47 protein-coding genes, 1 tRNA gene and 1 pseudogene (1 of these 49 running past the window's edge) are annotated in these 57,671 nt (G+C 73.8%); 30 read left to right on the top strand and 19 right to left on the bottom strand.

From position 1 onward, the window contains the following. The 3 genes from ACWDBB_RS20775 to ACWDBB_RS20765 form a co-directional block, all read right to left on the bottom strand. Positions 1-992, bottom strand: partial view of an SUKH-4 family immunity protein gene (locus ACWDBB_RS20775; protein WP_449791009.1) — the 5' portion only. 301 nt of this gene lie to the left of the window's left edge; only the first 992 of its 1,293 coding nucleotides appear in the window; its start codon is at positions 990-992; its stop codon lies off the left edge, out of view. 196 nt (positions 993-1,188) lie between these two features. Further along, positions 1,189-3,945: a toxin glutamine deamidase domain-containing protein gene (locus tag ACWDBB_RS20770; RefSeq protein WP_449791008.1), complete on the bottom strand. Its 2,757-nt coding sequence runs from the start codon at positions 3,943-3,945 to the stop codon at positions 1,189-1,191. A gap of 105 nt (positions 3,946-4,050) precedes the next feature. Beyond that, a complete protein-coding gene (locus tag ACWDBB_RS20765; protein ID WP_449791007.1) occupies positions 4,051-4,521 on the bottom strand; it encodes a hypothetical protein in 471 nt (156 codons plus the stop codon). A gap of 328 nt (positions 4,522-4,849) precedes the next feature. Here ACWDBB_RS20765 and ACWDBB_RS20760 point away from each other — a divergent pair, with 328 nt between their 5' ends. After that, positions 4,850-5,671, top strand: coding sequence for a hypothetical protein (locus ACWDBB_RS20760; RefSeq protein ID WP_449791047.1), 822 nt, complete (start codon positions 4,850-4,852; stop codon positions 5,669-5,671). Between the two features lie 77 nt (positions 5,672-5,748). Here the strand turns inward: ACWDBB_RS20760 and ACWDBB_RS20755 are convergent, their stop codons facing one another. Together ACWDBB_RS20755 and ACWDBB_RS20750 are read right to left on the bottom strand one after the other, a co-directional pair. Further along, positions 5,749-6,918, bottom strand: a complete 1,170-nt coding sequence (locus tag ACWDBB_RS20755) for an NADH-quinone oxidoreductase subunit D (protein ID WP_449791006.1) — start codon at positions 6,916-6,918, stop codon at positions 5,749-5,751. Next, a complete protein-coding gene (locus tag ACWDBB_RS20750) occupies positions 6,915-7,931 on the bottom strand; it encodes an SAM-dependent methyltransferase (RefSeq protein WP_449791005.1) in 1,017 nt (338 codons plus the stop codon). Before ACWDBB_RS20750 ends, ACWDBB_RS20755 begins: the two co-directional genes overlap by 4 nt. Before the next feature lie 129 nt (positions 7,932-8,060). Here ACWDBB_RS20750 and ACWDBB_RS20745 point away from each other — a divergent pair, with 129 nt between their 5' ends. From ACWDBB_RS20745 to ACWDBB_RS20710, 8 genes are all read left to right on the top strand, one after another. After that, entirely contained in the window at positions 8,061-9,293 is a 1,233-nt protein-coding gene (locus ACWDBB_RS20745) for a sensor histidine kinase (RefSeq protein ID WP_449791004.1), read from the top strand. 36 nt (positions 9,294-9,329) lie between these two features. After that, complete coding sequence (locus ACWDBB_RS20740) at positions 9,330-10,019, top strand: response regulator (protein WP_392867770.1); 690 nt, start codon at positions 9,330-9,332, stop codon at positions 10,017-10,019. A gap of 100 nt (positions 10,020-10,119) precedes the next feature. Then, positions 10,120-11,055: a Rossmann-like and DUF2520 domain-containing protein gene (locus ACWDBB_RS20735; RefSeq protein ID WP_449791003.1), complete on the top strand. Its 936-nt coding sequence runs from the start codon at positions 10,120-10,122 to the stop codon at positions 11,053-11,055. After that, on the top strand, positions 11,056-11,961 hold the full coding sequence (panC, locus tag ACWDBB_RS20730) for a pantoate--beta-alanine ligase (protein ID WP_449791002.1): 906 nt from the start codon (positions 11,056-11,058) through the stop codon (positions 11,959-11,961). A gap of 68 nt (positions 11,962-12,029) precedes the next feature. After that, complete coding sequence (gene panD / locus ACWDBB_RS20725; protein WP_392867777.1) at positions 12,030-12,479, top strand: aspartate 1-decarboxylase; 450 nt, start codon at positions 12,030-12,032, stop codon at positions 12,477-12,479. Positions 12,480-12,494: 15 nt separating this feature from the next. After that, entirely contained in the window at positions 12,495-14,165 is a 1,671-nt protein-coding gene (locus ACWDBB_RS20720; protein ID WP_449791001.1) for an L-aspartate oxidase, read from the top strand. A 4-nt stretch (positions 14,166-14,169) separates the two neighbouring features. Then, positions 14,170-15,132: a carboxylating nicotinate-nucleotide diphosphorylase gene (nadC, locus tag ACWDBB_RS20715; protein ID WP_449791000.1), complete on the top strand. Its 963-nt coding sequence runs from the start codon at positions 14,170-14,172 to the stop codon at positions 15,130-15,132. A gap of 48 nt (positions 15,133-15,180) precedes the next feature. Beyond that, positions 15,181-15,972, top strand: coding sequence for a type III pantothenate kinase (locus ACWDBB_RS20710; protein ID WP_224283786.1), 792 nt, complete (start codon positions 15,181-15,183; stop codon positions 15,970-15,972). A 7-nt stretch (positions 15,973-15,979) separates the two neighbouring features. On the opposite strand, the gene ACWDBB_RS20705 is transcribed toward ACWDBB_RS20710, so the two are convergent. Further along, positions 15,980-16,960: a hypothetical protein gene (locus tag ACWDBB_RS20705; protein ID WP_449790999.1), complete on the bottom strand. Its 981-nt coding sequence runs from the start codon at positions 16,958-16,960 to the stop codon at positions 15,980-15,982. A gap of 57 nt (positions 16,961-17,017) precedes the next feature. Beyond that, complete coding sequence (locus ACWDBB_RS20700) at positions 17,018-17,572, bottom strand: SigE family RNA polymerase sigma factor (protein ID WP_449790998.1); 555 nt, start codon at positions 17,570-17,572, stop codon at positions 17,018-17,020. A 162-nt stretch (positions 17,573-17,734) separates the two neighbouring features. Between ACWDBB_RS20700 and ACWDBB_RS20695 the strand changes: the two genes are divergently transcribed. The 8 genes and pseudogenes from ACWDBB_RS20695 (at position 17,735) to ACWDBB_RS20660 (ending at position 29,714) form a co-directional block, all read left to right on the top strand. Continuing rightward, positions 17,735-18,487 carry a hypothetical protein gene (locus ACWDBB_RS20695; protein ID WP_449790997.1) on the top strand — a complete coding sequence of 251 codons (753 nt, stop codon included), beginning with the start codon at positions 17,735-17,737 and terminating at the stop codon, positions 18,485-18,487. Positions 18,488-18,730: 243 nt separating this feature from the next. After that, positions 18,731-20,530: a hypothetical protein gene (locus ACWDBB_RS20690; protein WP_449790996.1), complete on the top strand. Its 1,800-nt coding sequence runs from the start codon at positions 18,731-18,733 to the stop codon at positions 20,528-20,530. Positions 20,531-20,657: 127 nt separating this feature from the next. Beyond that, a pseudogene (lysX, locus tag ACWDBB_RS20685) lies at positions 20,658-22,178 on the top strand (bifunctional lysylphosphatidylglycerol synthetase/lysine--tRNA ligase LysX); the annotation flags it as partial. Between the two features lie 242 nt (positions 22,179-22,420). Next, the gene (locus ACWDBB_RS20680) at positions 22,421-22,858 is read left to right on the top strand and encodes a BlaI/MecI/CopY family transcriptional regulator (RefSeq protein WP_449790995.1); all 438 of its coding nucleotides are present in this window, start codon (positions 22,421-22,423) and stop codon (positions 22,856-22,858) included. Between the two features lie 10 nt (positions 22,859-22,868). Further along, positions 22,869-23,405 carry an amino-acid N-acetyltransferase gene (locus tag ACWDBB_RS20675; RefSeq protein ID WP_402415582.1) on the top strand — a complete coding sequence of 179 codons (537 nt, stop codon included), beginning with the start codon at positions 22,869-22,871 and terminating at the stop codon, positions 23,403-23,405. A 91-nt stretch (positions 23,406-23,496) separates the two neighbouring features. Then, the gene (locus ACWDBB_RS20670) at positions 23,497-23,850 is read left to right on the top strand and encodes a histone-like nucleoid-structuring protein Lsr2 (protein ID WP_363380541.1); all 354 of its coding nucleotides are present in this window, start codon (positions 23,497-23,499) and stop codon (positions 23,848-23,850) included. A gap of 650 nt (positions 23,851-24,500) precedes the next feature. After that, the gene (locus tag ACWDBB_RS20665; RefSeq protein WP_402415585.1) at positions 24,501-27,023 is read left to right on the top strand and encodes an ATP-dependent Clp protease ATP-binding subunit; all 2,523 of its coding nucleotides are present in this window, start codon (positions 24,501-24,503) and stop codon (positions 27,021-27,023) included. A 345-nt stretch (positions 27,024-27,368) separates the two neighbouring features. Beyond that, positions 27,369-29,714, top strand: a complete 2,346-nt coding sequence (locus ACWDBB_RS20660) for an immune inhibitor A domain-containing protein (RefSeq protein WP_449790994.1) — start codon at positions 27,369-27,371, stop codon at positions 29,712-29,714. Between the two features lie 173 nt (positions 29,715-29,887). Here ACWDBB_RS20660 and ACWDBB_RS20655 read toward each other — a convergent pair whose 3' ends face one another. Next, entirely contained in the window at positions 29,888-31,117 is a 1,230-nt protein-coding gene (locus ACWDBB_RS20655; RefSeq protein WP_449790993.1) for a threonine aldolase family protein, read from the bottom strand. A 359-nt stretch (positions 31,118-31,476) separates the two neighbouring features. Between ACWDBB_RS20655 and ACWDBB_RS20650 the strand changes: the two genes are divergently transcribed. Next, the gene (locus tag ACWDBB_RS20650) at positions 31,477-32,421 is read left to right on the top strand and encodes a M23 family metallopeptidase (protein ID WP_449790992.1); all 945 of its coding nucleotides are present in this window, start codon (positions 31,477-31,479) and stop codon (positions 32,419-32,421) included. 15 nt (positions 32,422-32,436) lie between these two features. On the opposite strand, the gene ACWDBB_RS20645 is transcribed toward ACWDBB_RS20650, so the two are convergent. After that, complete coding sequence (locus ACWDBB_RS20645) at positions 32,437-33,069, bottom strand: TetR/AcrR family transcriptional regulator (protein WP_449790991.1); 633 nt, start codon at positions 33,067-33,069, stop codon at positions 32,437-32,439. Positions 33,070-33,291: 222 nt separating this feature from the next. Here ACWDBB_RS20645 and ACWDBB_RS20640 point away from each other — a divergent pair, with 222 nt between their 5' ends. Further along, positions 33,292-34,887, top strand: a complete 1,596-nt coding sequence (locus tag ACWDBB_RS20640; RefSeq protein ID WP_449790990.1) for an MDR family MFS transporter — start codon at positions 33,292-33,294, stop codon at positions 34,885-34,887. Positions 34,888-35,060: 173 nt separating this feature from the next. Here the strand turns inward: ACWDBB_RS20640 and ACWDBB_RS20635 are convergent, their stop codons facing one another. Further along, positions 35,061-35,981, bottom strand: a complete 921-nt coding sequence (locus ACWDBB_RS20635) for an A/G-specific adenine glycosylase (protein WP_449790989.1) — start codon at positions 35,979-35,981, stop codon at positions 35,061-35,063. Between the two features lie 193 nt (positions 35,982-36,174). Between ACWDBB_RS20635 and ACWDBB_RS20630 the strand changes: the two genes are divergently transcribed. Next, positions 36,175-37,029: a hypothetical protein gene (locus ACWDBB_RS20630; RefSeq protein ID WP_449790988.1), complete on the top strand. Its 855-nt coding sequence runs from the start codon at positions 36,175-36,177 to the stop codon at positions 37,027-37,029. Between the two features lie 177 nt (positions 37,030-37,206). Here the strand turns inward: ACWDBB_RS20630 and disA are convergent, their stop codons facing one another. Then, complete coding sequence (gene disA, locus ACWDBB_RS20625) at positions 37,207-38,265, bottom strand: DNA integrity scanning diadenylate cyclase DisA (protein ID WP_270151163.1); 1,059 nt, start codon at positions 38,263-38,265, stop codon at positions 37,207-37,209. A gap of 200 nt (positions 38,266-38,465) precedes the next feature. After that, positions 38,466-39,989 carry a DNA repair protein RadA gene (gene radA / locus ACWDBB_RS20620; protein WP_392867822.1) on the bottom strand — a complete coding sequence of 508 codons (1,524 nt, stop codon included), beginning with the start codon at positions 39,987-39,989 and terminating at the stop codon, positions 38,466-38,468. Positions 39,990-40,226: 237 nt separating this feature from the next. Between radA and ACWDBB_RS20615 the strand changes: the two genes are divergently transcribed. Next, a complete protein-coding gene (locus ACWDBB_RS20615; protein WP_449790987.1) occupies positions 40,227-42,053 on the top strand; it encodes a BACON domain-containing protein in 1,827 nt (608 codons plus the stop codon). A 212-nt stretch (positions 42,054-42,265) separates the two neighbouring features. Here ACWDBB_RS20615 and ACWDBB_RS20610 read toward each other — a convergent pair whose 3' ends face one another. Then, positions 42,266-43,600 carry a DUF1254 domain-containing protein gene (locus tag ACWDBB_RS20610; protein ID WP_449790986.1) on the bottom strand — a complete coding sequence of 445 codons (1,335 nt, stop codon included), beginning with the start codon at positions 43,598-43,600 and terminating at the stop codon, positions 42,266-42,268. Positions 43,601-43,831: 231 nt separating this feature from the next. Here ACWDBB_RS20610 and ACWDBB_RS20605 point away from each other — a divergent pair, with 231 nt between their 5' ends. Continuing rightward, complete coding sequence (locus ACWDBB_RS20605) at positions 43,832-44,872, top strand: NAD-dependent epimerase/dehydratase family protein (protein WP_449790985.1); 1,041 nt, start codon at positions 43,832-43,834, stop codon at positions 44,870-44,872. A 163-nt stretch (positions 44,873-45,035) separates the two neighbouring features. Here ACWDBB_RS20605 and ACWDBB_RS20600 read toward each other — a convergent pair whose 3' ends face one another. From ACWDBB_RS20600 to ACWDBB_RS20580, 5 genes are all read right to left on the bottom strand, one after another. Continuing rightward, positions 45,036-46,085: a family 2 encapsulin nanocompartment cargo protein polyprenyl transferase gene (locus ACWDBB_RS20600; protein WP_449790984.1), complete on the bottom strand. Its 1,050-nt coding sequence runs from the start codon at positions 46,083-46,085 to the stop codon at positions 45,036-45,038. 221 nt (positions 46,086-46,306) lie between these two features. Continuing rightward, positions 46,307-47,731 (bottom strand): family 2B encapsulin nanocompartment shell protein, encoded by a 1,425-nt coding sequence (locus ACWDBB_RS20595; protein ID WP_449790983.1) that lies wholly within the window; start codon positions 47,729-47,731, stop codon positions 46,307-46,309. A 344-nt stretch (positions 47,732-48,075) separates the two neighbouring features. Then, positions 48,076-48,624: a methylated-DNA--[protein]-cysteine S-methyltransferase gene (locus ACWDBB_RS20590; protein ID WP_449790982.1), complete on the bottom strand. Its 549-nt coding sequence runs from the start codon at positions 48,622-48,624 to the stop codon at positions 48,076-48,078. A 145-nt stretch (positions 48,625-48,769) separates the two neighbouring features. Continuing rightward, entirely contained in the window at positions 48,770-49,003 is a 234-nt protein-coding gene (locus ACWDBB_RS20585) for a hypothetical protein (RefSeq protein ID WP_449790981.1), read from the bottom strand. A 168-nt stretch (positions 49,004-49,171) separates the two neighbouring features. Next, positions 49,172-49,384, bottom strand: a complete 213-nt coding sequence (locus ACWDBB_RS20580; RefSeq protein WP_449790980.1) for a hypothetical protein — start codon at positions 49,382-49,384, stop codon at positions 49,172-49,174. Between the two features lie 627 nt (positions 49,385-50,011). On the opposite strand from ACWDBB_RS20580, the gene ACWDBB_RS20575 reads away from it, so the two are divergent. The 5 genes from ACWDBB_RS20575 (at position 50,012) to ACWDBB_RS20555 (ending at position 54,368) form a co-directional block, all read left to right on the top strand. Beyond that, complete coding sequence (locus ACWDBB_RS20575) at positions 50,012-50,455, top strand: sortase-dependent protein (protein WP_449790979.1); 444 nt, start codon at positions 50,012-50,014, stop codon at positions 50,453-50,455. An 82-nt stretch (positions 50,456-50,537) separates the two neighbouring features. Beyond that, a complete protein-coding gene (locus ACWDBB_RS20570) occupies positions 50,538-51,269 on the top strand; it encodes a class F sortase (RefSeq protein ID WP_449790978.1) in 732 nt (243 codons plus the stop codon). Between the two features lie 212 nt (positions 51,270-51,481). Beyond that, on the top strand, positions 51,482-52,369 hold the full coding sequence (locus ACWDBB_RS20565) for a hypothetical protein (RefSeq protein ID WP_449790977.1): 888 nt from the start codon (positions 51,482-51,484) through the stop codon (positions 52,367-52,369). Beyond that, positions 52,366-53,166 (top strand): response regulator, encoded by an 801-nt coding sequence (locus tag ACWDBB_RS20560; protein ID WP_449790976.1) that lies wholly within the window; start codon positions 52,366-52,368, stop codon positions 53,164-53,166. The genes ACWDBB_RS20565 and ACWDBB_RS20560 overlap by 4 nt, the downstream gene beginning before the upstream one ends. Then, positions 53,163-54,368, top strand: a complete 1,206-nt coding sequence (locus tag ACWDBB_RS20555; protein WP_449790975.1) for a sensor histidine kinase — start codon at positions 53,163-53,165, stop codon at positions 54,366-54,368. The genes ACWDBB_RS20560 and ACWDBB_RS20555 overlap by 4 nt, the downstream gene beginning before the upstream one ends. A gap of 63 nt (positions 54,369-54,431) precedes the next feature. On the opposite strand, the gene ACWDBB_RS20550 is transcribed toward ACWDBB_RS20555, so the two are convergent. Beyond that, positions 54,432-54,505 (bottom strand) — tRNA-Thr (locus ACWDBB_RS20550). 283 nt (positions 54,506-54,788) lie between these two features. Here ACWDBB_RS20550 and ACWDBB_RS20545 point away from each other — a divergent pair. From ACWDBB_RS20545 to ACWDBB_RS20535, 3 genes are all read left to right on the top strand, one after another. Then, positions 54,789-55,880 (top strand): ABC transporter ATP-binding protein, encoded by a 1,092-nt coding sequence (locus ACWDBB_RS20545; protein WP_449790974.1) that lies wholly within the window; start codon positions 54,789-54,791, stop codon positions 55,878-55,880. A gap of 210 nt (positions 55,881-56,090) precedes the next feature. Beyond that, positions 56,091-56,546, top strand: a complete 456-nt coding sequence (locus ACWDBB_RS20540) for a hypothetical protein (RefSeq protein ID WP_392867866.1) — start codon at positions 56,091-56,093, stop codon at positions 56,544-56,546. 139 nt (positions 56,547-56,685) lie between these two features. Further along, on the top strand, positions 56,686-57,477 hold the full coding sequence (locus tag ACWDBB_RS20535) for a nucleotidyltransferase family protein (protein ID WP_449790973.1): 792 nt from the start codon (positions 56,686-56,688) through the stop codon (positions 57,475-57,477). Positions 57,478-57,671: the final 194 nt, after the last annotated feature.

Genomic DNA, 57,671 nt, shown 5'->3' with positions numbered 1-57,671 from the left:
AGCTGCCCGGCGAGCGCCAGGCGCTCCCGCTCGGCCACCCTGGTGCCGCGGCCCAGCTCGGCCAGGTGCCCGGCGAGCGGGGGCAGGACGCCGCCCTGGCGGGTGCCGTCGACGATCGCGTCCGGCCCGGGGTGGTGCAGGGCGAAGAACCCCGGCACGGCCATCGGGACGCCCACCGTCAGCAGCAGCGCGGCCGCGTCCCCGGGCAGCTCGGCGCGGGCGACGTCGGCCGGCTCGAAGCGCTGGACGCCCGCCGGGCCGAACCGCTCCGCGAGCCGGGCGGCGAGCGCCGCGTCGGGCTCGTCGGGTGCGGGGCGCACCGTGCGGGGGAAGGGCACCCGGTTGCGGGCCGGACCGTCCGGCGACGCGGGCAGCGCCCGTACGGCGGCGGCCCGGTGGTCGAAGCGCGGGCCGTACGGGAGCTCGAAGTCGATCCGGGCGTGGGGCAGTTCGGCGGCCAGCGCGTACGACCAGTAGCCGCCGGGCAGGGCGCTCGGCCGCAGGTCGGTCCGGACGGCCAGCACGTCCCCGGCGGCGATGCCCTGCTCGCGCAGCCACCACCAGCCGCGCAGTGCCGGGTGCGGCAGGCCCGCCGCGGAACGCAGGGCCAGCGACCGCTCCTCGCCGGTGCCGTCCCGGTAGGTCAGCTCGGCCCGGGCACCCCGGCCGGTCGCGGGCGGGAGGGTCGGGTCGTAGCCGCCCGCGCCGACGAAGTCCCGGTACAGCCCGACCACTTCGTCCACCGGCACCGAGGGCCACACCGTGAACCGTCCGCTCTCCCGGTCCACCACGGCGCAGGCCGCCCCCACCTCCTCGGGCGCCCGCCGCTCCCCTGTCCGCGGATCCACCACCACCCGGGCGGGCTCGGCCCACACCACCCAGCCGAGCTCGAACTCATGGGTGCACACCCGCCGCACCGCCCCGGCCCCCTGCGGCAGATCCCCGTTGATCCACCGGTGCCCCGCCTCCACCGCCTGCGCCCGCGCAATCACCCGACCACCCCGTCCGTCCACTCCCAGCCCCATCCCGACCTGACCCGCGACCCTACGCCCCCATCACCACCTCCTGCGCGAGAAGTGGGAGTGTCATGGATCAGGTGGACACCCTGATCAAGGGAGACACCGATCTCGTGGTTCCCGCCGGGGTGGGGGCGCGGGGAGTCGGGGGCGGCTTACCGGTGGGGGCGGGTCAGGGGGTGGGGGTGAGGGGGCGGCCTTCGGGGGTGAGGGCGATGGCCCAGAGGCCGTGGGTGGCGGGGTGGAGGGGGATGGGGGCCTGGCGGGCGAGTTGGTGGTCGAGGTAGGTGACGGTGTCCTGGTGGTTGACGGCGTTCCAGGCGTGCGGGCGGCCGTAGGCGTCGAGGGTGAGCAGTACGGCCTGGGAGCCGTGGCCGGCGCGGCGGAGGTCGTCGGCGAGGCGGTCGAAGGCCGGGCCGCCGTCGCCCAGGTCCCGGAAGCGGGCGCCGAGTTCGCGTTCCGCGCGGTCGCGGCCGCCGCGTTCGCCGGCGTCGCCCTCGGTGGGGATGCGCGGGGCCGCGCAGGTCGGGCGGCCGGTGTAGCACTCGACCGCCGAGAGGGCGATCTCCAGGCTGTTGTTGGCCCGGCCCGGCTCGCGGTGGCCGCCGTCGTTGACGACCTCCGCCCAGCCGCCGACCGCCGGGTCGGGGTGGCGGACGGGCAGGCCGTCCTCATCCCGGGGCATGCGGCGTTCGACCTCGGCCTGGTGCTCCGGGTCGACCGGCCCGAGCCCGCCCGGCAGGCCGTACGGTCGGCTGTCGGTGATGCTGCGCGGCCGGACCGCCGGGTCCTGCGGCTGGGCTCCGCGCCGTGCCCGCAGCGCGAGTTGGAGGGCCATCGCGTGGGCGGTCGCGACCGGCACCGCGCCCCAGGCGAGGGTGGGGTCGGCGAGGCCCGCCGCGTTCTCCCGCCGCCGGGCCTCCCCCGGGTGCGGCTCGGGCCGGCCGATCACCGGGGTGGTCCCGACGATCGGGGGTGCGGCCGGAGGCGGCGGGGCGGCGTGGACCGGCGGTCCGACGACCGGGTTCGGCGCGGCGCCGGCCGGGGTCCTGGCCCCCGGAGCGCCGGGCTGCGGCCCGCCGACGGCCGTACCGCCGCCCGCCACACCACCCACCACACCACCAGGGCTGCCGGACGCGCCCGCCCCGACGCCGCTGCCGAACGGAGCCGCCACGTTCACGGGCCCGCCGCCGCTGCCCGCCAGCGGCCCGGGCCCGACGGTGCCGACCGGCCCGGGCACCGGGTACCCGCCGTACCCGCCGCCGTACGCCGGGGCCGCGAACTGCCCGGGCGCCGCGACCGGCCGGACCGTCGGCGGGGCCTCCGGTGCCGGGCCGTGCGAGGGACCGCCGGCGGACGGCGCCGTGACGGGCGCGACCGGCGCACTCACCGAGTCCGTCCGTACGGTCACCGGCCCGCCGCCACCGCCCCCGACCGCACTGCCGTGCGAGGAGGCCGCGGGTGCCTGGAGCGGGTAGTCCCCGTCCGACCAGCCCACCGACCCGCCGCCCTGCCGGACCGGAGCGGCACCGGACGGCACCGACGGCACCGAGTTACCGCCGCCACCGCCGCCCGCCGCCCGGTGCTGTCCCGCCGAGCCCCAGAGGCCACCCCCGCCCCCAGCCGCCACCGCACCCGAGCCCGCACCCGGACCCGAGCCCGCACCCGCCGAAGCGCCCGCCGCCACCGCCACATCCGGCCCGCCGACCACCGCCCCCGGGTCCGCCACCGCGACCGAGGCCACCGTCACGGCCCCCGGCACCTTCGGATCCGCCGGCCCGTCGGGCGTCCCACCCGCCGACGGCCTGTCGCTGCCGGGCTTGTCGCAACCCGGCCCGTCCGCCCCGGGCGTGAGCCCGGCGATCGGCACCCCGCGGACCGCCTTGCCGTCCTCGTCGGTGAGCACCGGCCGCCCGTGCTCGTCCAGCCGGACGGCCAGGTCCGCGACCCCGACCACCGGCTTCCCGTCCGGCCCGGGGACGACCAGCAGCCCGGCGGCGTCGGCCACCGGCGTGCCGTCGGCGCGCAGGATGACGGGCTGCCCGTCCGGGCCGAGGACCGGCTTGCCGTGCTCGTCCACCTTGACCGTGAGCCCGGGTACGCCGACCAGCGGCTTGCCGTCCTTCCCGGCGAGCAGGACCAGCCCGGAGCCGTCCGCGCCGAGCACGCCGGGTTCGCCGAGGGCGGCGGGCAGTCCGGCGGCGAGCGGGTCGAACGCGCCGGCGCGGTACGAGGCGGCGGTGATCCCCGTGCCCTGCGCGGTGCCGAGCTTCAGCAGGGCGACGGCGGCGGGCTCCTTGAGCGCGCCGGACAGGCCGTCCTTCATGGCGCGGCCGAGTTCGGCGAGCAGTCCGCCGATCTTCAGCGCGGCGGCCTCGACGGCGACGGCCGCCACCCCCGCCGCGACCTGCTCGGCGGCGGCGTTCTTCAGCTTGGTGGCGAGGCCGCCGACGGTGGTCTCCAGTCCGCCGACCACCCCGCTCTTCGTCGGGTCGCCGTCGACCGCCGCGGCTGCCCGGCCGGCCGCCTCCCTGGCCTTGGCCGCCTGCTCCTCGGCCTGCTGGAGCTCGGCGGCGAGCTGCCGCAGGGTCGCGATGATCTCGGCCTTGCAGGTGTCCACGGCCCGCGCGGCGGTGTCGAAGGCACCGGCGACCAGCCCGACCGCGCTGTGCGCGTCGTCCAGGTGGCCCCTGCCGCCGCCGCTGAAGCCCTGCCAGTACGCGCCGAAGGCCTCGACCGCGTGGCCGGAGTTGTCGGCGGTGACCCGCCGGACGGACTCGCCGCAGCGCCGGGTGAGCCGGTCGGCCTCCTTGCCGAACTCACGCCAGACCCCGGCGGCCTTGCGCAGGCCCTCCTCGTCGGCCTGCGGCCACTGCTGGCCGGTCCTGGCCAGCACCGGGGCCAGTTCCTCGGGCAGTTTCCTGGACACGCGCTTCCCCCTTCGAGCCGGTCCGCCTTCGAACCGGTCCGTCTCGGACCGCTCCGTCCCGGAGCCGGTCCGTCCTGGAGCCGGTCCGTCCTGGAGCCGGATCGGTCAGACCGACTTGTCCCCGGGGACGACGGGAACGGCCCCCGGGGTTGCCTCGGGCAACGTCGAGTACACCGCGGACGTCACCGCCGACACCCCCGAACCAGCCGACACCCCCGGGCCCACCGGCACCGCGGTGGCCCCGAACCCGCTCGCCGCCGAGCTGTCCGTGTCCGCCGTCCGCGCGGCCATCGTGTGCAGCCCGGCCCCGACCCCGGTCACCCGACCGGCCAACCCCCGCAGCCCGCCGACGAGTTCGCCGCGCGCCTGCCCGTACACGGTGGCGAATCCGCTGCCCGGCTGGTCCGCGCCCCAGGGCGCGCCGATCGCGGCGAGCCCCTCCTCCAGGGCGGTGACGGCCTTCGCCAGTTCGCCGCCGAGCTTCTCGAACTCCCGCCCCTCACCGTGCAGTTCCCACGGCCTGAGGACGAACTCCCCACCCGCGCGGCCGGACGCCCCGGTGCTGCCGCCTGCCATCCCCGTACCTCCCCGTAGCGGGCCCGTAGCGGACCGGCCGCCATCCTAGGCACGCCGCCGGGCCCGACCGCACGCCCCGCCGGACCTCTTCACCCCGCCTTCACCCCGACGTCCCCACGGCCGGGGGCCGCCATCCGCCCCGCCATCCGCCCCGCCCGCGGAACCGCCCCCGGTACCGCCGCCGGAAGCACCCCCGGAACCGCGACCGGTCCCGCCACCGCGCCACCACCCCCGAAAGCTCTACCCTTGCTGAGTGGCACCAGCAGAAACGTCCAAGAAGAAGGCCAAGGCGAAGCCCAAGGCCTCCCCCGCCCCCGTCGACCTCGCGATGCCGACCCTGCGCCGCGAGATCCCGCGCGACGAGGTCCCGCTCGACTTCCCCCGCGCCTGGGTCGAGTTCGCCGACCCCGCCGACGAGGAGCAGGTCTTCCGCTGCGACCTCACCTGGCTGACCTCCCGCTGGTCCTGCGTCTTCGGCCAGGGCTGCCACGGCATCCGCGAGGGCCGGGGCGAGTCGGACGGCTGCTGCACGCTGGGCGCGCACTACTCGGACGAGGACGACGAGCAGCGCGTCCTGGGGCACGCGGCCCGGCTGACCCCCGAGCTGTGGGAGAACTTCGCCGAGGGCACCGACGCCGAGGGCCGGATCAGGTCCGACGGCGGCATCACCATGCTGGACGAGGACGGCGACCGCCAGACCCGCCGGGTCGGCGGCGCCTGCATCTTCGTGAACAGCCCGGACTTCGCGGGCGGCGCCGGCTGCGCCCTGCACTCGCTCGCGCTCAAGGAGGGCCGCGAGCCGCTGGAGACCAAGCCGGACGTCTGCTGGCAGCTGCCGATCCGCCGCACCTACGACTGGATCGACCGCCCCGACGACACCCGTTACCTCCAGGTGTCGATCGGCGAGTACGACCGCCGCGGCTGGGGCCCGGGCGGCCACGACCTGCACTGGTGGTGCACCGGCGCCCCGGCGGCCCACCAGGGCGCGGAGCCGGTGTACGTCAGCTACCGCCCCGAGCTCACCGAGCTGATGGGCAGGGCCGGCTACGAGGTGCTGGCCCGGCTGTGCGAGGAGCGGATCGCCACCAAGGGCGACCGCAAGGTGGCCCCCCACCCGGCCGACCCGGTCAAGAAGCCCAAGAAGGCCTGACGGGGGTCCCAGGGCGTCCGGCCCACCGGACGTCCTGGTCGGCCGGAGCCCGGAAACCCGAGGCCGGGGCCGGGGCCCTACTTGTCGATGTCCCCGACCACGAAGAACATCGACCCCAGGATCGCCACCATGTCCGCGACCAGCGTCCCCGGCAGCAGCTCGGTCAGCGCCTGGATGTTGTTGAAGGACGCCGAGCGCAGCTTGAGCCGCCACGGCGTCTTGTCGCCGCGCGAGACCAGGTAGTAGCCGTTGATCCCGAGCGGGTTCTCGGTCCACGCGTAGGTGCTGCCCTCGGGTGCCTTGAGCACCTTGGGAAGCCGCTGGTTGACCGGGCCGGGCGGCAGCGCGGCGAGCTTGTCGAGGCAGGCGTCGGCGAGGTCCAGCGAGTTGAGGGTCTGCTCCAGCAGGCACTCGAAGCGGGCCAGGCAGTCGCCCTCCTCGCGGGTGACCACGGTGAGCACCTGCCGCAGTTCCTCGGAGCCGTACGCGAGGTACGGCTCGTCGCGGCGCAGGTCGAGGTCCAGGCCGCTGGCCCGGGCGATCGGGCCGCTGACGCCGTACGCCTCGGCCTGCGCCCGGGTGAGGACGCCGACGCCGGCGGTGCGGGCGCGGAAGATCTCGTTGCCGAGGACGAGGTCCTCGAAGACCGGCAGCTGCGAGCGCACGGTGGCGACGGCGGTGCGGACCCGGCCGAGCCAGCCGGCCGGCAGGTCCTCCTTGAGGCCGCCGACCCGGTTGAACATGTAGTGCATCCGGCCGCCGGAGGCCTCCTCCAGCACGTGCTGGAGGTCCTCGCGGCCGTTGAAGGCGTGGAAGACGGGGGTGATCCCGCCCAGCTCCAGCGGGTACGAGCCGAGGAACATCAGGTGGTTGAGCACCCGGTTGAGTTCGGCGAGCAGGGTGCGGATCCACACCGCCCGCTCGGGGACCTCCATGCCGAGCATCCGCTCGACGGCCATGACGACGCCGAGTTCGTTGGAGAAGGCGGAGAGCCAGTCGTGCCGGTTGGCCAGCATGATGATCTGCCGGTAGTCGCGGGCCTCGAACAGCTTCTCGGCGCCCCGGTGCATGTAGCCGATCACCGGCTCGGCGCTCACGATGCGCTCGCCGTCGAGCAGCATCCGCAGCCGCAGCACGCCGTGGGTGGCCGGGTGCTGCGGGCCGATGTTGAGCACCATGTCGGTGGTGCCCGCCGCGCCGGTGAAGTTCTCGGCTCCCGCCCCGATGCCGACCGTGGTCTCCCTCATGCCCCCAGAGTCTGCCATCCCGGCAGGCCCGCCAAGCTCACCGGTTCCGGCATGCGGACGGCCTGCACCAGCCACCCGAAGGCGCCGAGGCCGCCCGGGTCGGTCAGCTCGGCCCCCTCCCCCGCCCCACCGAGCGCCCGCAGGTAGCCGGCCGGGTCGCTGGAGGCCAGCGCGAGCGCCGGGCGCTCGCCACTCACGCCGAGCGCGCGCAACGCCTCCCGCTGGGTTGTCCACAGGCTGTGGAGACCGGGCACGGCGGCGGAGTCCAGCGCGACGTGCGCGGTGACGTCGCAGGAGCCGTCCGGCACCGGGGCCACCTCCCGGCCGTCCCGGAAGCCCGCGTACGTGCCGAACGGCGGGCGCCGCCCGGCGGTGTGCCCGTAGTCGACGGCGACGGCCAGCCCGCGCTCCAGCCCGGCCACGGCCCGCGCCCAGGCGGCGTCGCGGGGAGCGCCGAACTCCACCACCTCGCCGGGCTCCGCGGCCGGCCACCAGCGGCCGGCCCAGGCCGCGTCGGCCGCCGAGACCGGCTCGCCGAGGCGCTGTTCGCCGGTCCCGGTGTCCACCTCGAGGTAGCGCAGCACCCCGTCCTCGTCCACCTCGCCGGCGTCCAGCGGGACGTTGTCCAGCCACTCGTTGGCGAACAGCAGCCCGGTCACCCCGCGCGGCGGCTCGTCCGTCCACAGGGCTGTGGGCGGCAGGCCGGCCGGACGCCCGGCGATCTCCACGCCGTACGGGCGCAGCCGCGCCAGCACCGGCGCGGGCAGTTCGGCCAGGACCCCGGTGAGCAGTTCGCCCCGCCCGGCCCCCATGTCGACCAGGGCCAGCTCCTCCGGACGGCCGAGGGCCTCGTCAACCTCCAGCAGCAGCCGGGCCACCGCCCGGGCGAACCTCGGTGAGGCGTGCACGGAGGTGCGGAAGTGCCCGGCCGGGCCCTCCGGCCTGCGGTAGAACCCCTGCCCGGGGTCGTACAGGGCCTGTTCCATGGCGGGCGCCCACCGCATCCAAGTCATGGGGCCGGACGCTACCCGGCGGGGGAAGGACCCTCCCAATCGGATCAGGTGCTTCTCCGACCTACGGAGTAGGGCGGATCGCCCTACTGGCGGACCTTGGCACACCGGGCGACTGCCTACGCTGGACACGTGCATCGACTCAACGCCTGGCTCCGCCGTCACCCCATGGTGGTCGACGCCGCCTGGGCGGCGATCGTGCTGTTCTTCGGCCTGCTCCCGAACGGGGCCAACGTCGACGAGGGCTGGCGCTTCGACGCCTCGATCGCGCTCGCGGTGCTGCTGCCGCTGCTGATGGTCTTCCGGCGGCGCTTCCCCGACCTCACGGTGGTCGCCGCCACCTGCGTCGGCGTCGGCCAGGTGATCGCGGGCGTCGCACCGGGCTTCTCCTCGATCGCCTACCTGGTCTTCGGCTACACGGGCGCCGCCTTCGGCCACAAGTGGACCTCCCGACTGGCCCTGGCGGCCGGCCTGTCCGCCGGGCCGCTGGTGTTCTGGCAGATGAAGCCGGTGAAGACGGTCTTCGACGGGGCCGGCGACGCCCACACCCGCCCGTACGGCTTCGGCGAGGCGGCGATGATCACGCTGCTGATGAGCACGCCGTTCATCCTCTGCTGGGCCTGGGGCCGGCTGACCCGGGTCCGCCGCGCCTACCTGACCGAGCTGGAGGACCGCGCCGCCCGGCTGGAGCGCGAGCGGGACGCCCAGTCCAAGGTGGCGGTCGCCGCCGAGCGGGCCCGGATCGCCCGCGAGCTGCACGACGTGGTCGCCCACAACGTCTCGGTGATGATCGTCCAGGCCGACGGCGCCGCGTACGTCCTGGACAACTCCCCGCAGCAGGCGAAGGAGGCGCTCAGCACGATCGCCTCCACCGGCCGCCAGGCACTGGTCGAGATGCGCCGGCTGCTGGGCGTGCTGCGCACCGCCGACACCAAGGCCGAGGAGTACGTGCCGCAGCCGGGCGTCGAGGAGCTGCCGGAGCTGCTGGAGCAGGTCCGCACGGCCGGGCTCGACGTGGACTACGCCACCTCCGGGCAGCCGCGCGAGCTGCCGCGCGGCGTCGAGCTGACCGTCTACCGGATCGTCCAGGAGGCGCTCACCAACGTCCGCAAGCACGGCGGCCCCGACGTGCACGCCCGGGTCGCGGTCGACTTCGGCGAGCGCGAGCTGGCCGTCCTGGTGGAGGACGACGGGCGCGGCAGCACCGACGAGCACCTGGCCGCCGGCGGCGCGGACGGCCTCGGCCACGGCCTGATCGGCATGCGCGAACGCGTCGGCATGGTCAGCGGCAGCCTCGACGTGGGCCCCCGCCCCGGCGGCGGCTTCCGGATCCGCGCCGTCCTGCCGCTCAAGGCGGCCCACTAGCCCAGTCCGCCGTCCACCCCTCCAAGGAGTCCCACCTTGACCATCCGCGTGATGCTCGTCGACGACCAGGAACTGCTGCGCACCGGTTTCCGGATGATCCTCCAGTCACAGGGCGACATCGAGATCTCCGCCGAGGCGGGCGACGGCGCGCAGGCCCTGGAGAAGCTGCGTCACACCGAGGTGGACGTGATCCTGATGGACGTCCGGATGCCGCGGCTGGACGGCGTGCAGGCGACCCGCCGGATCTGCCTGGCCGAGGACGGCAGCCCGCTGCCGAACGCCCCGCACGTGCTCATCCTCACCACCTTCGACCTGGACGAGTACGCCTTCGCCGCGCTCAAGGCCGGCGCCAGCGGCTTCCTCCTCAAGGACGTCCCGCCGACCGAGCTGGTGGCCGCGATCCGCGCGGTGCACGGCGGGGACGCGGTGGTCGCCCCGACCACCACCCGCCGGATGATCGACCGCTTCGCCGAGGTGCTGCCCACCCCGCAGAGCGCGCCCGGCTCCGACGCCCTCGGCCCGCTGACGGAGCGCGAGCGGGAGGTGTTCCTGCTGGTCGCCCAGGGCCTGTCGAACGGCGAGATCGCGGCCCGGCTGGTGCTCTCGGAGGCCACCGTGAAGACCCACGTCGGCCGGATCCTGGCCAAGCTGGGCCTGCGCGACCGGGTCCAGGCCGTGGTCCTGGCGTACGAGGCCGGGCTGATCCGGGCCGGGGCCGCGGACTAGCCACCTCGGGCCCGGGCGGGCCGCGGCGGCGCCCGTACACTGGGGCGGTACGTCCGGTACCCGTCGCGGACCGGAACGGTCATTCAGGACAAGGGTGGACATGAGTTCGTCCGACTTCAGCGAGTTCGCCCCGTTCGGCGACCCCGGTGACCCCGGCAACCGGCCCGCCCGGCTGGCCGTCGGCGTGGTCGGCACCGGCCGGGTGGGCCCCGCGCTGGGCGCGGCGCTCCAGCTCGCCGGGCACACCGTGGTCGCCGCCTCCGGGGTGTCCGCCGTCTCCCGCCGCCGCGCCGAGGCGCTGCTGCCGGGCGTGCGGATCGTCACCCCGCCGCAGGTCCTGGCCGCCGCCGACCTGGTGCTGCTGACCGTCCCGGACGACGCGCTGGCCGACCTGGTGGGCGGCCTCGCCGCCACCGGCGCCGTCCGCCCCGGGCAGCTGCTGGTGCACACCTCCGGCGCGCACGGCGTCGGCATCCTGGAGCCCGCCACCCGGGCCGGGGCGCTGCCGCTGGCCCTGCACCCGGCGATGACCTTCACCGGCACCTCGGTGGACCTGGCCCGGCTGGCCGGCTGCCCGTTCGGCGTGACCGCCCCCGAGGAGCTGCGGCCGGTCGCCGAGGCCCTGGTGGTGGAGATGGGCGGCGAGCCCGAGTGGGTGCCCGAGGAGGTCCGCCCGCTCTACCACACCGCCCTCGCCCACGGCTCGAACCACCTGGTCACCCTGGTCGCCCAGGCGATGGACCTGCTGCGCACGGCCGGCGTCGCCGAGCCGGGCCGGATGCTCGGCCCGCTGCTGGGCGCCGCCCTGGACAACAGCCTGCGCTCCGGCGACGCGGCCCTCACCGGTCCGGTCGCCCGGGGCGACTCGGGCACCGTACGGCGCCACCTGACGCAGCTCAGTACGGTGTCCCCGGACATCCCGGCGGCCTACCGTGCGATGGCCCGCGCCACCGCACAGCGGGCGCTCGCCAACGGGACGATCGACGAAACGTCGGCGGCGGCGCTGCTGGACGTACTGAACGAGGAGAAGCCCTAGATGGCACGCGGTAAGCAGTCGAACAAGCCCCAGCGGACGCCGAAGGTCCACCGGGCCGTCGTCACCCGCACCGTGGACGAATTCGAGGCTGCGTTCTGGCCGGACGAGCAGCCGGTGGACAACGCCGTCGTGATGACCATGGGCGCGCTGCACGAGGGCCACGCCGCGCTGATCCGGGCTGCCCGCAAGCAGGTCGGCCGGGACGGCCGGGTCGCGGTGACGGTCTTCGTCAACCCGCTCCAGTTCGGCGCGGGCGAGGACCTGGAGCGCTACCCGCGCAGCCTCGACGAGGACGTGCGGCTGGCCGAGGAGAACGGCGCCGACGTGGTCTTCGCGCCGTCCGTCGAGGAGGTCTACCCGAACGGCGAACCGCAGGTGCGCCTGGTGGCCGGCCCGATGGGCGAGCGCTACGAGGGCGCCACCCGGCCCGGCCACTTCGACGGCGTGCTGACCGTGGTCGCCAAGCTGCTGCACATCACCGACCCGGACTTCGCGTTCTTCGGCGAGAAGGACGCCCAGCAGCTGGCGATCATCCAGCGGATGGTCGCCGACCTGGACTTCGACGTCGAGATCGTCGGCGTGCCGACCGTCCGCGAGGAGGACGGCCTGGCGCTGTCCTCGCGCAACCGCTACCTCTCGGCGGAGGAGCGCGCCCACGCGCTCGCCCTGTCCAGGGCCCTGTTCGCCGGCCGGGACGCCGCCGCGCAGGGCCCGAAGGCCGTCCGCGAGGCCGCCTCGGCCGCCCTGGACGGCGCCGAGGGCGTCACCCTGGACTACCTCGCCCTGATCGACCCGCACGACTTCTCGGAGGCGGCGGACGACTTCCAGGGCGAGGCGGTGCTGGCCGTCGCCGCGAAGGTGGGCCCGACCCGCCTGATCGACAACGTCCGCATCATCGTTCGCTGAGACACCGGCAGCGACACCCGCAGCAACACCCCCCTTCAGGCATGCACTCACAGGAGGCGTGACCCGCAATGCTCCGCACCATGCTCAAGTCCAAGATCCACCGGGCCACCGTGACCCAGGCCGACCTGCACTACGTGGGATCCGTCACGGTGGACGAGGACCTGCTCGACGCCGCCGACCTGCTCCCCGGCGAGCTGGTCCACATCGTCGACATCAACAACGGCGCCCGGCTGGAGACGTACACCATCGCCGGCCCGCGCGGCTCCGGCGTGATCGGCATCAACGGCGCCGCCGCCCGCCTCGTCCACCCCGGCGACCTCGTCATACTCATCGCCTACGGGCAGATGGACACGGCCGAGGCCAAGGGCTACGAGCCGAGGATCGTCTTCGTGGACGAGCGGAACCGGATCACCGGCCTGGGCGGGGACGCCGCCGAGGCCCAGGAGGGCACCGGGCTGCTCCGGGGGGACAGGGCGTACGGTGACGGCAACGGCGCGGCCGACGCCGCCTCGCGCTGAAGGAGCCACCCACCCATGTCCACGCACCGCCTCACCGCCCCGGCCCCCGGCTGGACCGCCACCACCGACGTGGTCGTGGTCGGCTCCGGGGTCGCCGGTCTCACCGTCGCGCTCAACGTCCGCAAGGCCGGCCTGCGGGCCATGGTGGTCACCAAGGCGATGCTGGACGACGGCTCCACCCGCTGGGCCCAGGGCGGCATCGCGGCCGCCCTGGGCGAGGGGGACACCCCCGAACAGCACCTGGACGACACCCTGGTGGCCGGCGCCGGGCTCTGCGACGAGGAGGCCGTGCGCACCCTGGTCACCGAGGGCCCGGACGCCGTCCGCCGGCTGATCGCGGTCGGCGCCGCCTTCGACCGCGGCGCGGCCGGCGAGATCCTGCTGACCCGCGAGGGCGGCCACCACCGCAACCGGATCGCGCACGCGGGCGGGGACGCGACCGGCGCCGAGATATCGCGCGCCCTGGTCGCCGCCGTCCGCACCGACCCGGCCATCGAGCTGATCGAGCACGCGCTGGTGCTCGACCTGCTGACCGACGCCGAGGGCCACGCCGCCGGGCTCACCCTGCACGTGATGGGCGAGGGCGCGCGCGACGGCGTCGGCGCCGTCCGGGCCCGCGCGGTGGTGCTCGCCACCGGCGGCATGGGCCAGGTCTTCTCGGCCACCACCAACCCGGCGGTCTCCACCGGCGACGGCGTGGCGCTCGCGCTGCGGGCCGGCGCCGCCGTCACCGACCTGGAGTTCGTCCAGTTCCACCCGACCGTGCTCTGGCTCGGCCCGGAGGCCGAGGGCCAGCAGCCGCTGGTCTCCGAGGCCGTGCGCGGCGAGGGCGCCCACCTGGTGGACGCGGACGGCGTCCGGTTCATGCTCGGGCAGCACGAGCTGGCCGAACTGGCCCCGCGCGACATCGTCGCCAAGGCGATCACCCGGCGCATGCAGGAGCAGGGCGCCGAGCACATGTTCCTGGACGGACGGCACTTCGGCGCCGAGATGTGGGAGCGCCGCTTCCCGACCATCCTCGCCTCCTGCCGCGCCCACGGCATCGACCCGGTCACCGAGCCGATCCCGGTCGCGCCGGCCGCGCACTACGCCTCCGGCGGCGTGCGCACCGACCCGCACGGCCGCACCAGCGTCCCCGGCCTGTACGCCTGCGGCGAGGTCGCCTGCACCGGGGTGCACGGCGCCAACCGGCTGGCCTCCAACTCGCTGCTGGAGGGCCTGGTCTTCGCCGAGCGGATCGCCGCCGACCTGGCCGCGCGGCACGGGGCCGGCGAACTTCCCGAGCGCACCGTGGACGTCGAGGCCGCCCGGTCGGCGCACGCCGTCCCGCTGCCCGCCTCCGAGGCGCGCGCCGAGATCCAGCGGCTGATGTCGCGCGGAGCGGGCGTGCTGCGCTCGGCCGCCTCGATGGCCGACGCCGCGGCCGGCCTCGCCCTGATCGCCGAGCAGGCGTACGCGCACGTCTCGGAGGAGAAGCCGGCCGACCCCCGGGTGGAGACCTGGGAGGCCGCCAACCTGCTGCTGGTCGCCACCTCCCTGGTCGCGGCCGCCGCGCAGCGCGCGGAGACCCGCGGCTGCCACTGGCGCGAGGACTTCCCCGAGCGCGACGACGCCCACTGGCGGCGCCACCTGATCACCACCCTCGCCGCCGCCGGCGGCCCGGTCAGCACCCCTGAGGAGCAGTAGAACCATGACCCACTCCCACGAGGAACTCCCGATGGCCGGCGGCTGCGGCGACGGCTGCGCCTGCGGGGACGGCGAGGGCTACGAGACCGGCCTGGACCCGCAGCTGGCCGAGTTGCTGGAGCAGGCCGGGCTGGACCCGGTCGAGGTCGAGGACATCGCCACCCTGGCGCTGGCCGAGGACCTGGCCGGCGGCGAGGACGTCACCTCGGTGGCGACCGTGCCCGCCGAGGCCGTCGCGACCGCCGACTTCACCGCCCGCCAGGCCGGCGTGGTGGCCGGCCTGCGGGTCGCCGAGGCGGTCGTCTCGCTGATCTGCGAGGAGGAGTTCGAGGTCGAGCGGCACGTCGAGGACGGCGACCGGGTGGAGGCCGGCCAGGTGCTGCTCTCCGTCCGCTCGCGCACCCGCGACCTGCTGACCGCCGAGCGCAGCGCGCTCAACCTGCTCTGCCACCTGTCCGGCATCGCCACCGCGACCCGCGCCTGGGCGGACGCCCTGGAGGGCACCGGCGCGGTGGTCCGGGACACCCGCAAGACCACCCCTGGCCTGCGCGCGCTGGAGAAGTTCGCGGTGCGCTGCGGCGGCGGGGCCAACCACCGGATGGCGCTCTCGGACGCCGCGCTGGTGAAGGACAACCACGTGGTCGCGGCCGGCGGCGTGGCCGAGGCCTTCCGGGCCGTCCGGGCCGCGTACCCGGAGCTGCCGGTCGAGGTCGAGGTGGACACCCTGGAGCAGATCCCGCCGGTGCTGGAGGCCGGGGCGGACCTGATCCTGCTGGACAACTTCACCGTCGGTCAGCTGAAGGAGGCCGTGGCGCTGGTGGCCGGCCGGGCGAAGCTGGAGGCCTCCGGCGGACTGACCCTGGCCAGCGCGCGCGAGGTCGCCCAGACTGGTGTCGACTACCTGGCCGTGGGCGCGCTCACCCACTCCTCGCCGATCCTGGACATCGGCCTGGACCTGCGCGCCTGACCGTCAGCGGTCGAGCACAGACCCGTCCCGACTCGCAGAAAGCGCCCCATGCTCCTCACCATCGACGTCGGCAACACCCAGACCACGCTCGGCCTGTTCGACGGCGAGGACGTGGTGGAACACTGGCGGATCTCCACCGATCCGCGCCGCACGGCCGATGAACTGGCGGTGCTGCTGCAGGGGTTGATGGGCAACCACACCGCGGTCCGGGAGGCCGCGGTGGAGGGCCTGGCGATCTGCTCGTCCGTCCCCGCCGTGCTCCACGAGCTCCGCGAGGTGACCCGCCGCTACTACGGCGACGTCCCCGCGGTGATCGTGGAGCCCGGCGTGAAGACCGGGGTGCACGTCCTGATGGACAACCCCAAGGAGGTCGGCGCCGACCGGATCGTCAACGCACTGGCCGCCAACCACCTGTACGGCGGCCCGTGCATCGTGGTCGACTTCGGCACCGCGACCACCTTCGACGCCGTCAACGCGCGCGGCGACTACGTCGGCGGGGCGATCGCCCCCGGCATCGAGATCTCGGTCGAGGCGCTCGGCGTCCGCGGCGCCCAGCTGCGCAAGATCGAGCTGGCCCGCCCGCGCAACGTGATCGGCAAGAACACCGTCGAGGGGATGCAGTCCGGCATCCTCTACGGCTTCGCCGGCCAGGTCGACGGCCTGGTCGAGCGGATGGCCCGGGAGCTCGCCAAGGACCCGGACGACGTCCAGGTGATCGCCACCGGCGGTCTCGCCCCGCTCGTCCTCGGCGAGGCCACCACCATCGACGTGCACGAGCCCTGGCTGACCCTGATCGGCCTGCGCCTGGTGTACGAGCGCAACCGGCCCGCCGCCGGCTGAGCGGCGCTCAGCTTCCGGGGGCCGGGAAGGCGGGCAGCGTGACCGGTCCCGACGCCGGCCCCGCGTAGGGGTACACGATGCCGCTCCACGCGGACTCCCCGGGGAGGGGCAGGGGAGGAGCCGGCCGGAGGGTCATCCCGGACGGCGACGACAGCGGGAGGGCCGCTCCCGGGGTCGGCTTCCCCGCCCGCGAGTCCTTGATCGCCGTCGCGACCTCCTTCCAGCGCGGGTCCTTCACCACCGCGGCGAGCTGCTCCGGCGTCAGCGGCGGGTCGGCCCGGGTGATCGGGGCGCCCTGTTCCAACGGCTTGCGGTTCCACTCCTGGAGCATCATCTGGTAGCCGTCCCCGGCCAGCTTGGCGGACCAGGCCTTCGACCCCTCCGGCTCGCCGCTGCGCGTGCCGGCCTGGTAGACGGTCAGCCGGGTGCCGTCCGGAAGGACCGACGAGGAGCAGGCGTCCGCGGTCGGCTGCCCGGCCGGCAGCTCGGTCGGCACGCCGGCCGGGCAGTCCATGTCGGCCCCCTTGCCCCCGAATTCGATGATCCAGAACAGGTACTGCACCGGGCCGTGGCCGTCGTCCAGCACCAGCCGCAGCTGCGGGCTGCCGCCCTCGGCGCCCCGGGCCTCGCCCACCGTCACCGCCCCCTGCGGCAGCAGTTCGGTGAGCATCCGCAGGAACTCGGGGCCGGAGACCGGGGCGGCGGACGGGTGGCTCGACGCCGTACCGCCCGACGCCGCGCCGACCACCGCCGCGCCCGGCCCGGGCAGCAGGCCACCGAGCGCGGCGCCGCCCACCCCGGCCAGGGCCAGGGCGGCGGCGCCCGCCGCGGTGCCCACCCGCCGCCGGCGGCGCAGCCGGCGGCCGTACGACCAGCCGGTGTCGACCAGCCGGGTGCCGTCGGTGTCGTAGGCCCCGCCGGCCCGGCCGAGGGCCTCGGCGAAGGCCCGCTCGAACCGCTCGTCGGGCAAGTCGTGCTCTGCGGACATGCTGAACCAACCTCTCTACCATATGAGTTGACGTGACGAACGGGCGGCCCTGCGGCTTCAGCGCCCGGCCAGTTCGCCGATGCCGTCGCCGAGCACCGTCCGGATCCGGCCGAGCGCGCGGTGGGACTGGGTCCGGACGGCGCCCGGGGTGAGCCGCAGGACGGCCGCGGTCTCCTCGACGCTGCGGTCCTCCCAGTAGCGCAGGACCAGTACGGCCCGGTCGCGGGGCGCGAGCCGTCCGAGCGCGTCCACCAGGGCCAGCCGCAGGTCCGGGTCCCCCTGCGGGGCCGCGCCGTCCGGCACCTCGTCGACCGGCCGCTCGCCGCTGGAGCGGCGGCCGCGGTGCGAGAGGAAGGCCCGGACCAGCACGGTGTGCGCGTACCCGGTCGGGTTGTCGATCCGGCGCTTGGCCCCGAACCACGAGGTGCGGTGCCACTGGGCGTAGACCCGCCCGAGCGCCTCCTGCACCAGGTCCTCGGCGAGGTGGGTGTCCCCGCCGGTGAGCAGGCAGGCCGACCGGTAGAGCGGTCTGGCGCGGGCGGCTGCGAAGGCCTGGAATTCCTCGTCCCGCCGCCCGCCCCGGGCCGCCTTCCCCTGACCGTCCGGTTGCATCCTGCCCGGCCCCCTCGCTCGTTCTCCCCTGACACCTGGATGACCAGGTGGCCCCCCGACGGCGTTACAGGTGGCGGCGAAAGGCTTCTTCGCCGGGCCGAACGTGGGTGGTTCGGCGCGACGTTACCGACAAATCGGATATTCCTCACGTAGTGTCAGCCCATGCCTACGCCACACGGATCGCGCGGCGGCATGGCCTTCAGCGCCGACGAAGTCCGCGTGCTGCGCCGCGCCCTCGCCCAAGCCCTGCACCCCGCCGTCCCCGTCCACCTCCAGGGGCCCGACCGGCCGGCGTTCGCCGGGCCGGGCGCCGAACTGTGGGCGGAGGACGTCCAGGACGCCCTGCGCCTGACCGAGGCGATCGACGAGGCCGTCCAGGAGGGCGGGCGGCTGCGCGCCTTCCTGCTCGCCGACCTCGGACGCTACCGCTCCGCCCTGCCCGGCAGCGCCCCCGGCTATCTGCAGCGGCTGGAGGAGGCGGTGACCGACGGATACCTGCCCGGCCCCGAGGACCTCACCGCGCTGCGCGGACTGACCCGCCAGCCCTGCGGCCAGGGCGAGCGGGCCCGCCGCTCCCGGCTCGCCGGGCGCTGCCACGCGCTGGCCGAGGCCGCCGTCCGCGAGCGGCTCGCGCTCCACACCGGGGCGCCCCGCCACCTGGTGGCCGTACCGAGCCCCGCCGCACCGCCGAACAGTCACCCCACCCCTGTAGGAGGACGGATCCCCATGAGCAGCACCGACTCCCGCCCGGAGCAGCCCGCCGCCGCGACGAACCCGCCGCCCCGTCCGCACCGGATGCCCACCCCCGCCGAACTGTTCGGCCGCCGCCCCAAGCCCCCCACCCGACCGGCCCCGCCGACCGACCGGACCCCCGAGGACACGGAGGACGTCGAACTCGCCACCGGCACCGGCTGAGCCGACCGCACCCCCCGGAGGGGAGACCGCCCGTCGCGGTCTCCCCTCCGTCCGCATGCCGGTCCATGTGTCGACAATGCCGTCGTCCCGCCGGCCGCCGCCGGTCACGTCTTCATAACTTCCCCCGCTGACCAGGCCGTTCGGTCCCGACCTGGGCGAATTGATGACGGATCAACCGGGTTGACGGACGTTCGACGATCCCTAGGGTGCGGATCCTCATCACTCCATTCGCGGGGGATTCACATGCACTCGACTCGCACGCGCCGGTTCCTCGGCGCGGGCACGGCCACGGTCGTGGCCGCCCTGGCCGCCGGCACCGCGGCCCTCCCGGCGCACGCCGCCGGCACCCAGCTCAGGATCTTCCCGACCGGCACGATCCAGATCTCGACCCAGCCGGCCCCCCAGCCCCAGTTCGGCGAGAACATCCACCTGCGGATCGGCCGGACCGGCACCGGCGTCGTGAACGGCGTCAAGCTCGCGTTCGACACCACCGGCATCGACGGGCTGGCCACGCTCAGCGTCCCGGGCTGCGCCACCGCGGGCAAGGTGATCACCTGCGACCTCTGGCGCCTCGACCTGGAGAACATCAACATCACCAACCACCCGTGGCTGAGTGCCGTCGCGGGAGTCCGCCCCGGCTCCACCGGGACCGTCCACGCCACCCTCAGCGCACCCGGCGCCGAGACCGGCGAGGCCGACATCCCGGTGGAGATCGGCGGCGCCGGCTTCCGCACCAAGGCGCCCTCGGAGCAGCTCGGCGTCAAGGTCGGCAGCACGCTCCCGTCGACCCTCGAGTTCGCCAACCACGGCGAGTCCGCGGCCCGGCGGGCGGTCGTCGAGGTCTACCTGACCCCCGGCCTCGACGTGGCCACCTGGCCCTCCAACTGCGAGTACGCGAAGGACAAGGGCGACTGGGCGGGCCGCGGCTTCGGCCGCCCGATGCCCACCGTGCACGGCATCTGCACCGTCGACGGCGAGATCGCCCCCGGCCAGGCCGTCAAGCTGAACGGCCTCGACCTCACCGTGGGCGCGGACGCCCGCTACGCCTTCGCCGGCTACTCCGTCTTCCCCGCCGAGGGCATGTACGGCAGCGGCGCCGCGGACCTGCGCCGGCAGCTGTCGTTCCAGCGCGGCACGGGCGCTCCCGCCACCCTGGTGAAGACCTCCGGTGAGGGGATCCCGGACGGTCTCGACATCAACGCCTACTCCACCGAGCAGGAGGTCCTCGCCGACAACAGCGCCGACTTCGCGGTGAACGGCTCCTGGGCTCCGGACGCCTCCGGCACCACCGGTACCTTCACCCTCGGGGCCGTCAACAACGGTCCGGCCTCGGTCATGGACCGCAGCGGCGGCGAGGCCGCGCCCAACCTCACCGTGCAGTTCCCGGAGGGGGTCACCGTCACCGGCCTGCCCGCGACCTGCCGGCCGAACGACTACGTGCTCGGCCAGAAGTCCGACAAGCCGCTCAACAAGTTCTCCTGCGACGGACTGGGCGACTTCTTCATCCCGGCGGGCGCCACCAACTCCCACAAGCTGACCCTCTCCGTCCCCGAGGGCACCGGCGAGCTGACCGCGACGGTCTCCCTGCAGAACATGACCAGCGAGTACGAGCCGGGCCACCCCAGCGCTGTCATGGGCTGGGACCACAACCCCGCCAACGACCTGCTGAAGGTGGACCTGCGGGCCGCCCCTGGCAGCACGCCCGGCACCGGCGGCACGCCCGCCCCGACCCCCACCGGGGCGCCCACCGAGGCGCCCGTCACCGAGCCCTCCCCCGCGCCGACCGGCACGGTCGTCCCGGCCGGCCTCACCGGCAGGGACTCCGCCGGTCCCGACGCGCAGGCCGACCCGGGCACCGGCGGCACCCGCTCCGGCTCCACCGTGCGCACCGGCTCCGGCGCCGACCGGGCCACCGGCGGCAGCCTGGCCAGCACCGGAACCTCCGCCGCCCTCCCGCTGGCCGCGACGAGTGCCGCCGCCGTGCTGCTCGGCACCGCCGGTCTGGTCACCGCCCGCCGGCTCCGGGCCCGCCGCGACGGCTGACCCCGCCGCACCGAGGGGAGACCGCCGTCGCGGTCTCCCCTCACGGCAATCCCGGCGCGGAGCACCACGTGTGGCTGGCTACCCTTGTGGGGTGAGCGATCAGAGCCTTGTTCCCGCGACCGACGACCTTCCCGAGCAGATGCGCGTCCGGCGCGAGAAGCTGGACCGGCTCCGGGCGGCCGGTGTCGACCCGTACCCGGTCGGATTCCCCCGCACCACCACCATCGCGGACCTGCGCACCAAGCACCCCGACCTGGAGCCGGACACCGCCACCGGCGAGCGGGCCGGCGTCACCGGCCGCGTGATCCTCTCGCGCACCGGCGGCAAGCTCTGCTTCGCCACCCTGCGCGACGGAACCGGCGACCTCCAGGTGATGTTCTCCCTGGACAAGCTGGGCGCGGAGCGGCTGGCGGCCTGGAAGGCCGACATCGACCTCGGCGACCAGGTCGGCGTCGAGGGCGAGGTGATCACCTCCAAGCGCGGCGAGCTGTCCGTGATGGTGGACCGCTGGGAGCTCACCGCCAAGTGCCTGCGCCCGCTGCCGGACAAGCACAAGGGCCTGACCGACCCGGAGGCCCGGGTCCGCCAGCGCTACGTGGACCTGATCGTCAACCCCGAGGCCCGGGAGATCCTGCACCTGCGCAGCAAGGTCGTCCGCTCGATCCGCCGCACCTATGAGGACCGCGGCTACATCGAGGTCGAGACCCCGATGCTCCAGCCGGTGCACGGCGGCGCCAACGCGCGTCCGTTCAAGACGCACATCAACGCGTACGACATCGACCTCTACATGCGCATCGCCCCCGAGCTGTACCTCAAGCGGCTGGTGGTCGGCGGCGCCGAGAAGGTCTTCGAGATCAACCGCAACTTCCGCAACGAGGGCGCGGACTCCACCCACAATCCGGAGTTCACCTCGCTGGAGTCGTACGAGGCGTACGGCGACTACGACACCCAGGCCGAGCTGATCCGCGAGACGATCGTCAACGCGGCCCGGGACGCGCTGGGCACCACGGTGATCAGGGGCGTGGACGCGCACGGCGTCGAGCACGAGATCGACCTGGCCGAGCCGTGGGAGGAGGTCCGCGTCTACCCGGGCATCTCCGCCCGCCTGGGCGCCGAGGTCACCCCGGAGACCAGTGTCGAGGAGCTGCGCAAGCTGGCCACCGAGCACGGCATCCCGTTCGAGAAGGACTGGGGCCACGGTCAGATCGTCCTGGAGATGGTCGAGCGCCTGCTGGAGGAGAACGCCGTCCGGCCGACCTTCATCAAGGACTACCCGACCGAGGTCTCCCCGCTGACCCGCCAGCACCGCTCGCAGCCCGGCGTTGCCGAGAAGTGGGACCTGGTGATCTTCGGGACCGAGATCGGCACCGCCTACTCCGAGCTGGTCGACCCGGTCGAGCAGCGCGCCCGCCTCACCGCCCAGTCGCTGCTGGCGGCCGGCGGCGACGTCGAGGCCATGCAGGTGGACGAGGACTTCCTGCGCGCCCTGGAGTACGCGATGCCCCCGACCGGTGGCCTCGGCCTCGGCGTGGACCGCCTGATCATGCTGCTGACCGGCAAGAACATCCGGGAGACGGTGCTCTTCCCGCTGGTGAAGCCGGAGCCGAAGGCTTCCGCCCCGACGGCGGAGAAGACCGAGGAGGAGTGACCTGATGGACTACGTCAGCGCGATCGTGCCGCCGCTGGTCATGGCGATCGGCTTCGGATTCCTGGTGCGGGCCATCATCCGCAGCCAGGGCGGGGCCCAGCGGGCCAAGGAAGACCTCGACTGACGCCGTCAGCCGCCCGAACGACCGGCGCGCCGCCATTCCCGATTCCCGGGGGTGGCGGCGCGCCGGTTTGGCGCACTTCACAAGATTTGCCCCATTCACTCCCTATCCTGGCCGCACTATGGTCCGGCAACTCGGCGAACTTGAGAACGCCATCATGACCCGGGTGTGGCAGTGGAACCGACCGGTCACGGTTCGCGAGGTTCTCCTGGATCTGCGGTCGGAACGCGAAATCGCGTACACCACGGTGATGACCGTCCTGGACAAGCTCCACAGAAAGGGCTGGCTGCGCCGCGAGCGGGTCGGCCGGGCCTATCGATATGAACCGGTCTCCTCGCGTGAGGCGTACACGGCGGCCCTGATGAACGACGCCTGGGCCACCAGTGACAATCCGGCGGCGGCCCTGGTGCACTTCTTCGGCCTGATGTCCCCCGAGCAACGCGAAGCGCTCCGGGACGCCTTGCGGGTGGCCGCACTGTTCCCGTCCGATCCGCCCGGCGCGGATTCCGCGGACGACGGACCGGATACCGGTGGGACGGAACCGGGAGCGGCGCGATAACGTCCCGACCATGGAGGTCACCATCCGCCGGGCGCGGACCACGGACGTGCGGGCAGTGCGCGGGCTCATCGACGCCTACTCTCGCGACGGCATTCTGCTGGACAAGCCCACAGTCACACTGTTCGAATCCGTCCAGGAGTTCTGGGTCGCGGAACGCGACGACAACGGCGCGGTGGTGGCCTGCGGTGCACTGCACGTGATGTGGGAGGACCTCGCCGAGGTCCGCACGCTCGCCGTGGATCCGGTCGTCCGGGGCCACGGGATCGGGCACCTGCTGCTGGAGAAGCTGGTGCAGACGGCACGCTGGCTGGGCGTCCGTCGGATTTTCTGCTTGACGTTCGAGGTCGCGTTCTTCGCGAAACACGGTTTCGTCGAGATCGGCGAGGTCCAGGAAACCGATGATGGTACGACAGACCCGGCGGCGATCGCTACGGATGTCTATGAAGAACTCCTCCGCTCGTACGATGAAGGCGTCGCCGAGTTCCTCGACCTGGAGCGGGTGAAGCCCAACACACTGGGCAACTCGCGCATGCTGCTGCACCTCTGAGCCGCTCCACCCGGGTCAAGGGTTTGTGTTTTCCGGAGAAAGGCGCTTTCCTTTCCTTAGGCAATGGGTCGTTTAGCGGAAAGGGAAGCCCGTGGCACAGAGGGTGCAGGTCATTCTTGAAGACGATCTCGACGGCGGTTCGGCGGACGAGACGGTGACGTTCGCGCTCGACGGCGTTGCCTACGAGATCGACCTGAAGAGCGCGAACGCGGACAAGCTCCGCGGTCTGCTGGCGCCGTACGTCGAGAAGGGCCGCAAGCAGAGCGGCCGGCTCGCCGGTGCCCGCCGCCCGGGCCGCGGCGGTGCCGCGCGTCCGTCCGGCGGCGGTGCGCCCGACACCGCCAAGATCCGCGCGTGGGCCAAGGAGCAGGGCCTGGAGGTCAACGACCGCGGCCGCGTTCCGAGCAACGTCCGCGAGGCCTACGAGAAGGCCAACGCGTCCTGATCCCGGCGCCGCAGGCCCGCCGGAGCGGGCGCGGGGCCCCGGCGGCCGGAGACGGCACCGCCATCACACGCACGGGGCGCGGAGGGTCTCCTCCGCGCCCCGCGGCGCGTGCCCACCGGGGCCGCGCCACCACCGGTACCGAGGGCCGCGCGGGGCGCCGGCTCGGGCGGCGGAACAACGACGGCCTGTGCGACGCTGTAGGGGCGAAGCGGCAACGCGGACACCTCCGGGCGGTGCACCCGGGCCCCGGCCGCCGTCGAACCGCCGTCTCCACGGCCCGACTTCTCGCCAGGCGAACACCGCCACCGCGGAAACTGCGCGAGAAGCGCCCCGATACCGGGTATGAATGCAGGTGGACGGGTTCTTCGGCCCGTCCAGGGGCAGTAAGTGCGACCGGCCGGAGCCGTTCCGGCCGCGCCCCGGCGGCACGTGTTCGCCGATGGCGTAGCGGAATCCGGTGCATCCGGCCCGTCTGCGGGAACACCGTTTCCCAGCATCAGGTTGAGATTGGTGTCGGCTGGTCGCGCAGCATCTCGCTCCTCTACCGGGGAGTGAATCCGTGGGCCGCGCCGCTGAGCGGGACTAGCATGCGGAAGGACAGGGCGGGGACGGACCCCGAACTGCCCGACCGCTCTGAGGAGCGATAAACGATGTTCGAGAGGTTCACCGACCGCGCGCGGCGGGTTGTCGTCCTGGCTCAGGAAGAAGCCCGGATGCTCAACCACAACTACATCGGCACCGAGCACATCCTCCTGGGTCTGATCCACGAGGGCGAGGGCGTCGCCGCCAAGGCCCTGGAGAGCCTCGGGATTTCTCTTGAGGCCGTTCGCCAGCAGGTCGAGGAGATCATCGGCCAGGGCCAGCAGGCCCCGTCCGGCCACATCCCCTTCACCCCCCGGGCGAAGAAGGTCCTGGAGCTGTCGCTCCGCGAGGCGCTTCAGCTCGGCCACAACTACATCGGCACCGAGCACATCCTGCTCGGCCTGATCCGCGAGGGCGAGGGCGTCGCCGCCCAGGTCCTGGTGAAGCTGGGCGCCGACCTCAACCGGGTGCGCCAGCAGGTCATCCAGCTGCTCTCCGGCTACCAGACCGGTGGCGGCGGCAAGGAGTCGGCCACGGCCGGCGGGCCCGCCGAGGGCACCCCGTCCACCTCGCTGGTCCTGGACCAGTTCGGCCGCAACCTCACCCAGGCCGCCCGCGAGGCCAAGCTCGACCCGGTCATCGGGCGCGAGAAGGAGATCGAGCGGGTCATGCAGGTGCTGTCCCGCCGCACCAAGAACAACCCGGTGCTGATCGGTGAGCCCGGCGTCGGCAAGACGGCCGTGGTCGAGGGCCTGGCCCAGGCGATCGTCAAGGGCGAGGTCCCGGAGACGCTCAAGGACAAGCAGCTCTACACGCTGGACCTGGGCGCCCTGGTGGCCGGCTCGCGCTACCGCGGTGACTTCGAGGAGCGCCTGAAGAAGGTGCTCAAGGAGATCCGCACCCGCGGCGACATCATCCTGTTCATCGACGAGCTGCACACCCTGGTCGGCGCGGGCGCCGCCGAGGGCGCGATCGACGCCGCCAGCATCCTCAAGCCGATGCTGGCCCGCGGCGAGCTGCAGACCATCGGTGCCACCACCCTGGACGAGTACCGCAAGCACCTGGAGAAGGACGCCGCGCTGGAGCGCCGCTTCCAGCCGATCCAGGTCGCCGAGCCCTCGCTGCCGCACACCATCGAGATCCTCAAGGGTCTGCGCGACCGCTACGAGGCCCACCACCGGGTCTCCATCACGGACTCCGCCCTGGTCGCCGCCGCCACCCTGGCCGACCGGTACATCTCGGACCGCTTCCTGCCGGACAAGGCGATCGACCTGATCGACGAGGCCGGCTCCCGGATGCGCATCCGCCGGATGACCGCGCCGCCGGACCTTCGCGAGTTCGACGAGAAGATCGCCGACGTGCGCCGCGAGAAGGAGAGCGCGATCGACGCGCAGGACTTCGAGAAGGCCGCGTCCCTGCGCGACGACGAGAAGCAGCTCCTGCAGGCCAAGGCCAAGCGCGAGAAGGAGTGGAAGGCCGGCGACATGGACGTCGTCGCGGAGGTCAACGAGGAGCTCATCGCCGAGGTCCTGGCCACCGCCACCGGCATCCCGGTCTTCAAGCTGACCGAGGAGGAGACGTCCCGCCTGCTGCGCATGGAGGACGAGCTGCACAAGCGCGTCATCGGCCAGAAGGACGCCATCAAGGCGCTCTCCCAGGCCATCCGGCGCACCCGTGCGGGCCTCAAGGACCCGAAGCGCCCCGGCGGTTCGTTCATCTTCGCCGGCCCGTCCGGTGTCGGTAAGACCGAGCTGTCCAAGACGCTGGCGGAGTTCCTGTTCGGCGACGAGGACGCGCTGATCGCGCTCGACATGTCCGAGTTCTCCGAGAAGCACACCGTCTCCCGGCTGTTCGGCTCCCCGCCCGGCTACGTGGGCTACGAGGAGGGCGGCCAGCTGACCGAGAAGGTCCGCCGCAAGCCGTTCTCGGTCGTCCTCTTCGACGAGGTCGAGAAGGCCCACCCGGACATCTTCAACTCGCTGCTGCAGATCCTGGAGGACGGTCGCCTGACCGACTCCCAGGGCCGCGTGGTCGACTTCAAGAACACCGTCATCATCATGACGACCAACCTCGGCACCCGGGACATCTCGAAGGGCTTCAACCTTGGCTTCGCGGCCACGGGTGACACCCAGACCGGGTACGAGCGGATGAAGGCGAAGGTCGGCGAGGAGCTCAAGCAGCACTTCCGCCCCGAGTTCCTGAACCGTGTCGACGACATCGTGGTGTTCCACCAGCTGTCCGAGGACGACATCATCCAGATCGTCGACCTCATGATCGCCAAGGTGGACGAGCGGCTCAAGGACAAGGACATGGGCCTGGAGCTCAGCGTCGAGGCCAAGAAGCTGCTGGCCAAGCGCGGCTACGACCCGATCCTGGGTGCCCGTCCGCTGCGCCGCACCATCCAGCGCGAGATCGAGGACCACCTCTCCGAGAAGATCCTCTTCGGCGAGCTGCGGGCCGGCCACATCGTCGTCGTCGACGTCGAGGGCGAGGGCAAGGACGCCAAGTTCACCTTCCGCGGTGAGGAGAAGTCGGCCGTCGCGGACACCCCGGCCGCGGTCGCCTCGTCCGGTCCGGACCTGACGAAGTAACCCAACTTTTAACAGACAACTTCACAGCCACCGAGCCCCCGGCGTTCACGCCGGGGGCTCGATGCGTGCGCCTCCCACCAGGGCCGGAGCCGGTGCGGGCCGGGATGGCTGGCTCCCACGCTGGCTGGTGCGGGTGCGCCCGGTTTCTCAGCAAGCTTTAACCAACATACGGTTGACAGACGGTCAGGTGATGGGAAGTCGCGGAGCATAGCGCCGTGGCCATGTCATGGTCAAGGTCTATCTTTTCTGTGCACGCTTGTATCAAATGACGTCCACCTGTCTTTCATTTTGGTTTGCCGGGCTTTGGCCATGCGCTTGGCCCCGGTCGGGGAGGACGTCACAACGTTGAAGAACACCAGGAAAACCGCTGCGGCCTCGACGGCCGCGGCGGTCATAGTCGCGCTCGGTGCGGGCCTGTTCCCGGGCACCGCCGTCGCCGCCGGCTCGGCCCCGGTCCCGAAGGACCCGGCCGACGCCGTTCAGAACACCGAGCACAACATTCCGGGCCCGCTGACCGCGAAGGTGGAGGCGGAGCAGAAGGCCGCCACCGAGAAGCTGCTCAACGGCACCGCGCAGATCGAGCAGCACAACGGCAGCACCAGTGTGAAGCTCGGCAAGGACAAGTACGTCGAGCTCGCCCGCGAGCGCACGGACAAGATCTTCACCATCCTCGTCGACTTCGGTGACCAGGTGGACAACACCACCAAGACCGCCGACGGCAAGGTCAAGTACGGCGGCGAGCCCGGCCCGAAGCACAACGAGATCGAGGCGCCGGACCCGGCGACCAACAACTCGACCGCCTGGCAGGCCGACTACAACCAGCAGCACTTCCAGGACCTGTACTTCGCCAAGGACAAGCCCTCGCTGAAGACCTACTACGAGAAGCAGTCCTCGGGCCGCTACTCGGTCGACGGCGTGGTCTCGGACTGGGTCCGGGTGCCGTGGAACGAGGCCCGCTACGGGTCCGACTACTGCGGCTCCAACGTCTGCGCCAGCGCGCAGGACCTGATCCGCGACGCCGTGGACATCTGGTACAAGGACCAGCTGGCCAAGGGTCAGACCGAGGCGCAGATCAAGGCGACCCTGGCCCAGTACGACCAGTGGGACCGCTACGGTTCGCACCACGACGGGAACTTCAACCAGCCCGACGGGTACATCGACCACTTCCAGATCGTGCACGCCGGCGAGGACAAGTCGGCCGGTGGCGGCAAGCAGGGCACCAAGGCCCTGTGGGCGCACCGCTCGTACGTCTACGGCAACCTGCAGGGCACGGCCGGCCCCGAGGGCAACAAGCTCGGCGGCGTCCAGGTCGGCAACAGCGGCCTGTGGATCGGCGACTACACGATGCAGCCGGAGAACGGCGGCCTCGGCGTCTTCGCCCACGAGTACGGCCACGACCTCGGTCTGCCGGACCTCTACGACACCGCCGGCAAGGGCATCGACAACTCGGTCGGCTTCTGGTCGCTGATGTCCTCCGGTTCCTGGCTCGGCGAGGGCAAGAACAGCATCGGCGACATGCCGAACGACCTCGACGGCTGGAGCAAGTACCAGCTCGGCTGGCTGAACGTCGACCGCGCCAAGGCCGGCACCGAGTCGACCCACCACATCGGCCCGGCGGAGTACAACAGCAAGCTGCCGCAGGGCCTGATCGTCGACCTGCCGAAGAAGAGCATCACCACCGACATCAACAAGCCGTTCGGCGGCACCGGTGAGTGGTGGAGCGGCAGCGCCGACAACCTGAACGTCACGCTGACCCGCGACATCGACCTGACCGGCAAGGCCAAGGCCGGCATCAACGCCAAGGCCTGGTACGAGCTGGAGCAGGACTTCGACTACGCGTTCGGCGAGGTCTCCACCGACGGCGGCAAGACCTGGACCGTCATCGACGGCACCTGGAACGGCACCGCACTGCCGCGCGAGAACGGCCGTCCGGCCATCAGCGGCCAGGTGGCCGCCTGGGGTGACCTGTCGTTCAACCTGGACGCCTACGCCGGCCAGAAGATCAAGTTCCGCTACCACAACACCACCGACGGCGGCCTGCACTACCGCGGCCTGACGCTGGACAACATCGCGGTCGTCGCCGACGGCGCCACCGTGTTCAGCGACGACGTCGAGAAGGCCGACAACAGCTGGGCGGCCGAGGGCTTCACCCGCTTCGGCGGCTCGTACACCAAGGACTACGCGCAGTACTACATCGCGGAGAACCGGCAGTACGTGTCCTTCGACCAGACGCTGAAGACCGGCCCGTACAACTTCGGCTTCGCCGACAAGCCGAACTGGGTCGAGCACTACTCGTACCAGCCCGGCCTGCTGATCTGGTACTGGGACCAGTCGCAGACCGACAACAACGTCAGCGCCCACCCGGGCCACGGCCTGGTCCTGCCGGTCGACTCGCACCCGGCTCCGCTGAAGTGGACCGACGGCAGCCTGATGCGTCCGCGCATGCAGGGCTACGACTCCACCTTCGGCTCCCGCCGCACCTCGGGGCTGACCCTGCACAAGGCCGGCGTCGAGACCGTCATCCCGAAGGCCAAGGGCGTCGACGAGTTCAACGACCTGAAGTCCTGGTGGAACAAGGACAACCCGTACAGCGGTGTCGACGTCCCGAAGACCGGGACCAGCATCGAGGTCGAGAACGAGTCCTCGAACTACCTGGAGACCTGGATCCGGGTCCGCCCGGTCGACAACTGATCGCCACCCCGGTAGCGATCGGCCTGTGACCAGGCAGCTCTGACAACTCCACGTCCGGCCCGTCCCCGCAGCGCGCGGGGGCGGGCCGGACGCTTTGTCGGATCCGGTCGGGGTCGGGCCGGTCGGGGGCGGGCCGGACGCTTTGTCGGATCCGGTCGGAGTCGGGCCGGGGTTCAGGACCGCCCGGCTCCGGGGCCGGCCGACAGCCGGTCCAGGAAGGCGGCGACCGCCACCGCGACGTCCGCGCCGGTCCAGTCGAGGGCCGGCGCGGCGACCGTGACCTCGGTCATCGAGAACCCGGGCGACCCGCACTCGCGCCAGGCGCCGAACAGCCCGATCCCGGTGTCCTCGGCCAGCCCCAGCCCGGCCTCCTCCAACTCCGCGGCCGGGTACGGCAGCCAGAGCTGGAACTGGTGGGTGTGCGGCGGGGCCGGCTGCACCCGGGCACCGGGGACGGCGGCGACCGCCCGGGCCAGCGCCCCGGCGACCGTCCGGGCGTGCGCCACGTACCCGGCCAGCCGCGGCAGTTCGCGCTCCAGCCCGGCCAGGGCGGCCAGCGCGAACGGCCACTGCTGGTAGAGCTGCCCGCCGTAGCGGTGCCGCCAGGCCCGGGCGGTGCGGACGAAGCCGCGCGGGCCGGCCAGCGCGGCGCCGCTGATGCCGCCGAGCGCCTTGTAGAAGGAGACGTAGACCGAGTCGGCCAGGGCGGCGACCTCCGGCAGCGGCCGGCCGAGGGCGACCGCGGACTCCCAGATCCGGGCGCCGTCCAGGTGCAGCGCCGCACCGTGCTCCTCCCGCACCACCGCGGCCAGCTCCACCAGCTCCGCCCAGCCGGGCAGCACGAACCCGGCGTCGCGCAGCGGCAGCTCCAGGCTCAGCGCGGCGTACGGCTCGTCCAGGGCGCGCAGTTCCTCGGCGGTGGGCTGGCGCGGCGCGGTGGTCGGCCAGAGGCTGCGCAGGCCGGACAGGACACCGAGCGCGTGCCGCTCGTGCCGGTCGGTGTGGGCCAGCGGATGGGTGACCACGGCGCGCAGCCCGGCGGCCTCGGCGTGGATCCGCAGCGCGGTCTGCTGGGCCATCGTGCCGGTCGGGAAGAAGGCCGCGTCCTCGGTGCCGAGCAGCTCGGCGACCCGCTGCTCCAGGGTGCGAACCACGCCGTCGCCGTACTGGTCGGGGCGGCCGTCCAGGTCGGGGGCGGTGTGGGGCTCGGGAGCGGCGTGCGGCTCGGAGGTGCCCCCGGGCTCGCCCGGGGGCCGGCCCGCCAGGTCGGCGAGGCGTTCGCGGATGCTCTGCGGCCGGGCCCCGGACAGCAGCCGCTCGCAGCCGCGCAGGGCGGCGAAGCGGCGGTCCGGCAGGCTCGGGCGGTCACTGGCGTCGGGATCTTCGCTCCTGTTGCCATACATGGCTCGATGGTCCCGCAGCGGGCCGCACCGGTCAGCGGTGCGGGCGGAAAGCGGTCCGAGTCCGCCAAACCCCGGCCGCGCGTGGTGCTGGTCACAGGCCTCCGGCGCGGTACGACCGGTGGTAGTAGTGGAGCCGGAGGGATCGGCGGACCACTGCGAAGCCGTCATGGACGATCGGATCGCATGATCACTACTCCATCGGTTGGAATCTCCGACGCCACGCTGACTACATGCCGTAGTACGTCACCGCGTTTGGGACTCCGCTCAGTGACCGTTAAACCTGAGTGGTCCCCCGCTCAGCACGCTCCCGAACGGGCCCTTCGTGCTGCCCTCGTACGATCCGTGAGGTACGGCAAGCGATGTCCACCATCCCGCCCGTCGGGCCGGCCCTCCGCCGGCTCGCCGCCCGAGCGGTGGCCCAGGCCGCGGCCCAGGCCGCCGTCTGGCGGCCCCGGATCGGCCACGCCGTCCGCACCCAGGCCGCGCCGCTGCGCACGCTCGGTTCGCCCCGGCACACCACGCTGCCCGGCAGCAGCCAGCGCGCCGAGCACGACCACGCGCTGATCTCGGCCGGGGCCGCCGCCGTGCTGCTCGCCGGCGTGCTGCTGGTGGCCACCCCGGGCACGGCCTCGGCGCAGACCGTACGACCCACCACGCCGGGCAGCTCGGCCTTCACCGTGCCGCGGGCGGAGGTGCCCAACGCCGGGCTGGTCCAGGTGGCCGGCCCCAGCCCGTACAAGCTGCCCGACGACGGGGCCTCGGCGCAGCAGTCCGTGGGGGTGGCGGCCAACCTGCTGCCGCTCGTACCGCCGCCGCCGGAGCCCGAGGAGGAGCCCGCCGGAGAGCCGGCCCCGGAGCCCGAGCCCGCGCCCGAGCCCGCACCCGAGCCGGCTCCCGGGTGGTCGGCGCCGGTGCCGAACGCGCCGACCAGCAACCCGTACGGGAAGCCCGACCGCCACTACGCGGCCGGGTACCACACCGGGGTGGACTTCGCGGTGGCCCCGGGCACGCCGCTGCTGGCGGTCGGCGACGCGACGGTGGTGTCGGCCGGCTGGGACGGCGCGTACGGCAAGGAGGTCGTGCTGCGGCTGGCGGACGGGCACTTCGCGCAGTACGCCCACATGTCCTCGGTCTCCGTCTCGGCGGGCCAGCAGGTGTCGGCGGGCGAGCGGCTCGGGTCGTCCGGGAACACCGGCAACTCGACCGGCCCGCACCTGCACTTCGAGATCCGCACCAGCAACCGCTACGGCGCGGTGGTCAACCCGATCGCCTACCTCGCGGGGCACGGCGTCACGGACTTCTGAGCCGCCCGACGGTCGTCAGCCGACGCTGGGGGCGGGGTGGCTGATCCGGGCGCCGATCTCCAGCGCGATGTCCCGGGCCGCCCCGATCGCCTCGTCCAGCTCGGCCGGGGGCGGCTGCTCGCCCCACACGTTCGGGGCGTGCTCGCAGTCCGCGTTGTCCTGCTTGACCAGGAACAGCGACGAGTGGACGGTGAACAGCGCCATCGCGGCCCGCAGCCGGTCGTGGAAGTCCGCGCCCGGCCCGTGCACCAGCTGCATCATGGTGATCATGCGGTCCTTGAAGGCCAGCCCGGCCGGGGACTCGCGCAGCGCGGGCTGGTTCTCGTGGAAGAAGCGCAGCAGCGGGGCCCGCTCGGCCATCCCGTCGGCGAAGCGGCGGATCAGCTCGTCGCGCATCTCCGGGCTCCAGCTCTGCTTGCGGCCCCACTCGATGGTGTCGTCGATCGGCGCGGCCATCCGCTCGACGATGCCCAGGACGATGTCGTCCTTGGTCTTGAAGTGGTAGTAGAGCGCGGCCTTGGTGACGCCCAGGCGGTCGGCGATCTCGCGCAGTGAGGTCTGCTCGTAGCCCTGCTCGGAGAAGAGCTCCAGGGACACCTCGATGATGCGAGCCCGGGTGTCGCTACGGGGGCTGTGCGGAGTGCCCATGGCCTGCCTCATGACTGCGTCGGTGACTACTGCGGACCCCGGGGCGGTGTCCGCCCCGGGCTCATTCTCCCTGCCCAGAAGGCCGGTCGGGAAACTGGCTTGACGACCGGCTAGTGAACAACCTACCGTGCCGACGGTCGATAAACTAGCCGGGCGACAAGTAAGTGAGCCGCCCCACGGCACCACGCTCCGCCCGCACCACCCTCCGGGAGACCCCACCTCATGTCACAGTCCAAGACCGCCGGCCCGGTGCCGGAGGGCAAGACGGCCGAGGAGGAGCAGCCGCGGTCACCGCGCGAGATCCGCCTCGTGATGGTCGGCCTGGTCGTCACCATGCTGCTGGCCATGCTCGACAACCTGATCGTCGGCACCGCGATGCCGACCATCGTCCACGACCTCGGCGGCGCCGAGCACCTGTCCTGGGTGGTCACCGCGTACACCCTGGCCACCGCCGCCTCCACCCCGATCTGGGGCAAGCTCGGCGACATGTACGGCCGCAAGGGCACCTTCCTCACCTCGATCGTGATCTTCCTGGTGGGCTCGGCGCTGTCCGGCCTGTCGCAGACCATGAACGAGCTGATCGGCTTCCGGGCCGTGCAGGGCCTGGGTGCCGGCGGTCTGATGGTCGGCGTCATGTCGATCATGGGCGCGCTCGTCCCGCCGCGCGACCGCGGCAAGTACCAGGGCATGTTCGCCGCGGTGATGGCCCTCGCCACCATCGGCGGCCCGCTGGCCGGCGGCTTCATCACCGACCACCTGAGCTGGCACTGGACCTTCTACATCAACCTGCCGCTCGGCGTGATCGCGCTGGCCGTGGTCGTCGTCACCCTGAAGCTGCCGAAGGTCCGCAGCAACGCCAAGATCGACTACCTGGGCGCGATCCTGCTCACCACCGGCATCACCTCGCTGGTGCTGATCACCACCTGGGGCGGCCAGCAGTACGCCTGGGGCTCCAAGGAGATCCTCGGCCTGGCCGCGCTCGCCATCGCCTCGCTGATCGGCTTCTGTTACGTGGAGCGGCGGGCCCAGGAGCCGATGCTGCCGCTGGGCCTGTTCCGGAACCTGAACTTCACCCTGGTCTCGATCATCGGCTTCATCGTCGGCTTCGTGATGTTCGGTTCGACCGTCTTCCTGCCGCTCTACCAGCAGACGGTCCAGGGGGCCTCGGCGACCAACTCCGGGCTGCTGCTGATGCCGATGATGTTCGGCATGCTGATCATCTCGCTGGTGGTCGGCCAGGCCGTCACCAAGACCGGCAAGTACCGGATCTTCCCGATCATCGGCACCCTCGTGATGACCGGCGGCCTGATCCTGCTCTCCACCATGGGCACCGAGACCAGCAGGTTCACCTCGGCCTGCTGGATGATCGTGCTGGGCGCCGGCATGGGCTTCCTGATGCAGGTCACCATGCTGGTCGCGCAGAACAGCGTCGAGCTCAAGGACATGGGCGTGGCCAGCTCCACCGCCACCCTGTTCCGCACCATCGGCGGTTCCTTCGGTGTCGCGCTGTTCGGCGCGCTGTTCAACAACCGGGTGACCGACACCATGAAGGAGCGGCTCGGCGAGCAGGCCGTCACCGGTGGCGGCGCGCAGGATCCGAGCCAGATGACCATGGACGACCTGCGCAAGCTGCCCGAGGCCGTTCAGGACGCCTACCACCACGCGGTGTCCAACGGCATGCACACCGTCTTCCTGTGGGGCGCCGGCGTGGCCGTGATCGCGATCGCCGCGGCGGTGTTCCTGCGTGAGGTGCCGCTGCGCGGGACCGGCAAGGACGAGAAGCAGGCCGAGGCCTCGCTGGAGACGGCGGCCGTCTGACGGCTCCGCCCCGTACGGCGCCCCCGGGAGGTTCGCCCTCCCGGGGGCGCCGTCGTTCCGCGGGCGTCGTGGTTCCGCGGGCGCCGTCGTTCCGGGGGCGGGCGGCTGCGCGCGGGCCGTGGGGGCCACGGGGCCTGGCGGGGGCCGGGTGGGTTCGGCGCGGGAGGTGCCCGCTACTGGGGCAGCCGGTAGACGCCCTGCTCGACCGGCTCGACCAGGCCGTCCGCCACCAGGCCGTCCAGTGCCCGGGCCCGCTGCACGGCGTCCGGCCAGACCGCGTCCAGCCGGGCCTGCGGCACCGTCCCGTGCGCCTCGCGCAGCACCGCGAGCAGCTTGCCGCGCACCTGGCGGTCCGTGCCCTCGTAGGACTGGCCGCGCCGGGCCGGGCCCTCGTACGGCGGGCGGCCGGCCCGCTGCCAGGCGCAGGTGGTGAACAGCGGGCAGTCCCCGCACTCCGGGCCGCGCGCGGTGCAGACCAGCGCGCCCAGCTCCATCACGCCGACCGCCCAGGTGGCGGCCGTCTCGGCGTCGTCCGGCAGCAGCGCGGTGGCGGTGCGGCGCTCGGCGGCGGTGGTGGCCTGGGCCGGGTACTCGACGCCGGTCACCGCGCGGGCGAACACCCGGCGGACGTTGGTGTCCAGCACCACGTGCCGCTGGCGGAAGGCGAAGGAGGCGACGGCGGCGGCGGTGTACTCCCCCACCCCGGGCAGCGAGAGCAGGGTGGCGTGGTCGTCCGGAACCTCGCCGTCGTGCTCCTCGGTGATCGCCACCGCGGCCGCGTGCAAGCGCAGCGCCCGGCGCGGGTAGCCCAGTCGGCCCCACATCCGGACGGCCTCGCCGGGCGCCTCGGCGGCGAGGTCGGCCGGGGTCGGCCAGCGGGTGAGCCAGGCCTCCCAGGCGGGCAGCACGCGCTTGACCGGGGTCTGCTGGAGCATGAACTCGCTCACCATGACCGCCCAGGGCGTCGCGTCGGGGGCGCGCCAGGGCAGGTCCCGCTTGCTCGCCTCGTACCAGTCCAGGACGGTCGAGTGGAACAGCGGCAGGGGCATCGGCGGCCGGACGGCGCCGGCGGCGGGGGCGGTGATGGCAGTCATGGCCCTTCGATCCTCCCACGCCCGCCGACCGGGCCGAAGCGGACCGGGGTGGTCCGGATCGCCCCCGGGACCCGCCGGAAATCGTCCGGTCGGGGCTCGCTCGAACGGATCAAATGGCGGATCATGTGAAGGAAGGGGCGACGGTGCGGTGTTGGTGAGTCAATCGCCACACACAGTCTCGTAGAGTTTGGTCGTGCCTTCTCTGCGTCAACCAGTCGGACCACTGCCGGCCTCGATCTACTGGCGGCGGCGCGTCGTCGTGCTCGTCGCCGTCGCGGCGGTCGTCGCGCTGATCGCGTGGCTGATGATCGATCAGGGCGGAGGGGGTGACGGCGGCTCACAGGGCAAGGCCGCACAGGCCGTTCCGTCCGAGTCCCAGAACCAGACACCGGCCCAGGCCATCACGCCCGGCACCTCCCCGAGCGGCCCCGCGGCGCGCCCGGGCGGCGGCAACGGGGGCGGGCCGGTGGCGGGCGGCGGCGGAACCGAGGTCAACCTCAGCGGTGGCACCGGCGCCGGCGCGGCCAACCCGGCCCCCGGTGGCGGCGCGGCGCCGGCCACGGGCGGCGGCACCGGTGGCGGCGCCGGCGGTACGGGCGGGGCCGCTCCGGCGGTCAACACCCCCGAGATCATGGCGCTGCCGGTCTGCGCCTCCTCCCAGGTGGCGCTGGAGCTGGCCGGCACCCAGAACTCGTACCAGCCGAAGGACAAGCCCCGGCTGGCCCTGACGGTCAAGAACTCCTCCGGCAGCAACTGCCGGGTGGACCTCGGCCGCACCGCCTCCGTGATCACGGTGAGCGGCAGCAGCAACGACCGGGTCTGGTCCTCCGGCGACTGCCCGGCCGACAAGGGCAACATCTGGGTGCAGCTCGGCGCGAACGGCAGCCAGACCGAGACCTTCACCTGGGACCGCAGCCGCAGCAAGCCGCAGTGCGCGACCGCCGACCAGACGCCGCCGCCGGCCGGCACCTACGTGGTGCTCGCGGAGCTCACCGGGGTCGCCGGGGACAAGGTCTCGGCCCGGGCCTCGATCCGACTGGACGGCTGAGCACCGGTCAACTCCCCTCGGAGCCCCCGTCCGCCGCGCGGCCGGGGGCTCCGTCGTGCTCCGTCGTGCCGCGGGGTTGCCGGCAAGGTGGGGTGGGGATGTGCGACGGCCCCCGGGGAGGTGCTCCCCGGGGGCCGTCGCCGTGTTCGTCCGGCGTCAGTAAGGCCGCCCGTGCGGTCAGACGTAGCGTTCCAGGATGGACGATTCGGCAAGGCGGGACAGGCCCTCACGGACCGAACGGGCGCGGGTCTCGCCGACGCCCTCGACGGTCTGCAGGTCGTCGATGCTCGCGGCGAGCAGCTTCTGGAGGCCGCCGAAGTGTTCGACCAGGCGCTCTATGACCGTGTTGGGCAGGCGCGGGATCTTCGCCAGCAGGCGGTAGCCGCGCGGCGAGACCGCGGCGTCCAGCGACTCCGGCGAGCCCGAGTAGCCGAGCGCCTTGGCGACGGTCTGGAGGTCCAGCAGCTCGGCGTGGGTGAGCGCTTCCAGGTCGGCCAGCACCTCGGTGACCGTCCGGCCCTTCTTGGCGGCCCGCTCCGGGAAGTAGTCCCGGGCGACCAGCTCGCGCTCCGGCTCCACGCCCGCGATCAGCTCGTCCAGCTGGAGCGAGAGCAGCCGGCCGTCGATGCCGAGCTCCAGCACGTAGCCGGCGATCTCGGTGGCGATCAGCCGGACCATCTCCAGGCGCTGGGCCACGGCGGTGACGTCGCGGACCGTCACCAGGTCCTCGATCTCCAGGGCGGAGAGCGTGCCGGCCACCTCGTCCAGGCGGAGCTTGTAGCGCTCCAGGGTGGCCAGCGCCTGGTTGGCGCGGGACAGGACGGTGGTGGAGTCCTCCAGCACCCGGCGGGTGCCGTTGACGTACATCGCGATCAGCCGCATCGAGTGCGAGACCGCGACCACCGGGTAGCCGGTCTGCCGGTTGACCCGCTCGGCGGTGCGGTGGCGGGTGCCGGTCTCGTCGGTGGGGATGGTCGAGTCCGGCATCAGGTGCACGCCGGCCCGGACGATCTTGGTGATGTCCTTGTCGAGCACCACCGCGCCGTCGAGCTTGCACAGCTCGCGCAACCGGGTGGCGCTGAACTCGACGTCCAGGACGAAGCCGCCGGTGCACAGGGACTCGACGGTCTTGTCGAAGCCCAGCACGATCAGACCGCCGGTGTTGGCCCGCAGGACCCGCTCCAGGCCGTCACGAAGCGCGGTACCGGGCGCGATGGCGGTGAGGGAGGCCCGCAGCAGGGCCTCCTCGCGGGAGGCCTTGTCCGCCCCCCGGTCGCTGGCTGCCACGTGACTCCTCCGGTCGACCCGTGCCGCGCGCCTCACGCCGTGCGCCGGTCCGCGGTCTGTTGCTCTGTCGCTCAGTACCGCTCGGTACTGCCTTCTGGCCAATGAGACTGGGGAAAGTCTAACTGTGTGTGGCCTCGGCAGGGCTTGGGTCAGCGCAGTTCGTCGGAGTCGAGCGGCTCCCAGCCGTCCATCAGCTCCTCGGGGTACGCCGCCGGACGCTCCGCGCCCCGGGCGGAGCGCGGGGCCGGCGGCGCCGACGGTGCCTCACCGCGCTGTTCGGTGCGCGGCTTGGCGGCGGAGCGGCGGCGGCCCGGGATGGCCCGCAGCGCCTCGCCGATGTCGGCCACCTCGACCACCTTCATGCCCGGCGGGACCTTGCCCGGGTCCGGCGGGACCAGCGCGTGGGTGAAGCCCAGCCGGTGCGCCTCGGCGAGCCGCCGCTGCACCCCCGTCACCCGCCGCACCTCGCCCGCCAGGCCGACCTCGCCGATCGCCACCAGGTTGCTGGGCAGCGGGGTGTCGGTGGAGGAACTGGCCACCGCGAGCGCCACCGCGAGGTCGGCGGAGGGCTCCGTCAGCTTCACCCCGCCGACCGTCGCGGTGTAGATGTCCTGCTTGCCGAGCTTCACCCCGCCGTGCCGCTCGACCACGGCCAGGATCATCGCGATCCGGGGGGACTCCAGGCCCGAGGTGGTGCGGCGCGGGGAGGGGATCTGCGAATCCACCATCAGCGCCTGCACCTCGGCCACCAGCGGGCGCTTGCCCTCCAGGGTGACGGTGAGGCAGGTGCCCGGGACGGGCTTGTCACGCCTGGTCAGGAAGAGGCCGGACGGGTCGGCCAGGCCGACGATGCCCTCGTCGTGCAGCTCGAAGCAGCCCACCTCGTCGGTGGCGCCGTAACGGTTCTTGACCCCGCGGATGAGGCGCAGCCGGGCGTGCCGGTCCCCCTCGAAGCTCAGCACCACGTCCACCAGGTGCTCCAGCAGGCGCGGGCCGGCGATCTGGCCGTCCTTGGTGACGTGGCCGACCAGCAGGGTGGCCATGCCGCGCTCCTTGGACGCCCGGATCAGCGCGCCCGCCACCTCGCGGACCTGGGCCGGGCCGCCGGGGGCGCCGTCCAGCTCGGCGGAGGCGATGGTCTGCACCGAGTCCAGGATCAGCAGGCCGGGGTTGACCGCCTCGATGTGCCCGAGCACCGCGCCGAGATCCTGCTCGGCGGCGAGGTAGAGGTGCTCGGAGAGGGCGTTGATCCGGTCCGCGCGCAGCCGGACCTGGCCGGCCGACTCCTCGCCGGTGACGTAGAGCGTGCGGTGCTGGGCGGTGGCCGCCTTGGCGGCGACGTCCAGCAGCAGGGTGGACTTGCCAACGCCGGGCTCGCCGGCCAGCAGCACCACCGCGCCGGGCACCAGGCCGCCGCCGAGCACCCGGTCCAGCTCCGGCACGCCCGTCGAGCGGGCCGTCGCGACCTGACCGTCCACCTGGGCGATCGGGCGGGCGGGCGCACTGACCGGGCCGGCGGCCGTGGTGCGGATCGGCACCGCGCCGTACTCCTCGACCGTGCCCCAGGCGTTGCACTCCGGGCAGCGGCCGACCCACTTGGGCAGCTGGTTGCCGCACTCGGTGCAGCGGTACGCCGGGCGGGGCTTGGCGGTGGTCTTGGAACGCGGAGGCATGCGGCCCACCGTAGCGCCTGGGTCCGACAGTGCCCGGGCGGACGGCGGCGGGGCCGTCGGCCCGGCTGTTCGGCGGGCTGTCGGCGGGCTGTCGGCGGGCTCGCGGTGCGGGGAACGTGCGTCCGGCCGTGTGTCCGACCGTGGCATCCACACAGATGGGCGATGTTGTTACCCGAAAGAAGTACATACGCCTCGAATGGTCGGGGTCAGCCGGCCGCGTTCTCTACGGTCGGACGGGTGACGACGAGAACTGTTGGGCAGGCCCGGGCGGCGCGGGCCGCATCCGCGCTCGCGGCGTACGACCGGCAGGTGGACGGCCTGTTCACCTACTGCCTCTCGGTGCTCTGCGAGCACGACGCGGCCGCCGACGCCCTGGGCGAGGTCCGCGAGCTGGCGCGGCTGCACGGCGCCCGGCTGGCCGAGCCCGGGCTGCTGCGCGCCTGGCTGTTCTCGCTGGCCCGGTACTGCTGCCTGCGCCGGCTGGCGGGCGGAGGGGCCGGGGCGACCGGGGCGGGCACCGGGCGGGCGGCCGGGGTCGAGGGGGGCCGGGCCGGGGCGGGTGAGGCCGAGGCGGCCCGGCGGCGGCGCGAGCTGGCCTCACTCGCCTGGCCCGAGGCCGCCGGCACCGACCCCGAGCAGCGCGAGGCGCTGGAGCTGTCCGTCCGACACCGGCTGACCCCGCTGGAGGTGGCGGCGGTGCTGGGCCTGCCGTTCGAGCGGACCCGCGCGCTGCTCGCCGGGGCCGAGGCCGAGGTGGCCAGGACCAGGGCGGCGCTGCTGGTGCTCGGCGTGGGCAGCTGCCCGGAGCTGGACCGGCTCGGCGGGGCCGGAGCGGAGTCCTGGCGGGACTGGGTGCTCGGCCCCGCGCTGCGGCGGGAACTGGTGCAGCACGTGGTGGACTGCCCGACCTGCCGGGGGACGGCGGAGCGGGTGGCGGCGAGCCGGGCGGCGGAGGGCTCGGCTGGTGCGGCTGGTTCGGTGCGTGCCGTCGGTTCGGCGGGGCTGGCGGGGCTGACGCTGCTGCGGGCGCCCGCGGTGGCGGGCCGGGAGGTGGCGCTCCGGGAGGTGGCAGGCCGGGTGGCGGAGCCGGGTCCGCGGTTCGACCAGGGCGGCTTCCCCCGGCACCGGGCGCCGGACGCGGGGCGCGGACTGGCGGTGCGGCGGCGGGTGGTGACCACCGGGGTGCTCGCGGCCGTACTGGCGGCACCGGTGATCGCGCTCTGGGCCGGGCACCGGGGCGGTGGCGGGTCGGGGTCGGGAGTCTCGGTGTCGGCGGTGCGGGTGGACGAGGCCGGCCGGGCGGGCGGCCGGCGGCCGCAGCCCACGGTGGACGGCCCGGCGGGGCCGGGTGCGTCCGGCACGCCCGGGACGGAGCTGGCGGGGACCGGGGGCGGGCTGGTCTGGGGCGGTGTCGGCGCGGGCGGTTCCGGCGCGGGCGGTGCAGAAACGTTGCTTCCCGGATTTCAGCGACTCAGTTTCCAGGGCGCGGTGATCCCGGTCCCGGCCCACGGCGCGGCCCCGCTCGGCAGCCCGACCCTGGCCGCCGCACCGGTCCCCTCGGTCGACCGGGCCTCCACGACGGACGCCGGCGGACCGGCCCCGGCCGGGCTGCTCACCGTCGAGGCCGGCGAGTACGGCAGCCGGACTGTCCTCACCCTCACCAACTCCGGTACCACGGAGATCCGTTGGCACGCGGTGACGGACGCCGGCTGGCTCCGGCTCAGCCGCGACTCCGGCACCCTGGCGCCCGGCCAGCGGATCACCGTGATCGTCACCGTGGACGAGGACCAGGCGCCGGCCACCCACTGGACCGCCCGGATCGCGCTGCCGCCCTCGCAGGCCGTGGTCACCCTGGAGGGCGGGCCGCACAGCCGCGGCGGCGCCACCTCCGCCCCGGCCGACCCCTCGCCGTCCTCCACACCGGCGCCGACCGGTTCCGCCACCGCCACCGCCACCGCGACGGCATCGCCCGCCCCCGCACAGACCCCCACGACACCACCCGCCTCGGACGCCTCACCGCATCCGACGGCCACCGCAACCGCCTCCCCGTCGGCCCCGAACTAGGCGGAGCTGTCGCCGGGTCGACTGCGCGAGACGTCGACCCGGCCGACTCCCCCAAAGCCCCGGACCAAGGACGCACGAGAAGTCGGCCCAACCGACTTCTCACGTACGCAACAGAGCCGGCCACCGCTCGAGTTCGTCGACCGGCCGCCGGCTCCCTGGCCGGGGCGCGCGAGAAGTCGGCCCAGCCGACTTCTCGCGCAGGCGGCCGGGCGTCAGACGCGGTGGATCGGGGGGATCTGGTAGGTGCCGTCCAGGACCGGGGGCTCGGGCTGGTAGATGCGGAGGATGGGGCGGAACTCGGCGGGTGGGGTGGGGAGCCAGTTGGCGGCGGCGGTCGGGTCCTCGGGCTGGTCGTGCTGGAGGGTCAGGGTGAGGGAGCCGTCCTCGCCGTGGACCAGGCCGGGGGTGCGGTCGCCGATCGAGTAGCGGTCGATCGGGTTCTCGACCAGGTGGTAGTCCGGGACGGAGTACATCGTGATGGACCAGAACGCCCCGGTCGGGGGCGGCTGGTCGAAGTGCAGGGTGTAGTTGTGGAGGCCGGTGAGGGGCCGGCCGTCGGAGTCGTCGTAGGTCATCGCGTACGAGGCCTCGTACGCGTGGTTGCCCCACAGCCCGGCCCGGGCGGCGGCGGCCCGGCTGAGGTAGGCGGCGCGGCGGTCGGGGATGCGCCACTCGGGGTCGTCCAGGGTGCCGGGGCCCAGGTGGTCGGTGTTGTAGTCGAAGAGGTGGAGCGCGCTGCGCCACTCGCCGGGCGGGTGGTCCTCGGGCGGGCGGCTGGCGTCCTCGACCCGTTCGCGGCCGGCGGCCAGGCCCTTGGCCAGTGCCAGCGTCCACTCGGGGGCGGCGGCCCGGTACGGCGAGGCGCCGTCGTCCAGCAGGCCGAGCGGGGCGAAGCGGCGCTGGTACTCGATGTCGGCGGTGGCGGGTGGGAAGGCCTGCATCCAGACCCGCAGCCGTTCGAAGAAGGCCAGCCGCTCGGGGACTGCCTCGTCCGGCTCGGGCAGTCCGGCGGCCAGGCCGCCGGGTTCCAGCGGCTCCAGTTCCAGGGCGGCCTGGAGGGCCCGGACCCGGGGCAGGTCGTCCGGGCCGGCGCAGGCGAAGCGGCCGACGAGGGTGCCGACGGTGGTCGGCAGCTCGATCACCCGGCTCGGGTCCGGCGGGGTGCCGTGCCAGTCGGGCGGGACGATCAGCCAGGTCTGCGCGTCGGTGCCGGTGGCCCGGCGGCCGAGGTAGGCGACGTTGTCCGTCCAGGCGTCGATGATCTGCAGCACGTAGTAGGCACCCTCGGTGTCCGGGACGCGCAGCACCTGGGGGCCTTCGGAGAGGTCGAGCTGGGCGATCGAGTAGATCGTGTCGTTGTTGACCGAGACGAAGCGGTCGGCCGGACCGGCCAGCCGGGTGGCGTGGCTGATGTGGTTGAACGGCGCCGCCGGCAGGGTGCCCAGGCCACCCCGGGCGAAGCGCTCGACCATGGTGAGGCCGGCGACCAGCGGGTAGCCGTAGACGTACGCGTCTGCGGCAAGGGCCTCCAGCTCGGGCTGGTTCATCGCGGGTCCTTCGTCCGGGGCGGGCACCGGGCCGGGGTGCGGTCGCCGACCGCGGCACGGGCGGCACAGGCGGCATGGGCGCACAACCGGCACAAGCCGTACAGATCGGATGCTAAGGCGGCCCCGGAGGCGCGGCACGTCGGACCGGACGCTGTCCCGCGCCGCCGACCCGACATCTGCCGACCGCTAATCCGGGCGTACGGGCCGGGCGGACGAGGCAGGGTCTTCGCCATGAAGATCCTCCTGCTTGGGGGCTCGTCCTTCCTCGGACGGGCCTACGCTGCCGAGGCCCTCGCCCGGGGCCACCGGGTCACCACCTTCAACCGCGGCCGCAGCGCCGCCGACCTGCCCGGAGTCGAGGCCGTCCGGGGCGACCGCGACAGTGCCGAGGACCTCGCCCGGCTGGTCGACGGCCGCAGCTGGGACGCCGTCGTCGACACCTCCGCCCAACAGCCCGCCCAGGCCGCGCTCAGCGCCCGGCTGCTGCGCGAGCGGGCGGGCCACTACACCTTCGTCTCCTCCGTGCACGCCTTCGCCGACTGGCCCGCCCGGGTGGTCGACGAGGACTCCGCACCGCACCCCTGCCCCGCCGACACCCCGCCCGGCCAACCGCCCGGCAACGCCCTGAAGGCCGGCTGCGAGCGCGCCGTGCTGGCCGGGTTCGGCACCGAGCGCGTGCTGGTGCTGAACAGCGGGCTGCTCGTCGGTCCGTACGAGTGCGGGGGCCGGCTGCCCTGGTGGCTGGAGCGAATGGCCCGCGGCGGGCGGGTGCTCGCGCCGGGGGATCCGCGGCGGACCATGCAGGTGATCGACGTCCGGGACTTCGCCGCCTTCGGGCTGGACCTGCTGACGACCGGGACGGCGGGGCGGTTCGTCACCACGGCACCGCCCGGTCGGCTCCGCTTCGGCGAGTGGCTGGAGACCTGCCGGGAGCTGGCGGGCGCCGCGGACACCGAGCTGGTCTGGGTACCGGACGGGCCGCTGCTCGCCGAGGGGCCGGACCAGGTCAGCGCATGGACCGAACTCCCCCTGTGGGCACCGGATCTGCCCGAGCTGGCGGGCGTCTGGCTGGCCGACACGAGCCGGGCGGAGGCGGCCGGGCTGCGCTGCCGACCGTTCGCCGAGACGGCGCGGGACACCTGGGAGTGGCTGCGGGCGCGCGGGCCGGCCGAGGACACCGACGCCGAGGGGCGCAAGGGGCAACCGGGGGCGGCGGTGCGGCATGGCATCGAACCCGCCAAGGAGCAGCGGCTGTTGGCGGCCTTCGGCTGACGGCGGGCCGCCTCGGAGCGCAGACGCCCCGGGGCGCGGCAGGAGTGGGAGGTCGGCCCAGCTGACTTCCCACTCCCGATGATGCTTCCGAGCAGCGTGGGTAGCGGGCGCCCGCTCCGTGCGTGCGGCGGGCGCCTCCTCAGCGCGTCCGGCGGGCGCCTCCTCAGTGCGTGCGGCGGGTGACCAGTTCGGCGAGCGTCAGCAGCTCGTCCGCCACGGCCGGCTCCGGCACCGCGGCGGCCAGCTGCGCCATCGCCGCGGCCATCCGCTCACAGGACTCGCCCTGCGCCCAGCCGCGCCCGCCGGCCGCCTCGACCGCCGCCGCGCACAGCGCCAACTCCTCGGCGTCCAGCGGGCGTTCGATCGCGTACAGTTCGGCCAGCCGCTTGCCCTCGGCGGTGCCGGAACCCAGCGCCGCGACCACCGGCAGCGACTTCTTCCGGGCGACCAGGTCCGCGCCGACCGGCTTGCCGGTGACCGCGGGATCCCCCCAGATGCCGATCAGGTCGTCGATCAGCTGGAAGGCCAGGCCGATCTCCCGGCCGAAGCCGTCCAGCGCCTGGGCCGCCTCCTCGGAGGCGCCGCCGTACAGGGCGCCCATCGCGCAGGCCGCGCCGAGCAGCGCGCCGGTCTTGGCCTCCGCCATCGCCAGGCACTCGGGCAGCGAGACGTCGTTGCGCCGCTCGAAGGCGCAGTCGATCTGCTGGCCCTCACAGAGCTCGACCACGCAGTCCGCGAGCCGGCGGATCGAGCCGTGGGCGGCCGGGTGGCCGTCCTCGGCGAGCAGGCGCAGCGCGAGGGAGTGCATGGCATCCCCGGCCAGGATGGCCTCGGTGGTGCCGAACACCCGCCAGGCGGTGGGCCGGTGGCGCCGGGTGTCGTCGCGGTCGATGACGTCGTCGTGGAGCAGGGTGAAGTTGTGCACCAGCTCCACCGCGGCGGCCGCGGCGACGGCCTCGTTGGGCTTGCCGCCCAGGGCCTGGGTGGCGGCGAGGACCATGGCCGGCCGGATCGCCTTGCCGGCGGAGGCCTCGGCGGGGGTGCCGTCCGCCTCCCACCAACCGAAGTGGTAGCCGGCCACCTTGCGCATGGTGCCGGGCAGCGAGTCGACGGCGGCCCGCAGGACCGGATCGACCAGGGCGCGGGTCCGGGCGAGGATGTCCGCCGCCTCGTGCCCCTCTTTGTGGTCCCGCTCCAGCGTGGGACTCGTCATGGGTGTTTCCCCCTGTCGGGCGCCTGTCGTGGGACGGCCCGCCGACGGCGGGCCGGGGTTGCGCTGCGGTGCCGGGCGCGGTCACGCACCGCCCATGGCCGCCCTCGGGCGGGGCGAGCCTGGCCGGTGCGCACCGGTGCGCACCCGGGCGGGCGCCGTCCGGCCTGGGCCGATGGGTGGCCCCGCCGGACGGGCGGCCCTGCGGCCGGCCCCGCGAGCCGTCAGTACTGCGCGATGTCCACGTTCTCCAGGACGCCGACCGCGTCCGGCACCAGAATCGCGGCGGAGTAGTAGGCGCTCACCAGGTAGGAAATGATGGCCTTGTCGTCGATTCCCATGAACCGCACCGAAAGGCTCGGCTGGTATTCGTCCGGAATTCCGGTCTGGTGCAGGCCGATGACGCCCTGGTTGTCCTCGCCGATCCGCATCGCGATGATCGAGCTGGTGCCCCCGACGATCGGGATCTTGTTGCACGGGAAGACCGGGACCCCGCGCCAGGACATGACCTGCCGGCCCTCGACCTCGACCGTCCCGGGGTAGAGGCCGCGCTTGTTGAGCTGCCGGCCGAAGGCGGCGATCGCCTTGGGGTGGGCCAGGAACATCCTGGTGCTGCGGCGGCGGCTGAGCAGCTCGTCCATGTCGTCCGGGGTGGGCGGGCCGGAGTGGGTCTGGAACCGCTGGTCGTACGCGGCGTTGCTGAGCAGGCCGAACTCGGGGTTGTTGACGAGCTCGTGCTCCTGGCGCTCGCGCAGGGCCTCGATGGTCAGCCGGAGCTGGTGCTCGGTCTGGTTCATCGGATGGTTGTAGAGGTCGGCGACCCGGGTGTGCACCTTGAGGATGGTCTGCGCGACGCTCAGCTCGTACTCGCGCGGCTTCAGCTCGTAGTCCACGAAGGCGCCGGGCAGCTCGTACTCGCCCTGGTGGCCGGCGGAGAGGTCGATCGCGGCCTCGCCGTGCTTGTTCTGCGCCTGCTGGAAGCCGTTCAGGTACTCGATGATCTGCAGCTGGAGCGCCTCGGAGCGGTCGTGCAGTTCCTGGAAGGCGGGCCAGGACAGCGTCAGCACGGTGCCGGAGGTCGCGGCGCGGACGGTGTACGGCCACTCGCCGCCGTCCTGCCGGACCGCCTCGTCGCCGAGGTGGTCGCCGTCGGCGAGGGTGCCGACCACCGTCTCCTCGCCGTACTTGCCGGTGCCCAGCCGGTCGAGCTTGCCGTGCGCGATCAGGAACACCTCGGCGATCGGCGCCCCGGCCCGGACCAGGACGTCACCCGCGTCGAAGTCCCGCTGCACGAAGCGCGCGGCCAGCTCCTCCAGCACGGCCTCGTCCTGGAAGCCGCGCAGCGCCGGCACCTCGACCAGCGTGGGCGGGACGACCCGCACCTCGGCGCCGGTCTTGACGAAGCTCACCCGACCGCGGCCGACCGAGTGGCGCAGGCGGCGGTTCACCCGGTAGGTGCCGCCGGACACCTGCACCCAGGGCAGCTTCCTGAGCAGCCAGCGCGGACTGATGCCCTGCATCTGCGGCGCGGACTTGGTGGTCGTCGCGAGGTTCCGCGCGCCCGCCGTGCTCAGACTCTGCTGCTGCCGGATCTCCGACCGCGCACCTGGCGCGGGCGCGGGAATACCGGCATTGGTTTCGGTCGACATGAGGGGAGCCCTTCGCATACCCGATGAAGTGTCGCCTTGCACATGCGTGTTGCAGCTTCATGGTGGGCCCATTCGAGGGCAGCTCGCAATCACTCGTTCGAGTGGTTCGGAATGGCCGAACAAATAGTACGAATAGATCACCCGATCGAAATTGTTCGACTATTTATTCGAACATATCGGCGCGCCAGGACCCATCCTCGCGCATCCGCGCCCTCGCCGACGCCACCCCTTGACACGATGCGCGGGTTGACGCGATCCGCGCGTCGACACGGTCCGCGAGCGGCCGCGCGCTGTTCCTGCTGCGGGCCGGAGCTGCAGCGGGCCGGAGCCGCTGCGGACCGTCCCTACAGCGGGCCGTCCCAGTCGAGGGTCGGCTCCAACACCCCCTCCAGGGTGAGCAGCCAGCGCTTCACCTCGATCCCGACCCGGCCGCCGCCGAAGCCGCCGATCCCGTCCACCGCCACCACCCGGTGGCAGGGCACCAGCAGCGGGACCGGGTTGGCGGCCATCATCTGCCCGACCGTGCGGGCAGCCAGTCCGGGCTCCGTGACGCCCTCGAACACCCCACTGCGGGCCGCCAGTTCGCCGTAGGTGATGGTCCGGCCGTACGGCACCTCGCGCCAGAGCGTCTGCAGCACCGCGCGGTGCGGGCCCGAGCTGAGGCTCCAGTCGATCGGCAGGCCCAGCTCGCGGGTGCGGCCCGCCAGGTAGGCGCCGATCCGCCCGGTGACGGCCGCGATCTTCGACTCGTCGGTGCAGGGCGGCACTTCACCCGCGCTCGGCCCGCCGTAACCGGCCGACACCACGCCGAGCGGGGTCACCGCGACGCGCATCGGCCCGCTGGGCAGCGGGGTGGGCACGGTGAGCCAGGACATCGACCAGGACTGCGGCACGCTCGGGCCCCCACTCCCCCGGACCGGCCGCCGGCCACCCCGGCACCCGGGGGGCGTCCCCGCCCCGCGCGCCATCGTACGGCGGGCGGTCGGCGGCCGAAGCGGCTCCGGTCGGAGCGGCTCCGGTCGAAGCTGTCCCTTACTGTCAGAGCTGCCCCTTCAGTCCGCGGGCGTTCGACGCGCACCAGTGCACCAGCTCGGCACGGTCCGGGGTGCGCCCCTCGCACAGCACGGCGAGCTGTTCGTCGGTGATCCGGTCGGGCCCCGGGATCTCCAGCAGGTACGCCAGGTCGGCCAGCACGGTGGCGAGCCGCTGCGCGTCCACGTGGTCCAGGGTGGCCGCGGACCCGTGATGGCTGATGGTGAGCGAGCCGGGCATGATCGACCTCCTCCGTCACCCCCGACTTCCACCGTACGTCCGGGTCGACCGCCCCGCCCGCCGCGGAGGCGCACGTGCGCGGGAGGGGCAGCCGTTCGCGCTCCGGGGCCGGCCGGGCGCGGTGCGCGGTGGGCCGGGGGTGCGCCCCGAAGCCGTCCGAGGGGTTGGTCAGCTGTCCGGGCCCTCCTCCCAGCGGCGGTTCCGCACCGCCGGTACGGTCAACACTACGACCCCGGCCGCCAGTTGCCGGACCGCCCCGAGCAGCAGCACGGCGCAAGCGCCGAACCGGTCCGCCGGCGGACCGGCCGCCGCCGGCCCGAGCGGGCCGAGGGCGAAGGAACCCGGCGCGCCGAAGGCCGCCATCCGGCGGAGTAGCTCCACCGGCACCCGACTTCTGCGTGGTGGTGTCGTAGAGCGTCCCGCAGACCGCCGAGCCGAGCCCGGCCACCAGCGCGCCCACGGCCACCCAGGGCAGCCCCGCCCCCCGCCGCGAGCGCCCCGGAGGGCAGAGCCCCACGCCAGTGCCGCCACGGACGCCACGGACGCCACCGCGAGCGGGCGGCGGGGGCGGCGGTCGCGGGCGGCGGGCAGCGGCAGACGCGGCGGATGGGCGGTGGACGCAGCGGACGGGTCGGCGGACGCGGCGCCAAAACCCGTGGCCCCGGCTGGACTTCGAGGGCGGCACCCACCGACGGGCGGAGCATCACCGCCCGGACGGGGCGGCCTCCGGGCGGAGGACGCCACGACCGCCGTCACGCCGTTACGCAGCCGATGGGCGGCCGTGACACGACCGGCCGAGGACCGCGACACGGCCCTCCTACCGTCGTCCTCGACGCCCCCGGCCGAACCCGCAGAACCGGGCGAAGCGGCCGGAGGGCGTCCGCGACGAGGACGCCCGCGTCCGGCGCCGACGACGGACGTCCCGCGCCACCAGCCCGCCGGGTCCCGCAGACCGCACCGTGGACCGGCGGCCACACGTACCGACCGAAGCAGATGGAGACACCCCGCATGAGCAAGGGCCGTACCCACCACTCCCCCGCCCGCCGCGTCCTGGCCGCCTGTGCCCTGACCGGCGCCGCGCTGCTCGCCACCGTCACCGGCGGGCAGGCCTGGGCCGACGGCGCGCCGAAGCCGACGGCGACGCCCACCCACGCCGTCCCGGGCGTCGACTCCGCGGCGAGGACCGCCATGCCGGTCCCCCCGAAGGCCCAGCCCTCGCCGGCCGTGGCCGGACCTACGGGCGCCGCCACCGCCACCCCGGCTCCGATCGCCCCGAACGGCGCCCGGCCGCAGGTCCGCGAGGTGCCCAAGGGCGCCGCGCAGGCCGGTGACGGCTCCGGCGCCTCCGGCGGTTCCGGCCTGATGCTCGCCGGTGGCGGCGCCGTCGCGGCCGTCGGCGCCGCGGCCCTGGGCTTCGCCGTCCTGCGCCGCCGCTCCGGTGCGCGCGGCTGACACCGGTCCCGAGTCCGCCGGGCACCCCGGCGCCGCTTCCCCGTACCCGGCCAGTCGGGGAAGCGGCGCCGGGGCCGCCCCGGTGGCGGGGACCGCCAGCCACCGACGTGCCAAGGACCACCGCCGGGGCCGCCGACGCGCCCCCGGCCCCGGCCCGGGCCCACTGCGCCGCACCGCCTTCGGCACCGCGGGTCTGCTCTGCCTGGTGCTCGGCGCCTCGCTCGCACTGTCCGGCCGGGAGACCCCGGTCGTACGGATCGAGAGCTCCGGACACGGCGCCGTCACCGACACCCCGGCGGCGGCCGCGGGCACCGTCGGCACCCCGCCCGGGTCAGCACCCGGGAACACGCCCGCCCCGAAGCCGTACCCGGCCTCTCCGCCGACCCGCCTGCTGATCCCCTCCGTCGGAGTCGACGCGCCCGTGACCGGCCTCGGCCTGAACCCCGACGGCACCGTCGAGGTGCCGTCGGCCGACCGGGGCGACGAGGTCGGCTGGTACCGCAACGGCCCCACCCCCGGCGAGACCGGCCCCGCCGTGCTCATCGGGCACTACGACACCGTGCACGGCCCGGCGGTCTTCAAGCAGCTGCCGAAGCTGCGGCCCGGCGAGCTGATCCGGATCCGGCGCGCGGACGGCGGCACCGTGGACTTCAAGGTCCGTACGCTGCTCCAGGCCGCCAAGGACGACTTCCCGACCGCCCAGGTGTACGGCGACACGCCCGCACCCGCGCTCCGGTTGATCACCTGCGGCGGCCGGATCGGCGTCGACGGCCACTGGACGGACAACATCATCGTGCTGGCGGACCCGGCCTGACGGCCGCCCGCGCCACCGTCGCGGAACCACCGGCCGCCGCCCGCGCGACCTACGAACGGGGCGGTGCCGGGGGCGGTGACGAGTGGCGCCGCCGGGGGCGCCGACGGGGGCGGTGACGAGTGGCGCCGCCGGGGGGCGCCGACGGGCGACCGACCGAAGCGCCGCCGCAGAGCAGGAGAGCGCAGGAGAGAGCAGGAGGACGAGCACCGACCGTGGCAGCAACACCACCACCCCGCCGCCGACCCGCCGCCGTTCCGGCGGCCGCCCTGGCCGGCCTGGCCGCCGTCCTCGCCCTCGCCGCCCTGGCCTTCGGCCGGGCCACCCCCGGCGGCCTGCGCGACCAGGGTCCCGGCCAGGTCGTCACGCCGCCGGCGGTGCGCCAACCGCTCTGGCCCGACCTGCCCACCTACCCGCCGCCGGACACGACCGCGGCCGACGTCACCCAGGAACCGCCGCAGCCCGTACCCGACCTGACCGTCCCAGGGCGCGACATCACCGCCGTCGACATCCGCGCCGTCCTCGCCAAGGACCCGAAGGTCGGCGCGGAGGAGCGCCAGGCGCTCGGCTCCTGCACGGGCTGCTCGATCCGCACCCCCGAGTTCCGCGACCTCACCGAGGACGGGCGGCCCGAGCTGCTCGCCGTCGTCACCACCCCCCGTCAGGTCGTGCTGCACGTCTACACCCTCGTCGAGGACCGCCTGCTGCCGATCCTCCAGGTGCCGGTGCTGCCGACGTTCAACGCCGCCACCATCGGCACCGACCTGTGGCTGTACGAGCCGACCAGCGTCGACGCCCGGACCAGCAGCCACTACGCGTGGGACGGCAAGCGGCTCGTCCTGAAGGAACGCCGGGACGAAGGCGTCGGCCTGCTCCCGCCGACCCGCCCGGACAACCGCCTGACGGCCACCCCCACGCCCGACACCGGCCCGGCGGTACGCCCGGTTCCGCAGCCGACGAAACAGGCCGCCCCCGAGGCCGCCGTCCCGTCCCCGCGCGCCGCCCGGCCGACCTCGGCGCCCCTCCCACCCTCCGTCCCGTCCGCGGCCTCCGCGCCGTCCGCGCCGTCCCCGCCCCTCGTGTTCCCGGAGGCCAAGCGATGAGCCCCACCACCACCGCCCCTCCGCACATCCTCCTGGTCGAGGACGACGAGGTGATCCGCGAGGCCACCCGGATGGCCCTGGAGCGCTACGGCTTCCCGGTCACCACGGCCGCCGACGGCCTGGAGGGACTGGAGGCCTTCCACGCCGTCCGGCCCGACCTGCTCCTGCTGGACGTCATGCTGCCGCTGCTCGACGGGGTCGGCCTCTGCCGCCGGATCCGGGAGGAGAGCCAGCTGCCGATCCTGATGATGTCCGCCCGGACCGACCCGGTGGACGTGGTCTCCGGGCTGGAGGCCGGGGCCGACGACTACGTGGTCAAGCCCTTCGAGAGCGCCGTCCTGGTCGCCCGGATCCGTACCGTGCTGCGCCGCGTCCGCGCCGTCCCGGCGGCCGACGCCCTGCCCGGCGCCCTGCCCGGCGCCCCCGTCGCCGATGCCCCCCTCGCGCCCTCGGACACCCCCGGGACGTCGCAGCCGCCGCAGGCGCCGGAGCCCGCCCCTTCCCCGGCCCTCCGCAGCTTCGACGGCCTCCAGGTGGACACCGACAGCATGGAGGTCCGGGTGGACGGCCGCCTCGTCCCGCTCACCCCCACCGAACTGCGGCTGCTGCTGGAGTTCACCGCCGCGCCCGGGATCGTGCTGGAGCGCTCCACCCTGCTCGAACGCGTCTGGGACTACGAGTGGGGCGCCGACAGCCGGGTCGTGGACGTCCACGTGCAGCGGCTGCGCGCCAAGATCGGCTCCGGCCGGATCGAGACCGTCCGCGGCTTCGGCTACAAGCTGCGGCGCCCGGCATGACCCTGCGCCGCCAGATCGCCACCGCCGTCGCCGCCATCGCCGTCCTGGTGGCGGTGGCCGTCGGCCTGCTGGTCCACCAGGCGATGATCCGTCAGCACGTCGACCAGGCGCGCACCTCCGCGCTCGCCGCCCTCGACTCCGCGCTGGACGCCTACGGCCGCGACATCGAGCCGGCCGCCCGCGGCGGCGCCGTGAACGACCCGGCCCTGCCCGAACGGCTGCGCGCCCTCGCCGCCGGCGGCCGGCACGGCTCACTGCTCGCCGGCGACGGCGCCGGCGAGTCGATGTGGGCGGCCGGGCCGGTGCAGACCGGGGTGCTGTCCGTCCGGGTCGACTTCACCCAGGACCGGCAGGCCATCGCCGACCTGGACCGGATCATCCTGCTCACCGTCGTCGCCGCGGTCTTCACCACCGTGCTGGCCGGCGTGCTCGTCGCCGACCGGATCAGCCGCCGACTGCGCACCGCCGCCACCGCCGCCCGGGGCATCGCCGCCGGCGGCACGGACACCCGGATCGGCGAACTCGTCGACGGCAAGGACGAGGTGGCCGACCTCGCCGCCGCCGTCGACCTGATGTCCCGCACCCTGCACCGGCGGTTGGAGGACGAGCAGCGCTTCACCGCGGACGTCGCCCACGAGCTGCGCACCCCGCTCACCGGACTGGTCACCGCCGCCGAACTGCTGCCGCCGGGGCGCCCCACCCAACTCGTGCAGAACCGGGTCCAGGCGCTGCGCGGCCTGGTCGAGGACCTGCTGGAGGTCTCCCGCCTGGACGCGGACGCCGAGTCCCCCGACCTCTCCGCCGTCCCGCTGGAACGCGCGGCGCGCCGCACCGTCTCCCTCACCGGCCTGGACGTCGCCGTCGAGATCACCGCCGACCGGCAGGTCCGCACCGACCTGCGCCGACTGGACCGCATCCTCGGGAACCTGATCCTCAACGCCCACCGCCACGGCGCCGGACCCGTCCACCTGACCGTCGACGGCCTGCGGATCACCGTCCGCGACCACGGCCCCGGCTACCCCGAGGACCTCCTTCGCCACGGCCCGCAACGTTTCCGCACCAACGCCCCCGAACGCGGCCGCGGCCACGGCCTCGGCCTCACCATCGCCGCCGGCCACGCCCGCGTCATCGGCGCCACCCTGACCTTCGCCAACCACCCCGACGGCGGCGCGCTGGCCACCCTCGCCCTCCCCCCGGACTGACCCCACCCACGACGAAAGGGCCGGCCCGACACCCGTCGGACCGGCCCTTCCCACCTGCCGCAGAGCCCCCTGTCGGGTTCGAACCGACGACCCCCGCTTTACAAGAGCGGTGCTCTGGCCAGCTGAGCTAAGGAGGCACGGTGGCCGTCCGCGAGGGATCACGGCGGCACCGGGGGCAGTCTACCGGGCGCGGGGGACGGGATGGGGGGATATCCAGGGGTTGGTGGGATGGGTGGACGTGATGGAACCGATGCCGAAATCGGGTCGGGTGGGGGCTGACAAGCGGCGGAAGCGCAGGTAGCGTCGCCGGGAGTCGGCTCGTGTAGTGGTTCAGACCACTGGTGGGCCGGCGGAGCACGAACCCACCCCCTTTACTCGGATCGTCCGGCACGTTCCTGCCGGTGAAGGAGAGCAACGACCATGGCTTCTGTCACGTACGACAAGGCGACCCGCGTCTACCCCGGGGCGGACAAGCCCTCGGTGGACGCGCTGGACCTGGAGATCGCGGACGGCGAGTTCCTCGTGCTGGTCGGCCCCTCGGGCTGCGGCAAGTCGACCAGCCTGCGCATGCTGGCCGGTCTTGAGGACGTCAACGCCGGTGCGATCCGGATCGGCGACCGGGACGTCACCCACCTGCCGCCGAAGGACCGGGACATCGCCATGGTGTTCCAGAACTACGCGCTCTACCCGCACATGACCGTCGCCGACAACATGGGCTTCGCGCTCAAGATCGCCGGCGTGAACAAGGCGGAGATCCGCACCAAGGTCGAGGAGGCCGCGAAGATCCTCGACCTCACCGAGCTGCTGGACCGCAAGCCGAAGGCGCTCTCCGGTGGCCAGCGCCAGCGCGTCGCGATGGGCCGTGCGATCGTCCGCCAGCCGCAGGTCTTCCTGATGGACGAGCCGCTGTCGAACCTGGATGCCAAGCTCCGCGTCTCGACCCGCACCCAGATCGCCGGTCTGCAGCGCCGCCTGGGCATCACCACGGTGTACGTCACCCACGACCAGACCGAGGCGCTCACCATGGGCGACCGGGTCGCGGTGCTCAAGGACGGTCTGCTCCAGCAGGTCGACACCCCGCGCAACATGTACGACAAGCCCGCCAACCTCTTCGTGGCCGGCTTCATCGGCTCGCCGGCCATGAACCTGGTCAAGGTGCCGCTGGTGGACGGCGGCGTGAAGTTCGGCGGCTCGGTCGTCAACATCTCCCGCGAGAACCTGGCCGGCGCCGGCGCCGACAAGACGGTGACCGTCGGCATCCGTCCCGAGCACTTCGAGATCGTCCCGGCGGGCGGCATCGAGGGCGTCGCGGTGACGGTCAACGTGGTGGAGGAGCTCGGCTCGGACGGCTTCGTCTACGGCACCACCCAGATCGGCGGCGAGGACCACGACCTGGTCGTCCGCGTCCCCGGCCGCCAGATCCCGGCACGCGGCGAGACCATCCACGTCGTGCCGATCGCCAACGAGACCCACGTCTTCTCCACCAGCTCCGGCCTGCGTCTGAGCAGCTGACGCGGACCGCGCGTCACCAAGCGTCACCAGTTTCACGACGTGTCACGACACGTCACGGCACGCCCCGGAGCCCGTCGGACCCTCGCGGTCCGGCGGGCTCCGCCCGTACGCCCCCGCGTCAACACGGCAAGGGGACGAAACCGGACACCGTGTCACTCGATGGTGTAACGGAGGGCGATCCGACCCGTACCCACCGCTACTCTCCTGAGGGTGAAGCAGCTGTTGCGCCGTATCGGCCAGACCGTCGCCCTGACCCTACCGGTCGTCCTGGTGACCACCGGCACCCTCGCCGTGACCCGGGTCCCGTGGGCCCCGCCGACCGGGCTCGACCAGCAGGTCGTGGCGGCGTCCAGCGGCGACGGCGCCGGGATCGGGCGCTCCAACAACGCGGCCGGCGCCGTGGCCAAGGCCGCGGACGGGCTCGCCCCGCAGGAGTCGCTGCGGGTGGCCCTGCTGGACGAGCTGCGCGCCAAGAACCCTTCCGCCGCGCTGGACCTGCTGGAGCGCTCGATGCGCGAGCAGCCCTCGCTGACGCCCTACTGCACCTCGCTGTCCACCGAGTTGGGCAAGGCGGCGGTGCGCAAGTACCAGGGCGACGTCCAGCGGGCGCGCTCCTTCGCCCGTCCGGTCTGCGACGGTTCGTTCGCGGCCGGCGTCGTCGGCTGAGGACGCCGAGCACACCGAGCACGCGAGCACGCGAGCACGCCGAGGACATCGAAGGCCTCAAGGCCTCGAAGTCCCAAGGCCCGGAACCCGAGGCCACCGAGGCGGCGGACGCCCCCGTCCGCCGCCTTATCGTTCAGGCATGAGCGCTGACTCCCGCCCCGCCGCCGACCTCCCGTCCGCCCCGCACCCGCAGCCCCGGCCGACCACGACGCCCGTGACCCAGGCCGTCATCCTGGCCGGCGGCCAGGGCTCCCGGCTGCGCCCCTACACGGACGACCGCCCGAAGCCGCTGGTCGAGATCCCCGGGACGGGCACGCCGATCCTGGGCCACCAGCTGGCCTGGCTGGCCGAGGAGGGCGTCACCGACGTTGTCGTCTCCTGCGGGCACCTCGCCGACGTGCTGGAGGAGTGGCTGGACAAGGCGGACCTGCCGCTGCGGGTGCGCACCGTGGTCGAGGCGGAGCCGCTCGGGCGCGGCGGCGGGCTCAAGTACGCGGCCAAGGCGCTGCCCCGCCCGGACGAGCCCTGGTACGCCACCAACGGCGACATCTGGACCCGCTTCAGCCTGCGCGAGATGGCCGCCTTCCACCACGAGCGGGACGCCGTCGCGACGCTCGCGCTGGCCCGGCCGCGGATCCCCTGGGGCGCCGTGGAGACCGACCAGTTCGGCAACGTGCTGGACTTCATCGAGGCCCCGCCCTCGCCCTTCCTGATCAACGCCGGCCTGTACGTGTTCAGCCCGGAGTTCGCCGAGCTGCTGCCGGACGTGGGCGACCACGAGCGCACCGCCTTCCCCCAACTCGCCCGCGGCAAGCGGCTGGCGGGCTACCAGTTGCCGCAGGGCGTGTACTGGCGGGCGATCGACACCGCCAAGGACCTCACCGAGGCGGCGAAGGAGCTCGCCTCCGGCGCCGGCCGGACCCTCCGCTAGCCCGGACCCCCGCTAGCCCGGACCCTCCGCTAGCCCGGAGCCTCCGGTAGGCCCGGGCCGCCACACCACGCGGCCTCGGAGCCGCGGCACCGCCGCGGCACCGCCCGCGAACGGCGATCGGCCGGGCGCTCCCCCCGCGCGCGCCCCGGCGGAAGCCCGCCCCCGGCCCGCACGGGCCGGGAGGCGCCCCCCGG

Source organism: Kitasatospora sp. NPDC001095, from assembly GCF_053598615.1.
The sequence above is the reverse complement of the archived record's forward strand: the minus strand, read 5'-3'. Positions and strand labels throughout refer to the sequence as shown.

Coding starts and splice junctions, on each gene's coding strand:
- ACWDBB_RS20765 (WP_449791007.1), bottom strand. CDS start 4,521: ATGGCAGGCGGCAGCACCGGGGCGTCCGGCCGCGCGGGTGGGGAGTTC.
- ACWDBB_RS20760 (WP_449791047.1), top strand. CDS start 4,850: ATGCCGACCCTGCGCCGCGAGATCCCGCGCGACGAGGTCCCGCTCGAC.
- ACWDBB_RS20755 (WP_449791006.1), bottom strand. CDS start 6,918: ATGAGGGAGACCACGGTCGGCATCGGGGCGGGAGCCGAGAACTTCACC.
- ACWDBB_RS20750 (WP_449791005.1), bottom strand. CDS start 7,931: ATGACTTGGATGCGGTGGGCGCCCGCCATGGAACAGGCCCTGTACGAC.
- ACWDBB_RS20735 (WP_449791003.1), top strand. CDS start 10,120: ATGAGTTCGTCCGACTTCAGCGAGTTCGCCCCGTTCGGCGACCCCGGT.
- panC (WP_449791002.1), top strand. CDS start 11,056: ATGGCACGCGGTAAGCAGTCGAACAAGCCCCAGCGGACGCCGAAGGTC.
- panD (WP_392867777.1), top strand. CDS start 12,030: ATGCTCCGCACCATGCTCAAGTCCAAGATCCACCGGGCCACCGTGACC.
- ACWDBB_RS20720 (WP_449791001.1), top strand. CDS start 12,495: ATGTCCACGCACCGCCTCACCGCCCCGGCCCCCGGCTGGACCGCCACC.
- nadC (WP_449791000.1), top strand. CDS start 14,170: ATGACCCACTCCCACGAGGAACTCCCGATGGCCGGCGGCTGCGGCGAC.
- ACWDBB_RS20710 (WP_224283786.1), top strand. CDS start 15,181: ATGCTCCTCACCATCGACGTCGGCAACACCCAGACCACGCTCGGCCTG.
- ACWDBB_RS20705 (WP_449790999.1), bottom strand. CDS start 16,960: ATGTCCGCAGAGCACGACTTGCCCGACGAGCGGTTCGAGCGGGCCTTC.
- ACWDBB_RS20700 (WP_449790998.1), bottom strand. CDS start 17,572: ATGCAACCGGACGGTCAGGGGAAGGCGGCCCGGGGCGGGCGGCGGGAC.
- ACWDBB_RS20695 (WP_449790997.1), top strand. CDS start 17,735: ATGCCTACGCCACACGGATCGCGCGGCGGCATGGCCTTCAGCGCCGAC.
- ACWDBB_RS20690 (WP_449790996.1), top strand. CDS start 18,731: ATGCACTCGACTCGCACGCGCCGGTTCCTCGGCGCGGGCACGGCCACG.
- ACWDBB_RS20680 (WP_449790995.1), top strand. CDS start 22,421: ATGGTCCGGCAACTCGGCGAACTTGAGAACGCCATCATGACCCGGGTG.
- ACWDBB_RS20675 (WP_402415582.1), top strand. CDS start 22,869: ATGGAGGTCACCATCCGCCGGGCGCGGACCACGGACGTGCGGGCAGTG.
- ACWDBB_RS20665 (WP_402415585.1), top strand. CDS start 24,501: ATGTTCGAGAGGTTCACCGACCGCGCGCGGCGGGTTGTCGTCCTGGCT.
- ACWDBB_RS20655 (WP_449790993.1), bottom strand. CDS start 31,117: ATGTATGGCAACAGGAGCGAAGATCCCGACGCCAGTGACCGCCCGAGC.
- ACWDBB_RS20650 (WP_449790992.1), top strand. CDS start 31,477: ATGTCCACCATCCCGCCCGTCGGGCCGGCCCTCCGCCGGCTCGCCGCC.
- ACWDBB_RS20645 (WP_449790991.1), bottom strand. CDS start 33,069: ATGGGCACTCCGCACAGCCCCCGTAGCGACACCCGGGCTCGCATCATC.
- ACWDBB_RS20640 (WP_449790990.1), top strand. CDS start 33,292: ATGTCACAGTCCAAGACCGCCGGCCCGGTGCCGGAGGGCAAGACGGCC.
- ACWDBB_RS20635 (WP_449790989.1), bottom strand. CDS start 35,981: ATGACTGCCATCACCGCCCCCGCCGCCGGCGCCGTCCGGCCGCCGATG.
- radA (WP_392867822.1), bottom strand. CDS start 39,989: ATGCCTCCGCGTTCCAAGACCACCGCCAAGCCCCGCCCGGCGTACCGC.
- ACWDBB_RS20610 (WP_449790986.1), bottom strand. CDS start 43,600: ATGAACCAGCCCGAGCTGGAGGCCCTTGCCGCAGACGCGTACGTCTAC.
- ACWDBB_RS20605 (WP_449790985.1), top strand. CDS start 43,832: ATGAAGATCCTCCTGCTTGGGGGCTCGTCCTTCCTCGGACGGGCCTAC.
- ACWDBB_RS20600 (WP_449790984.1), bottom strand. CDS start 46,085: ATGACGAGTCCCACGCTGGAGCGGGACCACAAAGAGGGGCACGAGGCG.
- ACWDBB_RS20595 (WP_449790983.1), bottom strand. CDS start 47,731: ATGTCGACCGAAACCAATGCCGGTATTCCCGCGCCCGCGCCAGGTGCG.
- ACWDBB_RS20585 (WP_449790981.1), bottom strand. CDS start 49,003: ATGCCCGGCTCGCTCACCATCAGCCATCACGGGTCCGCGGCCACCCTG.
- ACWDBB_RS20575 (WP_449790979.1), top strand. CDS start 50,012: ATGAGCAAGGGCCGTACCCACCACTCCCCCGCCCGCCGCGTCCTGGCC.
- ACWDBB_RS20560 (WP_449790976.1), top strand. CDS start 52,366: ATGAGCCCCACCACCACCGCCCCTCCGCACATCCTCCTGGTCGAGGAC.
- ACWDBB_RS20555 (WP_449790975.1), top strand. CDS start 53,163: ATGACCCTGCGCCGCCAGATCGCCACCGCCGTCGCCGCCATCGCCGTC.
- ACWDBB_RS20545 (WP_449790974.1), top strand. CDS start 54,789: ATGGCTTCTGTCACGTACGACAAGGCGACCCGCGTCTACCCCGGGGCG.
- ACWDBB_RS20535 (WP_449790973.1), top strand. CDS start 56,686: ATGAGCGCTGACTCCCGCCCCGCCGCCGACCTCCCGTCCGCCCCGCAC.